The organism is Microcoleus sp. Pol7_A1, from assembly GCF_036701085.1.
Classification (GTDB): Bacteria; Cyanobacteriota; Cyanobacteriia; order Cyanobacteriales; family Microcoleaceae; genus Microcoleus; species Microcoleus asticus.
The window spans coordinates 254,070-295,173 of the sequence record NZ_JAUBQD010000003.1; the positions used below are offsets into that span (position 1 = coordinate 254,070).

The 41,104-nt window shown below is 45.3% G+C and carries 36 protein-coding genes and 4 pseudogenes; 27 read left to right on the forward strand and 13 right to left on the reverse strand.

Going from position 1 to position 41,104, the window contains the following annotated elements; translation table 11 throughout:
* Positions 1–27 precede the first annotated feature (27 nt).
* Together QUA20_RS03935 and QUA20_RS03940 are read left to right on the forward strand one after the other, a co-directional pair.
* Positions 28–621 carry an L-threonylcarbamoyladenylate synthase gene (locus QUA20_RS03935; protein ID WP_333185573.1) on the forward strand — a complete coding sequence of 198 codons (594 nt, stop codon included), beginning with the start codon at positions 28–30 and terminating at the stop codon, positions 619–621.
* A gap of 25 nt (positions 622–646) precedes the next feature.
* Positions 647–1,582 (forward strand): HAMP domain-containing sensor histidine kinase, encoded by a 936-nt coding sequence (locus tag QUA20_RS03940; protein WP_333185575.1) that lies wholly within the window; start codon positions 647–649, stop codon positions 1,580–1,582.
* Positions 1,583–1,761: 179 nt separating this feature from the next.
* Here the strand turns inward: QUA20_RS03940 and QUA20_RS03945 are convergent, their stop codons facing one another.
* The gene (locus QUA20_RS03945) at positions 1,762–2,250 is read right to left on the reverse strand and encodes a GNAT family N-acetyltransferase (RefSeq protein ID WP_333185577.1); all 489 of its coding nucleotides are present in this window, start codon (positions 2,248–2,250) and stop codon (positions 1,762–1,764) included.
* A gap of 499 nt (positions 2,251–2,749) precedes the next feature.
* Complete coding sequence (gene hemB, locus QUA20_RS03950; protein WP_172187314.1) at positions 2,750–3,733, reverse strand: porphobilinogen synthase; 984 nt, start codon at positions 3,731–3,733, stop codon at positions 2,750–2,752.
* Between the two features lie 303 nt (positions 3,734–4,036).
* Here hemB and QUA20_RS03955 point away from each other — a divergent pair, with 303 nt between their 5' ends.
* Both QUA20_RS03955 and QUA20_RS03960 read left to right on the forward strand, forming a co-directional pair.
* A complete protein-coding gene (locus tag QUA20_RS03955) occupies positions 4,037–5,020 on the forward strand; it encodes a DUF1517 domain-containing protein (RefSeq protein WP_333185579.1) in 984 nt (327 codons plus the stop codon).
* Between the two features lie 337 nt (positions 5,021–5,357).
* Positions 5,358–5,912: a cyclic nucleotide-binding domain-containing protein gene (locus QUA20_RS03960; protein ID WP_333185581.1), complete on the forward strand. Its 555-nt coding sequence runs from the start codon at positions 5,358–5,360 to the stop codon at positions 5,910–5,912.
* Positions 5,913–6,131: 219 nt separating this feature from the next.
* On the opposite strand, the gene QUA20_RS03965 is transcribed toward QUA20_RS03960, so the two are convergent.
* Both QUA20_RS03965 and QUA20_RS03970 read right to left on the reverse strand, forming a co-directional pair.
* Positions 6,132–6,578 carry a hypothetical protein gene (locus QUA20_RS03965; protein WP_333185582.1) on the reverse strand — a complete coding sequence of 149 codons (447 nt, stop codon included), beginning with the start codon at positions 6,576–6,578 and terminating at the stop codon, positions 6,132–6,134.
* Between the two features lie 446 nt (positions 6,579–7,024).
* Positions 7,025–7,795: a hypothetical protein gene (locus QUA20_RS03970; RefSeq protein ID WP_333185584.1), complete on the reverse strand. Its 771-nt coding sequence runs from the start codon at positions 7,793–7,795 to the stop codon at positions 7,025–7,027.
* Between the two features lie 1,106 nt (positions 7,796–8,901).
* Here QUA20_RS03970 and QUA20_RS03975 point away from each other — a divergent pair.
* From QUA20_RS03975 to QUA20_RS04015, 9 genes and pseudogenes are all read left to right on the forward strand, one after another.
* Positions 8,902–9,600, forward strand: coding sequence for a class I SAM-dependent methyltransferase (locus QUA20_RS03975; RefSeq protein ID WP_333185586.1), 699 nt, complete (start codon positions 8,902–8,904; stop codon positions 9,598–9,600).
* A 186-nt stretch (positions 9,601–9,786) separates the two neighbouring features.
* Positions 9,787–10,419 (forward strand): 7-carboxy-7-deazaguanine synthase QueE, encoded by a 633-nt coding sequence (locus QUA20_RS03980; protein WP_333185588.1) that lies wholly within the window; start codon positions 9,787–9,789, stop codon positions 10,417–10,419.
* Positions 10,420–10,539: 120 nt separating this feature from the next.
* Positions 10,540–10,983 carry a retroviral-like aspartic protease family protein gene (locus QUA20_RS03985; protein WP_333185591.1) on the forward strand — a complete coding sequence of 148 codons (444 nt, stop codon included), beginning with the start codon at positions 10,540–10,542 and terminating at the stop codon, positions 10,981–10,983.
* A gap of 73 nt (positions 10,984–11,056) precedes the next feature.
* Positions 11,057–14,020: an excinuclease ABC subunit UvrA gene (gene uvrA, locus QUA20_RS03990; RefSeq protein WP_333185593.1), complete on the forward strand. Its 2,964-nt coding sequence runs from the start codon at positions 11,057–11,059 to the stop codon at positions 14,018–14,020.
* Between the two features lie 342 nt (positions 14,021–14,362).
* Complete coding sequence (locus tag QUA20_RS03995) at positions 14,363–15,109, forward strand: uracil-DNA glycosylase family protein (protein WP_333185595.1); 747 nt, start codon at positions 14,363–14,365, stop codon at positions 15,107–15,109.
* Positions 15,075–15,374, forward strand: a complete 300-nt coding sequence (locus QUA20_RS04000) for a hypothetical protein (RefSeq protein ID WP_333185641.1) — start codon at positions 15,075–15,077, stop codon at positions 15,372–15,374. The genes QUA20_RS03995 and QUA20_RS04000 overlap by 35 nt, the downstream gene beginning before the upstream one ends.
* Positions 15,375–15,385: 11 nt before the next feature.
* On the forward strand, positions 15,386–15,736 hold the full coding sequence (locus QUA20_RS04005; RefSeq protein WP_333185597.1) for a clan AA aspartic protease: 351 nt from the start codon (positions 15,386–15,388) through the stop codon (positions 15,734–15,736).
* A gap of 41 nt (positions 15,737–15,777) precedes the next feature.
* Positions 15,778–16,038 carry an element excision factor XisH family protein gene (locus tag QUA20_RS04010; RefSeq protein ID WP_333185643.1) on the forward strand — a complete coding sequence of 87 codons (261 nt, stop codon included), beginning with the start codon at positions 15,778–15,780 and terminating at the stop codon, positions 16,036–16,038.
* Positions 16,026–16,346, forward strand: a pseudogene (locus tag QUA20_RS04015) (XisI protein). The gene QUA20_RS04010 and the pseudogene QUA20_RS04015 overlap by 13 nt, the downstream one beginning before the upstream one ends.
* 5 nt (positions 16,347–16,351) lie before the next feature.
* Here QUA20_RS04015 and QUA20_RS04020 read toward each other — a convergent pair.
* Positions 16,352–16,846, reverse strand: a complete 495-nt coding sequence (locus QUA20_RS04020) for a GAF domain-containing protein (RefSeq protein WP_333185598.1) — start codon at positions 16,844–16,846, stop codon at positions 16,352–16,354.
* Between the two features lie 387 nt (positions 16,847–17,233).
* On the opposite strand from QUA20_RS04020, the gene QUA20_RS04025 reads away from it, so the two are divergent.
* On the forward strand, positions 17,234–18,106 hold the full coding sequence (locus tag QUA20_RS04025; protein ID WP_333185600.1) for an alpha/beta hydrolase: 873 nt from the start codon (positions 17,234–17,236) through the stop codon (positions 18,104–18,106).
* A 149-nt stretch (positions 18,107–18,255) separates the two neighbouring features.
* Here the strand turns inward: QUA20_RS04025 and QUA20_RS04030 are convergent, their stop codons facing one another.
* Entirely contained in the window at positions 18,256–18,417 is a 162-nt protein-coding gene (locus QUA20_RS04030; protein WP_333185602.1) for a hypothetical protein, read from the reverse strand.
* A 136-nt stretch (positions 18,418–18,553) separates the two neighbouring features.
* On the reverse strand, positions 18,554–18,670 hold the full coding sequence (locus QUA20_RS04035) for an ATP-binding cassette domain-containing protein (protein ID WP_333185604.1): 117 nt from the start codon (positions 18,668–18,670) through the stop codon (positions 18,554–18,556).
* Between the two features lie 260 nt (positions 18,671–18,930).
* Between QUA20_RS04035 and QUA20_RS04040 the strand changes: the two genes are divergently transcribed.
* The 9 genes and pseudogenes from QUA20_RS04040 to QUA20_RS04080 all read left to right on the forward strand — a co-directional run bounded on the left by QUA20_RS04040 (position 18,931) and on the right by QUA20_RS04080 (position 26,178).
* Positions 18,931–20,052: a sulfate ABC transporter substrate-binding protein gene (locus QUA20_RS04040; protein WP_333185606.1), complete on the forward strand. Its 1,122-nt coding sequence runs from the start codon at positions 18,931–18,933 to the stop codon at positions 20,050–20,052.
* A gap of 50 nt (positions 20,053–20,102) precedes the next feature.
* Positions 20,103–21,092 carry a PstS family phosphate ABC transporter substrate-binding protein gene (locus QUA20_RS04045; protein ID WP_333185608.1) on the forward strand — a complete coding sequence of 330 codons (990 nt, stop codon included), beginning with the start codon at positions 20,103–20,105 and terminating at the stop codon, positions 21,090–21,092.
* An 18-nt stretch (positions 21,093–21,110) separates the two neighbouring features.
* Positions 21,111–22,055, forward strand: coding sequence for a phosphate ABC transporter permease subunit PstC (gene pstC / locus QUA20_RS04050; protein WP_333185610.1), 945 nt, complete (start codon positions 21,111–21,113; stop codon positions 22,053–22,055).
* A gap of 5 nt (positions 22,056–22,060) precedes the next feature.
* Entirely contained in the window at positions 22,061–22,957 is an 897-nt protein-coding gene (pstA, locus tag QUA20_RS04055; RefSeq protein WP_333185612.1) for a phosphate ABC transporter permease PstA, read from the forward strand.
* Positions 22,958–22,994: 37 nt separating this feature from the next.
* Positions 22,995–23,804: a phosphate ABC transporter ATP-binding protein PstB gene (gene pstB / locus QUA20_RS04060; RefSeq protein ID WP_333185614.1), complete on the forward strand. Its 810-nt coding sequence runs from the start codon at positions 22,995–22,997 to the stop codon at positions 23,802–23,804.
* Between the two features lie 354 nt (positions 23,805–24,158).
* Positions 24,159–25,064: pseudogene (locus tag QUA20_RS04065) on the forward strand (IS4 family transposase); the annotation flags it as partial.
* Positions 25,065–25,108: 44 nt separating this feature from the next.
* Positions 25,109–25,294 carry a hypothetical protein gene (locus QUA20_RS04070; protein ID WP_333185616.1) on the forward strand — a complete coding sequence of 62 codons (186 nt, stop codon included), beginning with the start codon at positions 25,109–25,111 and terminating at the stop codon, positions 25,292–25,294.
* A gap of 60 nt (positions 25,295–25,354) precedes the next feature.
* A complete protein-coding gene (locus QUA20_RS04075; RefSeq protein ID WP_333185618.1) occupies positions 25,355–25,717 on the forward strand; it encodes a hypothetical protein in 363 nt (120 codons plus the stop codon).
* A gap of 77 nt (positions 25,718–25,794) precedes the next feature.
* Positions 25,795–26,178 carry a phosphatase PAP2 family protein gene (locus QUA20_RS04080; protein WP_333185645.1) on the forward strand — a complete coding sequence of 128 codons (384 nt, stop codon included), beginning with the start codon at positions 25,795–25,797 and terminating at the stop codon, positions 26,176–26,178.
* Between the two features lie 11 nt (positions 26,179–26,189).
* Here the strand turns inward: QUA20_RS04080 and QUA20_RS04085 are convergent.
* Both QUA20_RS04085 and QUA20_RS04090 read right to left on the reverse strand, forming a co-directional pair.
* A pseudogene (locus QUA20_RS04085) lies at positions 26,190–26,921 on the reverse strand (IS630 family transposase); the annotation flags it as partial.
* A 24-nt stretch (positions 26,922–26,945) separates the two neighbouring features.
* Positions 26,946–27,251 (reverse strand): helix-turn-helix domain-containing protein, encoded by a 306-nt coding sequence (locus QUA20_RS04090; RefSeq protein ID WP_333185619.1) that lies wholly within the window; start codon positions 27,249–27,251, stop codon positions 26,946–26,948.
* A gap of 191 nt (positions 27,252–27,442) precedes the next feature.
* Between QUA20_RS04090 and QUA20_RS04095 the strand changes: the two genes are divergently transcribed.
* A complete protein-coding gene (locus tag QUA20_RS04095; protein ID WP_333185621.1) occupies positions 27,443–28,885 on the forward strand; it encodes a hypothetical protein in 1,443 nt (480 codons plus the stop codon).
* Between the two features lie 549 nt (positions 28,886–29,434).
* Positions 29,435–34,930 (forward strand): response regulator, encoded by a 5,496-nt coding sequence (locus QUA20_RS04100; protein WP_333185623.1) that lies wholly within the window; start codon positions 29,435–29,437, stop codon positions 34,928–34,930.
* 100 nt (positions 34,931–35,030) lie between these two features.
* Here the strand turns inward: QUA20_RS04100 and QUA20_RS04105 are convergent, their stop codons facing one another.
* Entirely contained in the window at positions 35,031–35,738 is a 708-nt protein-coding gene (locus QUA20_RS04105; RefSeq protein ID WP_006631855.1) for an ABC transporter ATP-binding protein, read from the reverse strand.
* A gap of 318 nt (positions 35,739–36,056) precedes the next feature.
* On the opposite strand from QUA20_RS04105, the gene QUA20_RS04110 reads away from it, so the two are divergent.
* Positions 36,057–36,893 (forward strand): PEP-CTERM sorting domain-containing protein, encoded by an 837-nt coding sequence (locus QUA20_RS04110; protein WP_333185624.1) that lies wholly within the window; start codon positions 36,057–36,059, stop codon positions 36,891–36,893.
* A 237-nt stretch (positions 36,894–37,130) separates the two neighbouring features.
* Here QUA20_RS04110 and QUA20_RS04115 read toward each other — a convergent pair whose 3' ends face one another.
* From QUA20_RS04115 to QUA20_RS04125, 3 genes are all read right to left on the reverse strand, one after another.
* Complete coding sequence (locus tag QUA20_RS04115) at positions 37,131–37,910, reverse strand: ABC transporter ATP-binding protein (protein ID WP_333185626.1); 780 nt, start codon at positions 37,908–37,910, stop codon at positions 37,131–37,133.
* Between the two features lie 83 nt (positions 37,911–37,993).
* Positions 37,994–38,809: a class I SAM-dependent methyltransferase gene (locus tag QUA20_RS04120; protein WP_333185628.1), complete on the reverse strand. Its 816-nt coding sequence runs from the start codon at positions 38,807–38,809 to the stop codon at positions 37,994–37,996.
* A 149-nt stretch (positions 38,810–38,958) separates the two neighbouring features.
* Positions 38,959–40,524, reverse strand: a complete 1,566-nt coding sequence (locus QUA20_RS04125) for an ABC transporter permease subunit (RefSeq protein ID WP_333185630.1) — start codon at positions 40,522–40,524, stop codon at positions 38,959–38,961.
* 266 nt (positions 40,525–40,790) lie between these two features.
* On the opposite strand from QUA20_RS04125, the pseudogene QUA20_RS04130 reads away from it, so the two are divergent.
* Positions 40,791–40,988: pseudogene (locus QUA20_RS04130) on the forward strand (Uma2 family endonuclease); the annotation flags it as partial.
* Between the last annotated feature and the right edge of the window lie 116 nt (positions 40,989–41,104).

Below are 41,104 nucleotides of genomic sequence, written 5' to 3' on the forward strand. Positions count from 1 at the left end.
AATCTAAAATCTAAAATCTAAAATCGAATGGCGCAAGTTTCGATCGACTCCTTGATTCAAGGGGCAATTTCAGGAGATTATATTGTAAGCTTTCCCACAGATACTGTACCCGCTTTGGCTGCGCGGCCAGATCGCTCGGAGCTGATTTTTGCAGCTAAACGTCGCAGTCAAGACAAACCGCTGATTTTGATGGCAGCATCGGCCCAGGCTTTGTGGCCTTACGTGCAGGGAAGTCCAGCAGAGTTAAACTTGTGGCAGCAAGTGGCCCAATCCTATTGGCCGGGGGCGTTAACTTTGGTGCTGCCGGCTTCGGCAAAAGTCCCGGCGGCCATGAATTCGATCGATCGGACTACAATCGGAATACGAGTGCCTAACCTTCCCCTTGCCCTAAAGATTCTAGAGCAGACAGGCCCTTTGGCTACTACCAGTGCTAATTTATCCGGTCAGCCGCCTCTGGAGTCTGTGACAGAAATTGAGGCTCACTTTCCAGAAGTCTTGACATTAGTTGCTTCTGAATTAGCAACAGCGACAACAGCTTCGAGTTTGCCTTCCACTGTGGCTAAATGGACGGGCAGCGAGTGGGAAATATTGCGACAAGGCACGATCGAGTTAGAATGCTAAAAGCTAAACTCCAAGGCAAAGCAATATGGCGCCGATCGGCTGGAGCGACTTGATATATTTAGGTATGGGACTGGGGTTGGGTTTGGGAAGCAGTTGGATTTGGCGCCTGCGGCAAAAAAGCTCGCAACCGCCCGAACCTGCGCCCAAAGTGCAGCCACCTCCTCAAGAAATTCACTTAGAGAAGTTTGATGCCCTTTCCGAGCAACTTAAGCAAACTCAATTGGCTTATCAGATGGCATCGGAGATGAGCCAATTTAAGGCGGGTTTTTTGGCTCGAACTTCTCACGAGTTGCGATCGCCCCTGAGCAGTATGATTGGTACGCTGCAATTAATTCTGTCGGATCTGTGCGACGATCCTGCTGAGGAACGAGAGTTTGTCGAGCAAGCTCACCTCGCCGCACTTAAGCTGGTGAAATTGATAGATGAAATTATCTTTGTTGCTAAAACTGAACACGGCACTGAAACGATGGATATTGAGCCGATTCAGTTAGCTGCGATTTTTGATGAAGTAGATGATTTAACTTACTTGCAAGCTGCAAATCGCAGCATTCGTTTGGAGATATTACCGCCCGATCCCGGAATTTATGTATTGGCAGATTTGCCGAGGTTTAGACAAGTTTTAGTCAATTTGGTAGATACGGCTGTTGCTCAGATGGAGGAGGGGAGTATTTCTGTTTCGGCGCATTCTTCGCCGGAATCTGGATACGTTCACATTTGGGTTGACGATCAGCGTTCAGTAAGTGCTTGGAGCGAGTCTTGGGATTTGCTTAAGCACGATTTGGAGTGTGATGCTACTAAGAGCAGCGATAATTCTAAGGTTTCTTCTGGAATGAGATTATTGATGAATCAGACTCTTTTAAGTTTGATGAACGGAAAGTTGGAGGTTCTGGCCGTGCCTTCTGAGTCCGAAGAGTCCAATTTTAACCGGACTCAGTGTTCTATTCCTTTGGCAAATTCGTGAAGAAGGAAGAAGGGAATGGATTGTTTAACGGATTAAGGGATGGAGGGAAGAAGTCAAGCGTCAAGATGAAAGAGTGAAGAAGGAAGGAAGAGGGAAATTATCGAGCGGGAGTAAGGTGCGCATTGCGCACCTACATTTAAGAGATTTTGAGGCAATTTGGGTGCAAGTTTTCTGCTTATTTAACAATTAGCCCTTAGCAATTCGCCGTTGCTAATTTCTAATTCGAGATTCTCTTCGAGAAGCTGATTTTCAAGTACCATGGTGGTGCTAGCGTTTTTCTGAAAACCGATGCGCTCGTAGAAGCTTTGTTTGTAAGTTGTCATCAGGTAAACTCGCTCTACTCGGCACATTCGAGGGTGACTCAAGACGGTTTGCACTAATTTGCGACCGAGTCCTGCACCTTGGTAATCCGGGTGAATGGCGACATCCCAGATGGTGGCTCGATAGATGCCGTCTGAGGTGGCCCTGGCAAAGCCGATCGCCCGTGAGCCGTCCCACACTGTAACAACAGGTTCGCTGTTGGCGATCGCAATTTCCCAATCTTCTATCTTGCGTTCCCTCGCCCAAAAGGCGGCGGCTTTAAATAGTTCTTGGATCTGTGCGATGTCTGCGCGATCGCGACCTATACAAAATTGAATGTGACTGGAATCCCTAGTCGTTGATGTCATGCTCAATCTGCCTTCAAGTTGTATCTAAACTGTGTGACTTTTACTGTTTTACAGGAGTGAAAGTTGATTTTGCTTGGGAACGATCAATGGTTGAATTCCCCATTTACAAAACTATTTTTATTGATACATATTTTCTAAGTAATTTCGGTGATGATTAATACTTTTTGGGGTAAATTTTGTAAAAAAGTCTTTGAGTCAAAATTCCCAACTTATAACTCATACCATTTGAGATTTTAGATAGGAATGACTGATTTTTTAGGGGTCTGGAGTTTGTCTGCAGAGAAACCGAGTTTTTTCATAGCAATACTTCGTTACAGCCCACTAAAACGGTAAAAAACCGGGGTTTCGAGGCGTCATCCATCGGTAAGCGTAAGCGATAGCTTGTGTGTTGCCTAATTGCTCAAAAATCATCTATCGAGAGAGGTATTGACTCCACGAGAACACCTGAAGATTGTGCTGTGGAGTCAATTCTTTAATCTCTAATCTCTAATCGAGTGAATCAGTTTTGCAGCCAGCGCGCGGCGTCTTTGGCGTGATAAGTCAAAATCAAATCAGTACCAGCACGCTTGAATCCTGTCAAAGTTTCCATCACTACTCTTTCTTCGTCTATCCAACCGTTGAGGGCGGCGGCTTTCACCATCGCATATTCTCCAGAAACGTTGTAAGCAGCAACTGGCAGGTTAGTTGCTTCCTTCACGCGCCAGATGATGTCCATGTAAGCTAAAGCGGGTTTAACCATGAGCATATCTGCACCTTCGGCAATGTCGAGAGCAATTTCTTTAAGAGCTTCCTTGCCGTTTCCCGGGTCCATTTGATAGGTGCGCCGATCGCCAAATTGCGGAGCAGAATCGGCCGCATCCCGGAACGGGCCATAATAAGCTGAGGCGTATTTTGCGGCGTAAGACATGATGGGAATATCTTCAAATCCAGCGGAGTCCAATCCTTGGCGGATTGCTCCGACAAAACCGTCCATCATTCCCGAAGGTGCGATAATATCTGCACCAGCTTTAGCTTGAGCAACTGCGGTTTTCTTCAGCAATTCTAGTGTGGGATCGTTCAAGACGCGGCCGCTTAAATCTCCGACTTCCAAATAGCCGCAGTGACCGTGACTGGTATATTCGCACAGACAAGTATCGACCATGACGATTAAATCCGGTACGGCTTTTTTAACTGCTTCCGTCGCTTGTTGGACGATGCCGCAGTCGTGCCAAGCACCTGTAGCATCTGTGTCTTTATCTGCGGGAATGCCGAATAAAATAATAGCCGGAATGCCGAGGTCGTAGACTTCTTTTGCTTCTTCTACTATTTTGTCTACCGATAGCTGGTAAACTCCCGGCATCGATGTGACTTCTTTGGCAAAAGCTTCCCCCGGTACGGCAAATAGGGGGTAAATTAAATCGCTGGTTGTCAAGATATTTTCGCGTACCATCCGGCGGAGTTGGGGATGGTTGCGGAGGCGGCGGGGGCGGTGAGTTGGAAACATAATGTTTTTTTTACGGTAGATAAATGCCTGTTTTCTAGGACTCGCGGGGTTTCTTTAAAAGTCTAGAGCTTATTGTTGGCCGATCGCCCTGTACTTAAGTAAACTTCTGTAAAACCCGCGATGTCCATTGTTCCCAGTCAGGAATGCAAGTCCTTTGTAGCCTTTCCCTTTCCCAGACACAGCCCTAACGCTGCTTCTCGGATCGGTTAGTACGGATATCTCGCTGGCTTCACACCTGCAACCAGGGTGCCCAGAAGCGAGAATAGACGGTAAATTATAAATGTATCGAATAGTAACGGTCTTATGTACAAGCAACTAATTTCAAAGATGAAACCGCTTTTGAAACCACTATTCGCGATCGGTCTGGTACTGACGCTAGCCCTCGGTAACGCTGACGGAGCTCTGGCTGCCCGCAGCGGAGGACGCATCGGGGGCGGATCTTTTAGAGCTCCGGCGCCCAGTTACTCATCGCCGAGCCGCACTTACGCGCCGTCGGGAGGCGGTTACTACCCGGGCGGTGGCTTTGGCGGCGGCTTCGGTTTCCCGTTCTTACTGCCGTTTTTTGGCTTTGGGGGCGGGTTTGGCGGCCTGTTCTCGATTTTGATTTTTATCTCGATCGCTAATTTCCTCGTCCAAAGCTTCCGCCGCGCCGGAGGCGGAACTGACGAACTGGGCAACAGCGCTCCCACTACCACCGTATCTGTCGCCCGCTTGCAAGTTGGTTTGCTAGCAGAGGCCCGCGGTTTGCAAGCCGAACTCGACTCCCTAGCGCGCAAAGCGGATACCGATACAGCGGCCGGTCGCGCTCAAGTGGTGCAAGAATCTACTCTGGCGCTGCTGCGGCATCCTGAATACTGGGTTTACGCGGGCGCTGAATCTGTGCAAACTCGCTTAGAAGCAGCCGAAGCTAAGTTTAATCAACTTTCTTTGGCAGAACGCAGTAAATTTACTGAAGAAACGCTCTCGAATTATAACAATCAGCTCCGCCAAGCAGGGAGCAGCAATGTCCTGCCAGGTTCGCAGGAAAATGGCGCGCTGGTTGCCTCTGATTTGAATTCAGATCCCGGGGAATTTATTGTGGTGACGGTGCTTGTCGGTACTCAAGGCAAATTGCAATTGCCAGCAGTGAAAAACTCTGAAGATTTGCGCCAAGCTTTGCGCCAGATTGGCGGAGTATCGAGCGAGCAGTTGCTGGCGGTTGAGGTGCTGTGGACTCCTCAAGCGAACGGGGACACTCTGACTGCTGACGATATGTTGGCCGGCTATCCCGATTTGCGATCGATTTAGTGAGCAAGACTGGGCGCGGAGCATTTTCTGCCGCGCCCCATCCCGCCCCAAAACTGTGGGGGCGAACCCAATTGCCTTTGAGACGGGCATTTCGCGGGATTTTGTGGATGCCGATCGACTTAAAAAAGATTGTTTAACAAATGCTACTATTTAGAGATTATGATTCAGTTCGATCGATCTTCTGCTATGGGCAAGGCTGACCCGAGAAAAGTTTGGCGAAGAAGTTAGGCAGGATAAAAAAAACTGATTGAGTCAGGAGTTACTGCTTCGGAAGAAGTTGCAACCGGGTGTACTCTAAATTTTATATAAGAAAAAAGAAACATCGGGAGCTAAACTTATGGCCGACAGCAGCAGAAAAAAAGCACTTTTCATTTTGAGCCAGTTAAATAATGACGATATCAACTGGATCGTCCAAAAAGGCAAAAAGGAAGTTCTAGATCCGGGCGCGATTTTGATCCATGAAGGGAGACAGATCGATGCGCTATACATTGTTTTGGATGGGAGTTTAAGCGTTTTGATCGAGGCTGAGGCGACTAAAGAACTTGCTAAAATAGCCAGCGGAGAACTGGTTGGAGAAGTCTCTTTTATTGACGCTCGCCCTCCTCTGGCAACGGTGAAGGCGATCGAAGAAACTCACTTGCTGGCAATTCCCAGGCGGCAGTTAGTAATCAAACTTCAACAGGATATGGGCTTTGCTTCCCGGTTTTATTATGGAATTTCACTGTGTCTGGCAGACAGGATGCGCGGTACGATCAGACATATAGAATACGGGCGCAATATAGAATTAGATAAACCCGAATTTGAACGGGAGGATATCAATCCTAACGTCCTGGAAAATTTGGCGCTGGCTCAGGCTAAGTTTAATTGGCTGAAGGAAAATGTTAGGGCTTGAGTAATTTTAAGGCGTTTTTGAGTTTGTGCTGTGAAAACAGACCAATACAGACGGTAATTTATCGATGTCAACTCTCAAATCTAAAAACAGAAGTCTCCAGCAAGATAGGGGCGGGTTTTACCGGAAATATCGATCGATAACTGCCGGAACTATAACAACCCCCCCTTTGCTTTACAGTTGCAACCTCGCGCGCCCAAATGCAACTACCAACCACACAATCTAGATAATTCCCGGCCCTTTGCCGCGGGTGTCTTCTTCATCGGTTAGTTTTCCTTCCTCGCCTTTTTTATCTTTGACTTCTGCGAGAATGCGAGCGCGTTCTTGGGCTTCGGCTTCCTCTTTTTCTCTCAAATCGCCCGGTTCGTTGATGTACATTTCCGGTTCGATCGCGTAATTGTTAACTAGACCTTCTTTGTCTACTGTATAACCATCTGTAGTGTGAATGCTTTCGTCATCGGTTTGGTCATCAGTTTTTGCACCTTTCTGCTTCCCTTCGGTGGTAGGGTGCATGAAGTTAGCGCCTTCGCGTTCTTGCCGCGCTGCTGTCTCCGCAGGAGTAATGCCCCTGTCGTAGTGCGGGGCTTCCATATTAGCTTCGATTTGTTCGTCGGCGGGTGTTGATTTGCTAATTTCTTCGTCGGGCGGTGTTGGTTGGCGATTAGTCATGATTTATTCCTGAGTTATCTTTTCAAAAAGATGTTTGGCTTATGTTTAAATATTAAGGCCAAGCTAGCTCATTCACAAACTATCTTTGGTTATAGTTTTCGAGAACTTGCTTTTATAGCAGATGTTGAAGGAACAAGGAAGAAGCAAAAAGGTTTTAGTTATCTACGAGAAAAGGAAGAAGCAATCTTCGGCAAGGGTTTCAGGAATTAAGAACCTGCTAACCGTCAGGGCGGTTGCTATATGAAAAATACATTTATTGAGTCTTCCTTAAGACTGATAAAATTATCTCTACATTGCCGCTTTCACAGCTTGCGATTTTTTGACATCTATCTAAAGGTAGATAATTGGGAAGGGGAAATTGAGAATGGGTAATTGGGAGAATGACTGATGACTAATCATTAATGACTAATGGCTAATCAGTAATGACTAATCACTAATGACTTCTTTTATGCTTCTTTATAGAAGCGGATGATTTCGCGGACGTGGTTGAGAAACTGTCCGTCATCGGTGAGTTGGGCGATCGCACTTTCTGCATCTCTTCTGAGTTTAGTGTGTTCTGCCTGATTTGTCGCTTGCAAAGATTGTAGAGATGCGGATAAATTAGTTAATTGTATTTTGATCGCCTGTTGCTCCCGATTTTGGACAGCCACCCACGAATTCGGATTGTCTGAACTTAATTGATTGGTCAAATCTCTAACTGTAGATTCTAATTCTGCAAAGCGGCTGCGGAGTTCGACAATATCTTCGCGGGGGTGCAAAAATTGGCGGCGGATAGTTGTCAGCCGCTGGGCTAAATAATGATAACCTCGGATAGCTGGACGCATTACAGTTAACAGCAGTGCAGCAGCGGAACTGAGATAGCCAACAGCACTAATTCCAGCGGCGGCTAGGGCGTAAAGTGCGATCGCGCTAAACAGGTGAAGTGCGATCGCCACAAAGAGCGATCGGCTAACTAATACAGTAACGTATTTGACTTGTTCCTGATCGACAGCAATATTTTTTTTGGTAGATTCTGCGGCTTGCGCTAAAACTTCTTTAGCTTCAAAATGGATATTCCAAGGAACTGTAACTATCAGCAACAGCCATTCAAAAATAGCAATGGCAATTACCCAATCAATAAAACTGCCAGCGGAGACGTGCAACCATTGCAGAATGGCAAAAACTAACAATAAAAATATGCCCGTCGCCGCACCGAAACCTGCAAAACTGTAATACATAACTATCGCCTTGGTAGAATGTTGTTTTGATTGTGGGTAGGTTGTTTAAGTATGGAGGAATAAACTGTGACAGTTAAGTAATCGTCCTATTAAACCCTGTTTATTCGTTATCAGTAATAGTGCGGAGCAAGGGTTGATAGAAACCTGAAAATTTCCCACAAATACTTGGTATACCTAAATCCTGGAATGTTGTACTGATTGTGGGTAGGTTGTTTAGGTGTGCAGCAATAAGCTGTGACAGTTAAGCAATCGTCCTATTAAACCCAGTTTATTAGTGATTAGTCATATTCCGCGACACCAGTGTTTCCAGGCCCCTGCTTTGTTCCAGGAAAATACACCGGCTTTAACCCATCAATAAGAGTTAAATGAAACGGTTTGTTTTTTGAGAGTGCGTAACTTCTCAATAATTAGTCATTGAAAATTAAGTAGAGCGACACGCAAAAACTTGACAACGTAACAAAATGTAAACTAATCACAACCTCTGCGATTGCTTCATTTCACTCACTTTTGACTACTTATGCTTTTCGCAGTTCATCTACTTAGCGATCGGGATGAAGTCAATCGATTTTAGATTTTAGATTTTAGATTTTAGATTAAAGAATTGAAGCATTGACCCCACGGATAAATTCGGGGGCTCCTTTATCGGATACAGGTTTTTTATTTATCCACGGATGAATCCGGGGGCTTGTATCCTAGATGCTTTCGGTCACGTTCTACCCAACTCATAGCATTTGAGATTTGAGACTTGAGATGAGCAATGGCTGATTATGTATGGGTTTGCAGCTTGTCCACAGTTGCATTCATCTTTTAAACTGCTATCACTAACGGCGTTACGCGGTGCTAGTGCTAGGAACGCCGCCATCTCAAAACGCTCCCCTGTATCGATTTTTCTTTTCCAGAGCTGCTAAATCACCTGTGGCTGAGATAAACTGGTTTGGAACTAGATCGCGCGTTTTGCAAGTTGCCTCTCCATAAACGAGACACTGCTACTGCAACCTGTCATCAGCCACAGCAAAATAGGTGCCAAATTTAACTCTACAGTCTCCGATTTCCATTAACTGCGCGTCTACAATCTCAAATAAAAAGTCAGCAGGAAGGACAAACCGATGGCGAACTCAACTCTTGGCCTAGAAAATCAACTTTACGATTATCTGTTATCTATTTCTCTGCGGGAACCCGATATTCTCGCTTCCCTACGGGAAGAAACTGCTAAGCATCCTAGGGCTATGATGCAGATTGCTCCCGAACAAGGTCAGTTTATGGAGATGCTGGTGCAGCTTATGGGAGCGACCAAAACCATAGAAATTGGCGTTTTTACTGGTTATAGCTCGCTGTGCGTAGCTTTAGCGCTGCCTCCTAACGGTCAAATTATTGCCTGCGATGTCAGCGAGGAATATACTGCGATCGCGCGACGCTATTGGGAAGCTGCGGGTGTCGCCAACAAGATTTCTTTGCAGTTGGGCCCAGCAATAAATACTCTCGACAAGTTAATAGCTGAAGGACAAGCAGGAACCTTTGATTTTGCCTTCATCGACGCCGATAAAGAAAATTATGAGGCTTATTTTGAGCGATCGCTGCAACTTGTACGCAATGGCGGTTTAGTTGTAATTGACAATGTTCTGTGGTCAGGACGAGTTGCTGACCCTCAAGTACAAGACGAAAGTACCACCGCCATTCGTACTTTTAACGACAAATTGCGCAACGATCCCAGAGTTACTCTCAGTGTTGTCCCCATTGGTGACGGGCTGACTTTGGCATTGAAACGCCGCTGGGCTACTATGATGGAACCTGAACAGGATAATTAAAGAGTTGTTTGCGGTTTGCGGTTCATTTTAAATTGCCACAAACTGCTAATTATTCAAGAATATACAAGTCAGTTTTATATAGGAGTAAGGTGCGCAATTCGCACCCTAAAAACTCAAAAGTATAGAGTAAGGTTCGCAATGCGTACCCTAGAGAATGATTTATTTTTTAGTTAATCAGAGGCGCAAATGCTGGGTTCAAATTTGCAGGTAAAATTACCGATTCACGAAACTTTTCAGTGTACTGTTCAAGGCGAAGGTTACTGGACGGGGACTTTAGTGGATTTTATCAGATTGGCAGGTTGCCCTGTGGGGTGTCCTTGGTGCGACACCGGTTACGCAAATGGGGGCAAAGGTTTGCCGTCTGTGCCGCAGTCGATCGCACAATTGCTCGCTCAATTGCAGTCTCCGAGAGTTGTCATTACTGGCGGCGAACCTTTTATACACCAGAATTTGCCGGAGTTAGTTGAAGCTTTGTTAGAAGCTGACAAGCAGGTGAGTATTGAAACTTCTGGTGCTTGCTGGCAGGATGTTTCGCCGCAGGCTTGGATTACTCTTTCTCCTAAGGAACACATCAACCCTAAATATCCGGTGCAAGAGCTTTTTTGGACTAGAGCTAATGAAATTAAGTTGGTGGTTAGCACTGGCGAAGAAGTTGAATTTTATCACAAGCATTTGGCAAGTAATGTGAAGATTCCGGTTTTTTTGCAACCAGAATGGAACTCGAAAGATTCAGCGATTCCCATAATATTGGAATTGCTGAAACAAAATCCTAGCTACAAGTTATCTTTGCAAACTCACAAGTTTATTGGCGTGCAATAATGTGATGATTTAGGCAGAGATATTCGTCAGGTTGGCGGTGCAAAGTGGGAGTATATCGCCCTACAATATGTGGAAATATGTGCTAAAATTAAAGGAGAAATTTATGATAATTTGAACGTAATGGAAACAACTACGGAAACCCCAATGGGAAAAGTTATCACAACTCTAGTAATTACGAATCGGCTGGACGAAGGGAAAGCAGAAGATGGTCTGATTCCAATGGAGCAAGTCAGGTCTGTTATTCTAGAAAATGTTTTGGTAGATACGGGCGCGACAACTTTGTGTTTGCCTAAAGATGTCATTGCCCGACTGGGTTTGAAAATTCTCAAGCAAGTAGTTGTGGAAACAGCGACGGGCATTAGTGAAGCGAGGATTTTTCAAGATGCCAAGATTTCTCTGTGCGGGCGCGAAGGCACTTTTGAGTGTCTGGAATTGCCCGAGGGGAAAACGCCACTTTTAGGCGTGATTCCGATGGAAGCGTTGGGAATTGAAGTGGATTTGAAGCATCAAAGTTTGAAGGTTTTGCCCGACGGGCCGACGGAAACCTATTTGACAATTCTTTGATATTCTTGAGTTTGGATGCCAGCTATTCGATCTGCAGCGCTAAGATGGTTAAGCACTGTTTTGCACTACTCTCATGTCCCAACGCGCCGAAACCTCAAACAGCCAGCCAAGTGCATCCCGCAACGGGCATAATGTGACGAATTCTCACTCTAACAACCAAAATATGATTCGGGTTCGCGGTGCGAGACAGCACAACCTGAAAAATATCGATCTGGAACTGCCGCGCGATCGTCTGATAGTTTTTACGGGTGTCTCCGGTTCTGGTAAGTCTTCCCTCGCTTTCGATACAATTTTTGCCGAGGGACAGCGCCGCTACGTGGAGTCTCTCAGCGCCTACGCGCGCCAGTTTTTGGGACAGTTGGACAAACCGGATGTGGACGCGATCGAAGGCTTGAGTCCGGCTATTTCGATCGACCAAAAGTCAACTTCTCACAACCCGCGATCGACTGTTGGCACTGTTACAGAAATTTACGATTATCTCAGATTGCTCTACGGCAGAGCCGGTGAACCGCACTGTCCGATTTGCGATCGCAGCATTGCGCCGCAGACAATTGATGAAATGTGCGATCGAGTCATGGCACTTCCCGACGGCACTCGCTTTCACCTTCTGGCACCAGTTGTGCGCGGAAAAAAAGGCACTCACCGCAAATTATTGTCGAGTATAGCTGCGGAAGGATTTATCCGCGTCAAAGTTGACGGAGAAATTTTAGAACTTTCGGAAAATATCGAATTAGATAAAAATCATACGCACAATATTGAGATAGTTGTCGATCGGTTAATTAAAAAACCCGGTTTAGAAGAACGTTTAGTTGATTCTCTGGCAACTTGTTTGCGCCATTCTGAGGGAATTGCGATAATTGAAGAGTTACCGAGTGATGAAAATTCCGAACCACAGGGGCCGATCGTATTTTCCGAAAACTTTGCTTGTCCCGAACACGGCGCGGTAATGGAAGAACTTTCCCCCAGGCTATTTTCGTTTAATTCGCCCTACGGCGCGTGCCAGAACTGCCACGGTTTGGGGAGTTTGCGGACTTTTGCGCCGGAGTTGGTAGTTCCCGACGAGAAAGCACCTCTTTATTGTGCGATCGCACCTTGGTCTGACAAAGACAATTCTTATTATCTTTCTTTGCTGTGCAGTATTGCTGATACTTGCGGGTTTGATATCGACACTCCTTGGTATCGATTAAAGCCCGAACACCAGCGCGTGATTTTGTACGGCAATGAGTCCAAGGGTACCTCAGAAAGTAAGAAGCGAGACGGCAACACCACCGATTTGAAAAGAGATTTTAAGGGCGTAATTTCCATGTTGCAGCGCCAGTACGACGATACTGGTTCCGATCTGATCAAGCAGAAGTTGGAACAGTATCGGGTCGATCGCTCTTGCGAGGTTTGTCACGGCAAACGCTTGAAAACAGAGGCGCTTTCGGTGCGGTTGGGACAGTACGGAATTGTGGATTTAACGAGTATTTCGATTCGCGAATGTCGCGAACGAGTAAATAATTTGGGATTGAGCGATCGGCAATTCCAAATATCCGATTTAGCCCTGAGAGAAATCAAAGCAAGGCTGCAATTTTTGCTCGATGTCGGGTTAGATTACCTGACTTTAGACCGCGCAGCAATGACGCTTTCTGGCGGAGAAGCCCAGCGAATTCGGCTGGCGACTCAAATCGGTTCTGGTTTGACAGGTGTTCTCTACGTTTTGGACGAACCGAGCATCGGACTGCACCAAAGAGACAATTTTCGCCTACTGCAAACCTTAACAAAATTGCGCGATTTAGGCAATACTTTGATTGTCGTAGAACACGATGAAGAAACCATGCGAGCGGCCGACCACATTGTCGATATCGGGCCCGGTGCCGGCGTTCACGGTGGTAAAATTATATCGCAAGGAAGTTTAGAAAATTTGTTAACGGCCGAGGAATCTTTGACTGGTGCTTATTTGTCGGGAAAGCGAGTAATTGAAACCCCTAATGAAAGGAGAAAAGGCAACGGCAAAGCTCTTTCAATCACAAATGCGAGGCGCAACAATTTAAAAAATATTGATGTGGAAATTCCGCTGGGAAAACTCGTCTGCGTGACGGGGGTTTCCGGTTCGGGAAAATCAACTTTAATCAATGAATTGCTCTACCCGTCACTGCAACACTATATCACCAAAAAAGTGCCTTTACCGCCCGATATGGACGCCCTCAAAACTAAAGGCGAACGCTCTCTAGAGGATGTGATTGATAAGGTAATTGTAATTGACCAATCTCCCATCGGCCGTACTCCGCGTTCTAATCCCGCTACTTACACGGGAGTCTTTGATGTGATTCGGGATTTGTTTGCCGAAAGCATTGAAGCGAAGGCCAGAGGTTACAAAGCGGGGCAGTTTTCTTTTAACGTGAAAGGGGGAAGGTGCGAAGCTTGCGGCGGCCAAGGCGTGAACGTGATTTCGATGAATTTTCTGCCGGATGTTTACGTGCAGTGTGAGGTTTGCAAGGGTGCACGGTACAACCGGGAAACGCTGCAAGTGAAGTACAAAGGCAAGTCGATTTCTGATGTTTTGAACATGACTGTAGAGGAATCTTTGGAGATGTTTAAAAATATTCCCAGGGCGGGCGCCAGACTGCAAACTTTGGTTGATGTCGGTTTGGGTTACATTCAGTTGGGACAGCCGGCGCCGACGCTTTCTGGGGGCGAAGCGCAGCGGGTAAAATTGGCAACAGAACTGTCGCGCCGCGCTACTGGGAAGACGCTTTATTTAATCGATGAACCGACGACGGGTTTGTCGTTTTATGATGTTCACCATTTGTTAAATGTGCTGCAAAGATTGGTGGATAAGGGTAATTCAATTTTGGTAATCGAACACAATTTAGATGTGATTCGGTGCTGCGATTGGGCGATCGATTTGGGGCCTGAAGGGGGAGATAAGGGCGGCGAAATTATTGTGGCGGGGACGCCGGAGGATGTGGCGGCAAATTCTCGTTCTTATACTGGGAAGTATTTGCAAGCTGTTTTGCAGCAGCATCCGTTGGGGGAGGCTGTAGCTGTTAGTTAATAAGTCATGTAGTAAAGATTGTAGGGGCGAAGCATTCGGGCGACAGAATTCGACAATTGCGAACAATTTTATACCCGAATGCTTCGCCCAACCCCAGCGAGTAATATCAAATACATAATTCGATCGAGGCGACAATTTCATACCCGAATGCTTCGCGCAACCCCAGCGAGTAATATCAAATCTGGTAGCATCAGAATAGGGAGTATCGAGGAGGTGCGCGATCTAGTTGCGGTATTGTTTGATTATATGCGGTATTGTACCGCAACTGCGATACAATTATAAGTTCGACTGCTGATTTTCATAACCTCGTAATCAGTTAATACATTTTGGGAATGTTTGGGAATGTCTGAAAGAACTCTGCTAAGTGAAATTGTTCATTGCCCTCACGCACGAGAGTGTCGAGAAGATCTTGCTGCTGAAAATCCATGTCGTAAAATTGTTGATTATCAAAGTTCACTTGGACTAGGAAAGTTTCAAGTGCCTGAACCTTGGAGTGGTCAGATAGAGCAAGCACCTATTCTTTTCCTAAGTTCAAATCCATCAATTGGTTCTGATGAAGACTACCCAACTTGGGATTGGTCATGTAGCGAAGTACACGATTATTTCAATTATCGTTTTGGGGGAGGACGTAAGCAGTGGATTATTGATGGTACGAAATCCTTGCTAATAGACGGAAGATACAGTGGCTCTACTCAATTCTGGGCATCGGTTAGACAACGTGCTATTGAGCTACTTCAACGGAACGTTAGTCCAGGCACTGATTATGCGCTTACCGAAATAGTGCATTGTAAGTCTCATGCCGAAATCGGCGTAGAGCAATCACAGGAGCAATGTGTGAAAGCCTACTTGTTGAGAATTTTAGAACTAGCAAGAGCAAAGGTAATCGTAGTTCTAGGGGCACGCGCAAGGCAAGTGATTCAAAGCCAATTCAAGATCTCGACGGAGAATTCAATATCTGATTCCATTGAGATAGGGAATCGTGAAAGATTTTTTGCTTTTCTCCCTCATCCAAATGCTCGAAGATATCGTTGTTTTGCCAAGTGTTTGCAGGGTGATGAACTGGAAAAGTTACGCGCTTTTTTGCGGTAGCATCAAATTAAGCCGTGAAGAAGTTGCGCGTCGTGCAAAGCAATTGTACGAGAATGGAATCCGTCAAAAAATCGAGGTTGAGGAAAATATTGGCAAGATGGTAATCATCGACATTGAAACAGGTGATTATGAAGTCGATAAAACTGGGTTGCAAGCATCTCGCAACCTCAGTAAGAAGCATCCAAACGCCAGACTTTTCGGGATTCGGATTGGGTATAACGTTGCTGTCTCATTTGGTGGTGTTATGGAGCGTGTCTGCAAGTGATTTCTGGGATTGTGACAAACGGACACGCAACAGTCGTACTAACATTCTTGCTCCCGAATGGTTCAACCATCCCGATCGAGTTTGTCATCGACACGGGCTTCACCGGAGAATTGTGTCTTCCCCCAGAAGCAGTTTCGTTAATGGGTTTGACCTTCAGACATGACACTCCTGCAAATTTGGCAGATAACAGCGAAGTTTTACTATCACTTCATGAAGCGATCGTCCTTTGGGATGGTTTAGAGCGAGAAGTCTTGCTCATTGCGACAGGAAGGCGACCCTTACTTGGAACTGCTTTGCTAGATGAACGAGAACTTGTCATTCAGTTCACAGAAGGCGGATTAGTGACGATTGATGAGTTGTAAATGCCAAAGCGATCGCCCAATTAGCGTTAGCCAGTAAGGTTATTTGTAAAAGACATGAACTAAGTTTCGCAGGTGGCTCCACCATTTCAGAATTCCACACCGCCCTCGGTCACTTCCTCAACTATCGCATTGCGATCGAAGTCTCTAGCGAACCAGAGCGTATACTGTATCTGGCAGTGCCCACCGATACCTACCAAATGTTTCTCAGATTTGAACCCGCAAAAACTGTCATCGAACGTTATGAAATCCGACTAATTATTTACAATCCAACTCGTGAGGCGATCGACCAATGGATAGACTAAACGAATACCGCAAAATTGTTTGCGAGTTTCTCGAAGACTTTGCTAAAAATGACGCAAATGCTCAGCTAATATTCGATTTTGCCCGCGATCGATACCTCGTTATGCACAACGAATGGCGCGACGAATAGCGCATCTATGGGTGTGCCATGCAGCTTGATATCATCGAAAATAACATCTGGATTCAACACAACAGTACCGAAATCTACATCGATCGAGAACTGATTCAACGCGGCGTGTCTCCTCAAGACATTATTCTGGGGTTTCGCTCCCCCTGCATCCGAAAACTCCTTGCCGCCAACTCTTGTTAACTATATTAACTATCTTGAATTGTGGGAGACATTGCCATATTTTGCGCTTGTTGCTGCATGAATTCAATGTCCGATCGCGACCAAGTACGAGGCCCGCTGCACTGATGAGCAATTAACAGCCCCCACAGTCCTTTTTTTGTTAAAATTGGCACGGCTAAATTGGCGCGAACTTTCAGGCTACGCAGAAAATCTCGGTGGCATTCGTGAATGGGTTCTACTTCAATATCTGTAATTGCTCTAACTCTGCCGGCTTCGTACAAAGCAGCGTATTCGCCGCTAAAACACTCATCTGGCCCCGTTGAACCCAAGATTGAGAGTTCGATCGCACTTAACGTCTCGCAGGTAACTTGACCTTGCCACTGCCTGTAAAAATAATATAGCACAGCGCGATCGCTCTGCAAAACTTCTCGAATGTCGTATAGGGATTTTTCAATTAATACGTCGCGCTTTAGACGATCTGTCAAGCGGTTAAGAATGTTTTGCAGGCGATCGCCAGACATGATATTAACTCCTTTAATTCTTCGTACACTCGCCAGCTCTGAATTGTTTAAATTGCACCCTCACACCACCTCAAATTGTTGCGCTTCGGGATTTTCGCGCGCTCGAAAATGAGTAATTTTTGGCTTAACAGTTGTCTGGATGCCAGCAACATTATACTATTATTTTGACAGAGATAGCAATCTTTTTGAGAAACAGGCGATGGCGTCCCGCCCCCCAAGCTACGGCTTTTTTTGCGCGAAGAACCACAGGCGGGAAGCCTGTTCCACAAAGTAAGAGAAGAGGAACAGTATACAAGTGCTGGGTGAATTGCTAGATATGCCTAAAGTTGGTTTCTATCAAAAAGAGTAACTGCTAGGATATCTCGAAAGCTAGAGGAAGCATCAAATATGTCTGTGCTGGAAGCTGCTTGGAAACACGAATTTATCGCTACGAACGGCATCAAACTGCACTATGTCACTCAAGGTTCTGGGCCTCTGATGCTGATGCTGCACGGATTTCCTGAATTCTGGTATTCTTGGCGGCATCAAATCCCGGAATTTGCATCAGATTATAAAGTTGTCGCTGTGGATCTCAGGGGTTACAACGACAGCGACAAACCTCAGGATAAATCTGCTTACGTGATGGCAGAGTTTGTGCAAGATGTCAAGGGAATTATTCAGGGTTTGGGATACGAAAGTTGCGTCTTAGTTGGTCACGACTGGGGAGGCGCGATCGCCTGGAATTTTGCTTATGCTTACCCCCAAATGCTGGATAAATTAATTGTGATGAATCTACCGCATCCGGCAAAGTTTGCTGAAGGGTTACGCACTCCCCAACAATTACTGAAAAGTTGGTACATCTTTTTATTTCAGTTCCCAGTTTTGCCGGAGTTGTTAATTCAGTTGGGCGACTATCAGGCAATTTCTGCTGCTTTGGAAGGTATGGCAGTTGACAAAAACACTTTTACCCCCTCAGATATCGAAGCTTACAAAGATGCGGCTGCCAAACGGGGCGCTCTGACTGCTACTATCAATTATTACCGCAATATGGCTAGCGGATTTCTCGATCGCCCGAATTGGAGCGTGCTGGAAGTTCCGACGCTGATGATTTGGGGAGAAAATGATACCGCCCTCGGTAAAGAGTTAACCTATGGGACAGCAGATTACGTGCGAGATTTTCAGATTGAGTATATTCCCAATTGCAGCCACTGGGTGCAGCAGGAACAGCCGCAGTTAGTGAATCGGTATATGAGAGATTTTTTGGCAAGAAAAGCTGTTTGAATTGATACAAATAGTGTAAGGTGCGTCAGTCGAAGTTTTTGCATCAACTCGAAAGTTTTTGTTTCCGACGCACCCTACCGAAGATGGTGCAAGGTGCGTCCGATCGAATATACTCTGATACGCCTTCACTGTTTCTCTCTCATCTAACCCTAGAAGCACAGACCGAGGTACGAATGCACATAAATTTCATCTAAATGCGCTTCCATCTCAATCTTCTCGCTGTTTCGTTCGTAGCAGAAGCTGTTGTCGGTAATCTTGAGATGAAAATGCTTTGCTACCTGATAGCGATTGATGACCTTTCCCACTTTCACCCCAATTTTTTCGGCTCCTCGAAGTGGACGATTCGAGCGCTTGTCAAGCGTGACAATTTTATCTAACTCTTTTGGCGAACTTTTTCCAGCAGTGGACTTAAGGTTGAAGCATCATTGATATTGCCTTCAAACACTTCTACGGCGATGGGACATTCGGGTCAATAAACACTTCCCCCACCGTCGGATATTCCAAGCCAGCAATAATCCGCAACAGCGTACTTTTACCGCACCCACTTCCAGAGGCAATAATCACTGTTTTCTAGGCATCGCCAATGCGGGAGTCACTTAAGTTAGTCAGTTCTAACTGTTTAGCGGCCGCGGCGGGCGGGTGTGAGTTTGGACTCTTTGTCATGGTAGCGGTAGGTTAAGAGCAATTATTAAAAAAATATTAAGAAAACTGAAAACTCTAATTTGATGACTCTATACTCCTCAAAGTAACTACGATATATCGATAAAATTACCGTAGTTAAAGAAAAAGTATCGGTGAATCAACAACAAGTTTGGCAAAATTCAGTGACTTCCATTGTTCAGTCTCTAAAATTTGCGATCGCAGCCAGTTCCCAATTGCTGCGATTTTCAGGGCAATTTCTTAAAAGAGCTCAGCATCTAGGACGCTCAGAAAAAGCGTACAGTGTCTTGTTTTTACTAAGTGTAATTCTAAGTATATCAATTGCTGCTTGCTCTGGAACGAGTAGGGCTAATCAAGGCGATATCAAGCTCAACCTAGTTTCCTTCTCAGTGACGAAAGCGGCCCACGACCAAATCGTCCCTAAATTTGTAGAAAAGTGGCAGAAAGAACACAACCAAAACGTCATTTTTGAACGCAGTTATGGCGGGTCTTTAGCGCAAACCGACGAGATCGTTGCCGGCAAACAAGAAGCCGATGTAGTGCATCTTGCCCTCCCATTGGATGTCGTTCGCATCGAAGAAGCTGGTTTGATTAACTCTGGCTGGCAAGACAGAGTTCCTAGAAGGGGAGTAGTTAGTCAATCGGTGGCCGCAATTGTCACCCGAGAAGGCAACCCCAAAGATATTCAAACTTGGGCAGATTTAGCCAAAGAAGATGTAAATGTCATTACAGCGAATCCTCAAACCTCTGGTATTGGTGTTTGGCAATTTTTAGGTCTGTGGGGGTCAGTCACCCAAGAAGGAGGAGATCCTGAACAAGCCCTTGATTTTGTGGGAAAAATCTATAAAAAAATTCCCATCCTAACGAAAGATGCGCGGGAAGCCAGCGACTTATTCTTCCAACAAGGGCAGGGAGATGCCTTAGTAACCTATGAAAATGAAGTGATTTTAGCTGGAACGAACCGACCCAAAACCAGTTATTTTGTTCCTTCCCTCAATATCTCTATCGATAATCCCGTGGCGATAGTTGATAAAAACGTGGATAAGCATGGAACGAGAGAAGTGGCAGCAGCCTTTGTCGATTTTCTCTATTCAGACGAAGCTCAGCAAGAATTCGCCAAATTAGGCTACCGTTCGGTCAATCCCTTTATCGCTCAAGGCACAGAGGTGCAATTTCCCCCAATTAAAACCTTGTTTAATGCTCAAGATTTAGGAGGGTGGCCTTCGATCAAAGAGAAGTTTTTTGCAAAGGATGGCATCTTTGACCAAATTAAGGGCAAGTCCTGAACTTCAACGCCTAATTCACTTTCATTTTTCCAAATTTACGCTCAAATCTTATGAAATTTTCTCGTTGGTTTTACCTAATCCCTCTCATCGTCACGGGCAACCTGATGACGAGTTGTGGCAATTCAGAAGATAAGGAACAGCAAATCAGTATTGATGGTGGTGCTGTGGGCTTTAGCGTTTCCCTCGCCGTCGCCGAAGAATACCAAAAACTTTATCCCAATGCCCAAGTCAGCGTGGCTGCCAGTGGCACAGGGGGAGGGTTTAGCAAGTTTTGTGCTGGAAACCTTGAGATTGCGGGGGCTTCTCGCACCATCAGAGACGAAGAAATCAAAAAATGTGAGGAAAAAGGAATCGAATTTATTGAACTGCCGATGGCTCTTGATGGTCTTGCGGTAGTGGTTAATAAGGAAAATAACTTTGCCAAATGTCTAACGATTAAAGAATTAGACACAATGTGGAATGCCAAATCCGAAGGCAAAATTACCAGTTGGAAGCAAATCAATCCCGACTTTCCAGACGAAAAACTGTTGCTGTTTGCCCCTCCTTCCGATACGGGAACCTTTGATTATTTCACCCAAGCCGTAACGAGTAAAAGGAAAAATAGTCGTACCGACTTTACCCCCAGTCGCAACCAAAATACCCTCGTTCAAGGGGTGATTGGCAATAAATCGGGACTTGCCTATCTGGGAATTGCCTTCTTGCTCCAAAACCAAGACAAATTGAACGGGGTGGCGATTGAAAATGCGAATGGAGAATGTGTTAAACCAGTTCCCCTTGATAACGTTCTGAGAAATATCTATAGCCCCCTTTCTCGCCCCCTCTTTATCTACGTCAATAAAAACTCCCTGACAACCAATCCTTCCCTGGAAAGATTCGTGAAATTCTATTTAGAAAATTCTTGGAAATGGGTGGATGGTGTGGGCTATGTAGCGTTACCCGATGAAGCTTATGTGAAAACTAAGCAAAAATTTGAGCGGCGTGAAACCGGAACGAAGTTCAAAAAAGCCAAACCCGGCGAACCCATTACTAACTTTATTTAAGAAGGAAATCTCAAGCCAATGACCCTAACTCCTAGTTCCTTTGATGACTCCCTTTTCGCTGCGGATGACTTCTTGCTTAAGAAGGCTTCTGAAGATGTCCCAGAAAAGATTATTGGTGCAGTTTTATTTGCCTGTGCCTTCGTGTCCGTTGCCACCACCTTTGGTATTGTCTGGATCATTTTCCAAGAGACTTTGGGTTTTTTCCAAGAAGTGTCCTTAGCCCAGTTCTTTCTTGATACCCGATGGACTCCCCTGTTTGCCGAGGCCCATTTTGGCATCTGGCCGCTGCTGAACGGAACGTTTTTAACATCTGCGATCGCTATGGCTGTGGCGGTTCCTTTGGGGTTGTCTTCAGCCATTTACCTGAGTGAATATGCCAAACCGAATGTGGCAGCCGTGTTACGCCCTGCTGTGGAGTTATTGGGGGGAATTCCCACAGTAGTTTATGGTTACTTTGCTTTGCTCTTTGTCACTCCGGTTCTGCGGTATCTTTTCCCCTTAGAGATTTTTAATGCCCTCAGCGCTGGGTTAATGATGGGCATTATGATCACCCCCACCGTCGGTTCCATCAGCTTAGATGCCATTCAATCGGTTCCCCGTTCTCTGCGGGAAGGTTCCTATGCCTTGGGCATTACCAAACTAGAAACCATTTTTAAAGTGGTTCTTCCGGCGGCCTTGTCTGGGATTATGGCTTCGATTATTTTAGGCGTTTCCCGCGCAGTGGGAGAAACCATGACCGTTCTGATTGCGGCTGGATCGCAGCCTCGCCTCACCGTCAATTTCATGGAATCCGTGGCCACCTTGACCGCTTTTATGGCGGAGATTTCGGGGGGAGATAGTCCCAGGGGTAGCCTCAGTTTTAAGACTTTGTATGCGGTGGGAGCAGTTCTGTTCGTGATTACATTGTCTCTCAATATGGCCAGCTTCTGGATTTCTAGTCGCTTTAAGGAAAAATACGACTGATTGCTATGGTTAAATCAACTCCAACAAACAATTCCGTTAACACTGCCGAATTTACCGACAACATAGAACGCCGAGAAGCGATCGGTAAAGTCTTTGAGTATCTATTCTTAATTGGGTTACTCATCGGTTTATTTGTCCTCGCCTTACTGGTTCTTAATATCCTCCATGATGGACTTGGCAGATTGCTAACACCGGGGTTTCTCACGGAAACGCCTTCCCGTTTTGCCGAACGCGGAGGTATCCGTCCAGCCATTATTGGGAGTTTCTTTCTGGGACTGATCGTCCTTCTGGTTGCGGTCCCCATTGGGGTAGGGGCTGCTTTGTATCTAGAGGAATACGCCCCTAAAAAGTGGTGGACTGCCCTGATTGAGATTAATATCGGGAATTTAGCGGGGATTCCTTCTATTGTCTATGGCTTACTGGGTTTAGGGGTCTTTAACTATTTACTAGGGTTTGGGCCTACCTTGATTTCGGGGGCATTAACCCTTGCCCTATTGTCTTTACCCGTCATTATCGTCACGGCGAGGGAGGCCATCCGCGCCGTTCCCGATTCCCTGAGAAATGCTTCCTATGGATTGGGAACTACCAAATGGCAAACCATTCAACACCATGTCTTACCCTATGCCATTCCGGGAATTCTTACGGGGGTGATTATTTCTGTCTCCCGCGCCATGGGGGATGCTGCTTCTTTGGTGGTCGTGGGTGCTGTCAGTTTCCTTACGTTTAATCCGGGTTTATTCCAACGATTTATGGCGTTACCCATTCAAATTTTCAGCTATATCACTCGTCCTGAACCGGGGTTTGCCAGTGCAGCCGCAGCGACGATTATTGTGCTGATTATCTTGATTTTGGCGCTTAATGCCGTCGCTATCTATCTGCGCCAACGCTATTCCAGCCATTAATTAACTTGAGTTGTCAAGATTAAGGAGACCATTTCAGATGACTGACAGTAATACAGGTAAGCTCGACGCGGACAATAGCGTGTTTGAGGCAGAAGGCGTAAAGGTTTATTACAATGGCTTTTTAGCCCTTGTCGATGTCCATATCAAAATTCCCCGTCAAAAAATTGTGGCTTTTATCGGCCCTTCAGGCTGTGGCAAAAGTACCTTATTGCGTTGCTTCAATCGCATGAACGATCTAATCCCTGGGGCAAAGGTGGAAGGGAAACTCATTTACCGCAACCGTAATATTTACGATCCGCAAGTGAATTCCGTCAAATTGCGGCGACAGGTGGGAATGGTGTTTCAAAGACCGAATCCGTTTCCCAAGAGCATTTATGAAAATATTGCCTATGCCCCCAGAACCAACGGTTATCAAGGAAATCTGGATGAATTAGTGGAATCTTCCCTCAAACAAGCCGCTATCTGGAATGAGGTCAAGGATAAACTGCAAGATAAAGGAACGGCGTTATCCGGGGGACAACAACAGAGGCTTTGTATTGCCCGCGCGATCGCTATGAAGCCCGATGTCTTGTTAATGGATGAACCTTGCTCTGCTCTCGACCCCATTTCTACCCGACAGGTTGAAGAACTGTGCTTAGAACTTAAGGAACGATACACAATTATTACGGTGACTCACAATATGCAACAAGCGTCAAGAATCGCGGATTGGACGGCATTTTTCAATACAGAAACGGACGATCAAGGCAAACGACGCGGCAAATTGGTGGAGTTTGGTCCCACTGAACAAATTTTCCGTTCTCCCCAAACCAAAGAAGCCGAAGAGTACATCAGTGGACGCTTTGGTTAAACTCAAGTGTCAGATTTAGGCGTTACGCATTGTCAGCAATGACATTACGTTGGTCATAAGCATTAGGTTAAAAAAACAATTTATTCCTAAAATTAACCCTATAGGTTCATATTCCGCTCGGCAGTTAGCCTCAACTCTTGCCTACAGAGTTTTAGTTCATGGCGAAATTGAGGCTTATTTCAATACGGTTCAGTTAACGCTCAAACCGTTGTAAACTATGTATTGTCTCCACAAAGAGAGAGCAAGTTAGCGTGCATCTCAAAGAATTCTCTTTCGTATCTCCCAAAATCCCAAGTACGGAGATATTCAAAGCAATAGAAATGGGGAGTCGGGCTACTGCAATCTTTCCAGGCGATTACTAAAACGAAGGTTGAAGAGAAACGTCATCGTGCCTTACCAGTACAACTGGTAGTGTGTCTGGTAATCGCCATGAGTCTGTGGTCGAAAGATTCAATACGGGATGTACTAAAAAATTTGATTGATGGTCTTAATGAAGGGTGGATAAAAATTGGTAAATATTGGCGATTTCCATGTGTATTTCGGCAATTACTCAAGCCAGACAAAGATTAGGATCAGGCGTGATGAGACAGTTGTTTCATTCTGCAAGTGCGACCAATGGCGACAGTTGAAACAGTAGGAGCTTTTATCAACGAACTCAGAGTCGTAGTGATAGACGGAACCTGCTTAGATCTCCCCGATCGTGATGAAAATGCCAGAGTTTTTGGTCGGGAAAGGAAGTCGCCACGGTACAAAAGCAGCGTTTTTTTGCATCTAGATTCGTCATTTTAGTAGAGGCAGGAACATATTTAATCTTTGATGCTTTAATGTCTCCATATAAAATGGGAGAAAGAGTAAGATCGTTAAAGTTATGGATCTCAGTAACGCCGGGAATGCTATTGATCTGGGATAGAAGCTTACATTCTTATGCGATGGTAGAAGCTACAGTCAGTAACGGTTGTGAGTATTTGGGGCGAATTTCATGCAACGTTAAATTCTTAAACGAAATACAATTAGATGATGGTTCGTGTGTGAGTTGCATTTACCCCTGATAGCAAACTAAGGAAAAAAGGATTTAAGCCCATAAAGGTAAGAGTAATTGAATACACAATTGATAATTACGATCGCCCAGAAGCACAAATTAGATATCGTTTAATTACCAGCTTGTTGGAATCTGAAAAATTTACTGCCCAGTTACTTGCCTGTGAATATCATCAACGTTGGGAAGTCGAGAATACGATTGATGAACTCAAAGTACATTTGTGAGGACGAAAAACTCATATTCGTTCTCAAAGGGCCTTCATAAATTGTGCAATCAGAAAGTATACAAAGTTCCAGCACCAGCACCCGCCGGTACACCTTCAGAAGCAGCAGCAGCACATCGCGTGCTAGTAAAATTGTACCCAAAACAAACAGCAACTTTAGAAGCAGCAAAAACAGCTTCTTTGGCGACAATCGTTGAAGGGAAATCAAAAACAGATGGCGTACAATAGGGAGAGTTTGTAGCGAACAATATCTGAGAATGGCGAAAAGATGATGGTGCGACTGTCCAGGTGAAATATACTCCCGTTAATCAAACTGGTTATTGGCAGCCCATACCGCCGGATTTGAAACCAGATTCTATGCCACACTGGAAAAATGTCAAACCTTTTACAATGACTAAATATTCGCAGTTTCAAATAGCGAATATGCCAAGTTTGACGAGCGAAGAATATGCAGCAAATCTCAAAAAACTAAAAGAATTAGGAGCAAAAAATAGTAAAATTCGCACACCCGATCAAAGTGCGATATCCAAATTTTGGCTGGACAGTGCAGGTACTGTCACTCCTCCCGGAAATTGGAATAAAATTGCTGCTGATATTGCTGTTAGCCGCGGCAATACTTCGAGCAAAACGTGGGTTTATTTGCAGTGTTGAATATTGCTCTCGCCGATGCCAGCATCATCGACGGCGACCAAAAATAAACGTTCAATCGGTGGCGACTAATTACAGGAATCCAGCAAGCAGATAAAGACGGCAATTTTCAGAAAGCAGCCGATGCAAATTGGAGGCCGTTACTCAATACTCCATCTTCCCCAGCTTATGTTTCGGGACATAGTACCTTTGGCGGTGCAGCAGATGTAGTTTTGACAGCTTTCTTCGGCGATAATGTTAGTTTTACCACCGTCGCCGATGCTTCGGTAAATTTGCAGCCTCGGGCTTTTAAAAGTATTACTGAGGCTGCGGAGGAAGCCGGGATGAGTCGCATTTACGGTGGTTCTCACTGGTTGTCGGACAATCGAGATGGGTTAACAGCGGGCAGGAATTTGGGCAAGTACGTTGTGAAAAGTTTTAGTAACAGTAATTACGAAAAGTTTCTTAAGGGAATTGACTTTTGACTAATACCAATTTACTCTGAAGTTGCACTTAATATAGCTTCAAGGATATAGTCCCAACCACAGAGAGATAAAACTTCTTCATTCGTGAGAGATTTGATAATTGTATTTACGTGTTCTTTGAGTTTATCTAAACTCGAATAATTTTCCCACTTGAGGTCTTTTTTTGTATGCTCCCACAATCTTTCAATCGGATTTAATTCAGGACTATAGGCAGGTAAATATATTGGCATTACATGGTCAGCCCAGTCTAATAATAGAGCTTTATGGAAGCTACCATTATCCATGATAATTAGATTGAAGCTCTCTGAGTATTTTTGACCAAATCCCTTTAAAAATTCTTGAAAACAGTTGTAATTGAGCTGAGAAAATTCTTGATAATATTGTTCACCTGTTGCTGGCTCTACGACTCCATAAATATAAAAGTTTCCTCGTTTCCATTGCTTTTTGCCAATGGGTTTTACCCCCCTTAATGTAATCATTCTGCCCGGCATAGTAATCAATCCAAATCTACTCTCATCCTGACACCATATCCTTACAGGCTTCGAGTTTCCGAAATATTTAATCATTACTTTTATCAGCTCATATAGTTTTTTTTTGAAGCTTGCCTGCACCTCTTCGTTCGCTTTGTTACTTTGGGGTCTTGGGACTTTCAGGTCAGCTTTCAATTTATAATGTACTAGGTCATGTACCACTTTATAGCTCACTTTAATTCCGCATTCTTTTTCGAGCCAGAGCTGTAATTTGCCATAACTTGTTTCTCCCTGGGGTTATTGCAGTTTTTTGATTAATTTTTCTCTCACGGATGGTGGAATATGTGGAGTCTTTCCGGGAGCTTTTTTTATGCTAAGTAATTCATTAATTCCACCTTGTTTGTAAGCTCTTAACCAACGATATATTGTTGAAGAGTCTCGTTTTAACATCGTGGCTAATTCTGCTCTTTTTTGGATTTTTTTTGTGACCAGCCAGTATAATACCAGTAATTTTTCTTTATTTACGGCGGTCGCACTCCGTTCGAGTCGATGCTCTAGTTCCTCAATCGTTTCCTGGATTTGTACCTGAAGTTTGTTCGCCATATTCGATTTCCTCTACTTTTACCCTATATTTTAGTGTACCTTCATAGTGAATTGGTATAATAACTAATAACTTTAGTCATTAGTCATTACCAATCTAAAAATTAAAATCCAAAATCTAAAATCTAAAATCTAAAATCGTATGACTACCTGCTATATTTATAGGCGTGATGTAATCATTAGTCATTACTCCCGTGTTCTTGAAAATAACTGTTCGGAATTTTACGCTCGCCATTTTAATGGCCCTCAGCCTAGCGTTGTTCAGCGGAACGACAATTTTTTCTCAAAACATCGAAACAATTAAAATTTCCGCCAATGCTGCGGGTGTTAGCACTCGCTACATCGGTGCAGTCGAGGGCAATATCAATTTCGACATCAAAGATTTGCAAGATTTGGGAATTAATACCTACCGCATTTACGGCGGGATGTCCCGATGGGAACCCGAAGACGATGATGGTAAATACGGGTGGCCGGAAATATCCCAAATTAAGGCAAATCCCAATATAATTAATTGGGCGCATTGGGATAAGATTATGACCGATCCGCCTCAGGGTAGCGATTATTGGTGGTCGGGAAAACCTGGTATAGTTTGGCAAGGCAATGCCCGGACTATTTTTAATAGTCTCAAACAAGCAAATATTCGCCCGGTTGTGAGTATTCGGAATGTTGATAATAACTGGAAGCCGAGTTGGGCGCTGCAACTGAATCCGCCGCGCCCAAAAGAAGATTGGAACGAGTGGTGGGAACACGTTTTTGCTACGGTTTATTGGCTGAATGTTCGCAATGATTACGGCGTTGATGATTGGGAAATTCACAACGAACCGGACAATCGCGCTCAGGGTTGGGGCGGGACTATGGCTGACTATTTTGAGTTGGTTAAAGTGGCAAAAGATGCGATCGACTTTGTTTACAAAACTTATTTGCCCGATCGCACTTACCGCATCCACGGCCCGAAAACCGTAGGTGGCAGCAATTGGCCGGCTAGTGCTTTGCAGGAAATACCGAATTATTTCAATACAGTCAATGTCCACAACTACGATGCAGATATTTCTAACTACACCCGCAAAGTGCGCGGCTGGATGAACGGTACTGTCCGCGCTAACTCGCAGCTTTGGGTCGGAGAATGGGGAACTTACAACATTAGCTACGGCAATTTATCTTTAGCTTTAAATTTGATTAAGAATTTGATTCGAGGTTCCCAACCGGGGGATAATTATATTTACGGCAGTCACATATTCTGTTTGTACGACTGGGGCAAGCCCGCAGTGGTGGAAGGTTTGCTAGGGGACGGGGGAAAACGGCGCGCAGGCTACTATGCTTTGCGGATGGGAATTAGGGGTTTGCAGGGCGGGAAAGCTACCTTTTTTCCTATCCCTAACAGTTCGGATATAATGGCAGTTGCAACTCTCGATGCTAGCAAGAATGTTTACTTGCTTGTTGTCAACGATCGAGCCAAATCTTACACAGTAAATGCAGATATTTCGGCTCTGATAAAAGCCGGTAAGGGCACGGTGCGGGAGTTCAGTTCTAAAAAAATGGATGAGGTTGTTGGTAGCTTAACGCTGAAGGGTGGCAATGCGAGTTTTGGGGTGGCGGGGAACAGCGCTATTCTCATCAAGTTCGATCGCCAGAATTGAAGCTCAAATCCTCGGGGTCATAATTGGGATAAGATACAATTAGTTATGATCGGAATTATTTATTTTCTGCCTGTTTAGCCCTCGAACCCTCGAACCCTCAAACCCTAGAACCCCTAATTGCACAGTAGCAATACCTAAATCGTCATGTTGTGATTCCCCTCCTGTCGCTGGTAAATTGGTAGCGTGCAGGTATCTTGCCTCAAACAGAATCCGAGCAAGAGTTCCGTTGAGGGCGAGAAAGTAAGGTGCAGTCTAGACAATCGCAGAAATTCTTGCTCGTAAACCCGCAGCAGTTACGCTAAGCGATGAATTGCCCGCCAGCCTTCATGTCCGCCCTCTGGCAGATAGCATTGGTTCTGAAAGTCAGAACCGGCCAATTATCAGGAATTGGCACGGAATTAATTTTCAATGCCAAGATGCTGGAAGTAGGAGTGAGTCTAATCGTACAGAAACTTTGAGCGCGCTGGGAAATCTCGCGGGCAAAGCCTCTCAATCAACCTGCTGCTCGCGATCGGCTGTTTCCAACAAATATCACTTTTATGCCCCCTGATGTTTATTCCCTCCCTCAGTCAGGTCATCAACCGCAATCCCCTCACTGTCACCCCTGAGACGCCCGTAGAAAAGGCGATCGAGCTGATGAGCAGCACAGGAGCCAGTTACGTCCTCGTGGTAGAACCGCGCGGGAATTCTCAATTCGGAAATCCCACGAACGGGACTTCCCCACAATCGCGGGAACAGTTGGGTTTCTACAGCGGCGTACCGCGTGCGGTACAGGCAGGAGGCAACGGGCTGGGTCTCAACGGCTCAAAAGCTCCCTATGCGGGCGGCCAGACAGTGCTAGGGATTTTTACAACGCGAGATGTCGTACAGCTAAATTCGATCGGCGCTGCTTTGAGGGGATTTGCGATCGAGCAAATCATGATCAGAACCGTAACTGTAGCCCGAGAATCGGAAATTCCCGACTTTTTTGCCTTAGCAAATCTGCTGGAGAAAAATCATATCGGCCATTTGCCCATCGTCAGCGACACTGAAGAACTTGTCGGTATAATTAGCTCTCAAAGCTTGGTGCAAATGTTGCAGGGAATTGGGGAATCGACACAAAAAGCAATTAGCAGCGCTTCGCCACCTGCGGCTTTCGCGTTCCCTCCGCCGCTGCCAATTCAGCATCCGAAATTAGAGCTGCCCGCGAGTTTAATTAAACTTTATCAAATCCCTCAAATCGCAGCGTCGCGAATTATTCACGCTCCTGCTACTTCTTCGGTTCGCTATTTGGCGCAACTGATGTTCAGACACAATGTTAGCTATGTATTAATCACTGAAACCCCCGAACAACACTCGACTGGTGCTGCTCAAAATTCCAAATTTACAAATCCCAACATTCACAAACTGGTTGGCGTGGTAAGTTCGCGGGACATCGTGCAATTGCAGGCCCTGGGAAGAGACTCCAACAAAATTAAAGCGGGAGCGATTTGCAGCAGTTCGCCACCGCTGGTGCGATCGCACTCTACCCTCGAAGCAGCAGTCGCCCTGCTGCAAAAAAACTACTGCCAGTTGCCTTTATTAGTCCTCAACGAAAGCAATCACCCGATCGGGATTGTCAATCCTAAAACTATCCTTTTACAAGCGCTGGATTCAAAATCTCTTCATTCTGGCTTAATCGCTTTGCAGCGCCAGCTAGAATCTAGCAACGCTCAATACAAAAGACTCTCAGCAGAAATACAGGGAAGGGCAGCAAATAGCCACGTCGCGGCTGAAATTTCTCACAACAGTTTCGTAGAGCAGCCAAATCTCCCCCCTGCAGTCAACAATCAGGGGATCTGGGACTGGAATCTCGAAACAGATGAGTTTTTTTATTCGGCGCGGTGGCAAGAAATGCTGGGCTACCAAGAAGGGGAAATCTCGAATCGCCGATCTGAATGGTGGAGTCGCATCCACCGAGATGATATTGACTCCGTCAAGGCAGCTTTAGAAGAGCACTTCGCCCAAAAGACACCGGATTTTGCAGCAGAATATCGGATGTACTGTAAAGACGGCAGCACTCTCTGGGTGCTGAACCGGGGTCAAGTTTTGCGCGGCGCTACGGGCAAACCGCTGCGGGTAGTAGGAACTCATACAGATATTACTGCAAACAAGCAGTTAGAACTCACAAACCGCGCTCATAATCAGGAGCAATTCCAACTATTTGACTCTTTGAAAGCAACAGTAATTTTCCAGATAGATGCGGCAGGGCTTTGGACATTTCTCAACCGCGCTTGGACGGAAATTACGAGTTTTTCGGTTTCCGAAAGTTTGCAAACTAATTTTTTAGATTGGGTGCATCCAGATGAGCGCGCGCAATGTGCAAATTTATTGGAGTCTTTGCTGTCGGGCAAGTCGGAATTTGAACGACGAGAACTGCGATTTAAGTGCAAGTTGGAGTCGGGGAAAAACTCCTTGGGAATTCACAGTAATTCGGGCTTTATTTCAGTAGAAATATTTGCCCAAGTCCGGCGGAATTCCCAAGGCGAAATAGCGGGAATTTTAGGGACTTTGCACGATGTCTGCAACCGCGTCGAAGGGGTTGAGGATCTGCGGGAAAGCGAGCGGGCAATTCGATCGCTCTACGAGGTAATGGTGAGTTCGGAAGGCTCTTTTGACGATCGAACGATCCGGTTGCTGGCAATGGGTTGCAGTCAGTTTGGGATGGATATCGGGCTGTTGGGCAGGGTTTTGGGCGATCGCTACGAAGTGATCGCGGCTTATGTACCGGAAGATTTTCCCTTTGGATTTGCTAAAGGAGACGGTTTTGCTTTGAGCAGAACCTTCGAGCGAGAGGTTTTGCGATCGAGCGAACCTATTTCTGTCGAATCAGCCGGCACTACTCCGTGGCGCAACCACCCCGCTTACAGCGTGCGCAAGTTGGAGGCTTTTGTGGGGACGAGGGTAATAGTGCAAGGGCGAATTTTTGGCACTTTGAGCTTTACTTCCCGCACCACTAAATCTCCTTTGAAACCGCTGAATTTTGAAATTTTAAAGTTGATGGGCAATTATATCGGCGCGGAAATTGCCCGCGAAGAGCGAGAGCGAACTTTGCAAGGTCAGTACCAGCGCGTTTTACTACTCAAACAAATTACTCAAAAAGTGCGATCGACTTTAGATACTCAAGAAATTTTTCAGACTACCGCCACCCAAATCGGTCGCGTATTTGGCGTCAATCGCTGTACAATTCACACCTATCTTTCTCAACCTTATCCGCACCTTCCTTGCGTCGCGGAATACTTAGAACCAGGTCACGAATCAGCTTTAGATTTAGAACTTTCTGTTACTTATAACCCCTACACAGAAAAACTCCTCGCTGAAGATATAGCCCTGGCATCTCCTGATGTGTTTGCCGATCCTTTGCTCGAATCTTCGGGGCCGATGTGCCGTCGCATCGGATTAAAATCTATGTTGGCGGTTCGCACTTCCTATCAAGGAGAACCGAATGGAATTATTACTTTGCACCAGTGCGATGCCACTCGCCAGTGGAATTCCGACGAAATTGAACTGTTAGAAGATGTTGCCGCTCAAGTCGGAATTACGTTAGCTCAAGCACAACTTTTAGAAACGGAAGTTCAGCGACAGCGACAGTTGGCAGAGCAAAATGAAGCTTTGGATCAAGCGCGACAAGCGGCGGAGGTTGCTAACAGAGCTAAGAGCGAATTTTTAGCGACTATGAGTCACGAAATCCGCACTCCGATGAATGCGGTAATCGGGATGACGGGTTTGTTGCTCGATATGGATCTAACTCCAGAACAGCGGGATTTTGTAGAGACAATTCGCACCAGCGGCGATGCTTTGCTGACTATTATTAACGATATCTTAGACTTTTCTAAGATTGAATCGGGAAAAATGGATTTGGAACGCAGCCCCTTCGATCTGCAAAACTGTATAGAAGAATCTCTGGAATTGCTGGCTCCGAGAGCATCAGAAAAAGGTTTAGAGCTGGCTTACTTTATTGACAGTTCTGTTCCGAAAAACATTTTAGGAGATGTCACTAGGCTGCGCCAAATATTGGTAAATCTACTAGGAAATGCAGTTAAGTTTACAGAATCTGGAGAAATTGTCGTCTGCTGTACGGCTAGAAAAATTGAGCAGGTAGCTGCTAAGAGTTCGCCGGAAATAATCAATATTTTAGAGCCGCAACCGTTAGTAATTAACCAGAGACGGTTGGCAGATAGCAGACAATACGAGATTCAATTTGCTGTCCAAGATACGGGAATTGGCATTCCGCCAGACCGGATCGATCGCCTGTTTAAAGCTTTTTCGCAAGTGGATGCTTCGACAACGCGACATTACGGCGGGACGGGTTTGGGACTGGCTATCAGCCAGCGTTTGAGCGATCTGATGGGGGGTACAATGTGGGTTGTCAGCCAGGTTTGTCCGGGAAGTTCTAAGTCTCAATCGGCAGTTTCTGCGATCGGACAAAGTACCGCTGGCAGGTCGCCTGCAGAATTTACTTCCCCGCCGATATCGGGTTCTGGTTCGATTTTTTATTTCACGGTTATTGCTGAAGCTAATGAAATCCTGACTGAGGAAAAAAGGCCGGAATTTGCCGCTGGTAAGCACTTGTTAATTGTCGAGCATCATGCCATTAATCGGCAAGTTTTGAGCCGGCAGGCAGAGTCTTGGGGAATGATACCGGTGGCTGTAACTTCCGGTGCTGAGGCTTTGGAAATCATCAAACAAAACTCGGCGATCGATTTAGCTATTTTGGCGATGAATCTACCAGATATGGACGGTGTGGCTTTGGCTGTGCAGATTCGGAAATTTGAGCTGAGCAATTTGTCTGGCGGCGACGACCTAAATCCGAATGCCATCCAAGTTAAAAACCCTCGCAAAGTTGCGCTACCTTTGGTGCTGTTTACTTATTTAAGCAAGGCGGAAGTTTGGAAAAAACTCGAAACTACAGAAGTACATTTTTCGGCTTTTTTAACTAAGCCTCTAAAACAGTCACAGTTTTATAATGTGTTGCTGCAAGTTTTTGGATATGTTACCGGAAAAAGCAGCAGGGGAGAAGTTTCAAATGTGGTGACTTTGACTTCGGGATTGAAGTATTTTGAAAAATCTCAAGAACAGCACCGCGTGCAGCGGACGCCGGCTGTTTTGAGGCAGGTTGCTACCAATTCAGCGGGACAGGATGCAGCTAATTCTAGTCAGATTCGGATTTTGCTGGCCGAGGACAATGTGGTGAATCAAAAAGTCGCTACGCATTTGCTAGACAGGATAGGATATCGGGCTGATATTGCTGCTAATGGGTTGGAGGTTTTGGAGGCCCTGAAGCGGCAATCTTACGATGTTGTGCTGATGGATGTGCAGATGCCGAACATGGACGGGTTGGAAGCGACGCGCCGCATTTGTCAGGAATGGCCTGCTAACAAGAAGCCGAGAATTATTGCGATGACTGCTAATGCGATGCAGGGCGATCGCGAAAAGTGTCTGGAAGCAGGTATGGACGATTATATTACTAAGCCAGTGCGCCGGGAAGAGTTGGCGATCGCCTTGAGCAAGTGCTCACCTCTGGATCGGAATGAATTGGATGCCGTTACTGAGCCGAAAAATGAAGATATTTCCGATGGACTTGACAGTGATGCTGCTGGATATTCGAGCGTCAAACCGGGAGCAGATTCGCCGATTGATTTTCATGTTTTGCACAATCTCCGCGAGCTAGACGATGAGGAAGACCCGGATTTTTTGGGGGAGCTGATTAAGATATATTTGTTAGACGCACCGCAGCATTTAGAAACAATTAAGGAGGCTATTTTTCTCGGCGATGCTGATAGTTTGAAAATCGCTTCTCACACGCTGAAGTCGAGCAGCGCCAATTTAGGAGCCGTGTCTTTTTCTGCAGTTTGCAAGGAGTTGGAGTATATGGGTCGCTTGGCGGTTGAGTCGGGAGGGGAACAGGTTTTTGATGTGAGTACGGCGCGCGATCGCCTGTTGGAAGCCCAAGTGGAGTGGGAAAAGGTGCGGGCGGCTTTTGAGACGGAATTGGAAACGGGGAAGTTGCGATCGCAAATGGGGTAATTTGTTATTTGTTATTTGTTATTTGTTGGTTGTTATTGGTTATTTGTCAGTTTCAATAACCAATGCCCCATGCCCCATGCCCCATGCCCCATGCCCATATTTAACTTTCGCCTAAATACGCTTTGCGAACAGTTTCATTTGACTGCAAATCGCTAGCAGTACCGGCGACTACAACCTGACCTGTTTGGATGACATAGCCGCGGTGGGCTACACTTAAAGCCATGCGGGCGTTTTGCTCCACCAGTAAAATAGTTGTTCCTTCAGCATTAATATCGCGGACGATCGCAAAAATTTGACTGACTAACATCGGTGCCAATCCCATACTCGGCTCGTCCAATAATAACAAGCGGGGGCGCGACATCAAAGCCCGGGCGATCGCCAACATTTGCTGTTCGCCGCCGCTGAGAGTTCCCCCTTTTTGACTAATTCTTTCTCGCAAACGAGGAAATAAATTTAATGCTTTTTCCATATCGGACTTGATACCGAGAGTATCGTTGCGGAGATAAGCACCCATCTCTAGGTTTTCTTGCACCGTCATTCGCGGAAAAATTAGCCTCCCTTCCGGACTTTGAGAAATCCCCAAACGGACGATCGCCTCTGTAGATAGTGCTTCTAAAGGCTTTCCCTCAAATAATACAGTGCCTTGGCGCGGGCGCAGCAGTCCTTGAATCGTGCGGAGAGTGGTTGTTTTCCCTGCCCCGTTGCTGCCGATTAATGTCACAACTTCTCCCTGCGAGACTGTTAGCGATACTCCTTTGAGAGCGTGGATATTTCCGTAGTAGGTGTGAATGTCTTTAATTTCCAACATAATTACTCTTTCTGCTTTGTGCTTTATTATATTATCCCGGCTAATTATAAATATTTATTGCATTTATTTAAAGTTAACCATTTTTAGAGTAAATAGTAATTTTACTTAGACCGACACTCAGCCGTAGCTCCCATACCATGTATTTTTAGTAGTTGTGGCGACCAACTTTACAGAACCTTTAATCAAACACAAGATTTCTTGACAGTAGCTTTACAAAAATCTCTAAGTAAATAGGTAGTATTAATACGTAAGCGCAACCAACCGCTACAATTTACCAATAACAGCATTTAAAAATTTTCAAATTTCAGGACATTTACCATGAAATTAAATCACAGTACCGGAGCGATCGCATTTTTATTAGCAACTCCTTTAGTAACCGGCTTGACTGTAGGCATTAGCCCTAGCAGTGCTGCAATAATCGCAGGTTCTGCAGCAGCAGTAACCATTGACAACTTCAGTCACAGACCGACTGATAGAGGTACATCTACTAACACTTACACTCAGACAATAGCTAAGAGGGGTTCAGTTATTAGCGAGGCGACTGCTGATGCAGTTTTTCTATCTAACTGTCACGAATTGCTGGCTGCAAATCTCTCGCAAAATAAAGTGCAAGGTGACGGCAATAACTATTCCGGTTTAGCCCAAAGTCAAGCAGCAGTGCTCGGCGACTTCGACATTGATGCCGAAGAAACTTTTTCCTTCAATTTCCAGACATTTTTATATCTTTTAACATCAGTTGACAACCGCCAATCCGAACGCGCCAGCGCGAATGGCAGTATATCTTTCTGGTTGATTAACACTGTTACTAACATTCTGTTAGACTCTTTTCAACTTGCCAGCGGTTTAGACTCTTCTAGTGGCTTTTATTTGAATGGGTTTGCTAGCAACAGCTTTAACCCCACAGCCATTAATTTTAATTTAATGGCTGAAGGAAGTGCAGCAACAAGCCTCCTCTATACTTCTGGGGTGTATTCGCGGACATTCGGCAGCGCCACTAGCTTAAGGTTAGTAGAAATTAAGAATAATATCGCAGAGGCAGAAGCAGAAGCAGTTCCCGAACCGAGCGCAGTATTAGGTACTGCAATATTTTTAGGATTGTTTGTCAGGGGGCGAAAACTCAATAATAAATTGTCTCAATTCAAATCAAAAGTTTAGGAACATCCCCGAAAATCAATTCGTAGGGTGCGCAATGCGCACCTCATATCTTTTCCGTTGAATCGCTCGTTATAAAATGCTGTCGTCCGGGGCGGGTTGATAAATATTATCGATAGGAATGACAGATTTTTTGGCAAACCCGCCCCTAATTTTATTGCGGTTAATTTGCCGGACATTATATCATTTTTTCGTATTTCGCACTGCGCACCTCACTTATCTGTCGGCATACAATACCGATTATCCATGTCCATCTTCTTCTTTTCCCAAATAGGCCTCAATCACACGAGGATCGGCGCGAACTTCGGCAGGAGTTCCCTCAGCAATTTTAGTACCGTACTCCATAACACTGACGCGATCGCTAATTCCCATAACCACCTTCATATCATGTTCAATCAGCAAAATACTCAAATCCAACTCATCGCGAATCCGGTAAATAAAGCGAGTTAAATCAGCCGTTTCGTTCGGGTTCATCCCTGCCGTCGGTTCGTCCAAAAGCAACACTTTCGGATCGGAAGCCAAAGCCCGCGCAATTTCCAATCTCCGCTGGTCGCCGTAGGAAAGATTTTTTGCCAACTCCGGCGCTTTAGAAGCACCTAAACCGACAAAATCCAGCATACTCAAGGCTTTTTTCTTAGCTTCCCTTTCCTCCAAAATCACAGCCGGAGTGCGGAGGATTGCGCCCAACAAACCTGTTTTTAATCGGCAGTGTCTACCTACTAAAACATTATCCAGCACAGTCATGTTGTTAAACAAGCGGATATTTTGAAAAGTTCTAGCAATGCCGAAAGTTGTCAGGCGATCGGGCGGTAAACCGGTAATATTTTTATTTTCAAGTACCAACTGCCCCCCACTCGGTTTATAGATGCCCGTAAGCATATTAAAAAATGTAGTTTTCCCGGCACCGTTAGGGCCAATTAAACTAGCGATCGCGCCTTTTTCCAAAGTTAAACTGACCTGGTTGACGGCAGTCAAACCGCCGAACCGCATTGTAAGTTGCTGTGCTTCTAATAATGACATTTTGGTTTTTTTTCCTAATATTTTAGAGTAGTGCGTGCGGGATGCTCGCGAGCTTTCACGCACGCGAATCAATTTGGGATATTTTAGGACATATTCTCTAACGTACAGACAAAATAGAACTTAAAAAGATTAGATTCTAGCGAACGGCTGGGGCGATACTGTGCGTGTAAATCGGCAGTCGAAAAGTTTTCAATAACTTTGAGATGGAGTTCGTCAGCCAAAGTTGCAATCTTTTCAAACCCAGTAATCCACGGTGCATACATACTTTCGTATTTATCTATGTAATCATTGATATCTTGGTAGCCCGTGGTTCTCAAAATCACCTTTTCCGACATATAATCAAAGGACAATCGGAAATTATGAACATTGTCCCGAATTTGTTCTAATACAAATATTACATCTTTTTTGTCAAGCAAGGTAGTGTTGCCTTCCCACAAGAAATATGTCTGTCGAGCGAAATCAAATTCACTCTGTTTCAGCAAGGAGATTAAACCTTCTTTTACGTAATCCCCGGGAATGTAGCGAACATTGGCAGTAACTTTGTTAGCTTTGAGAGTTTCTTCTTTTAATTGAAGAGTCGCGCGGTCGTCTATTTCAAAATAAGTGACTTTTTCTCCATTAATTCTAGCAGCGCGAGTATCCAAACCAGAACCTAGAATAACTACTTGCTTGCAACCTCCTAAAATTTGATTTGACAAAACATCATCAAAATATTTAGTCCGCAACTTAACCATTTCTTTAGCGGCGGGAGAGTTTTTAGCTATCTGGCTAGCTATTTTTTCTGTTTCCTCATTCAGCCAAATTTTTACTACATTATCAGTGTAAAGAGGAATTGCCTCTTCGTTCTCTTCTGCTCTAAATTCCGCAACGATAAAAGCAGTACCAGTTACATTTTTCATGGCTAATCTTTCACCCTTACTAAGTAGTTGGTTACAAATAAACATTAGATGAGGAGGGGGGTTTTACACTCATAAAGTTCCTGGCATGGCACCCTATATTTTTAGCTAAACCCACCTACAAAATACTATGTTTTTTTGTCCTTACTTATTTATTGACTTCTCGCATCTGCTAAAGACTCATTGCTCGCTTCAGCATCAGAATGCAGTTCAGCTTGGTGGATCTTATCAGGAATCAGCCCCTCCGGCCGCACGATCATCATGACAACAAGAGTTAGGCCGAATAGAAATAAGCGCATTTGAATCGGATCTAAACTGGTTGCCAGAAAGTCTTGTAACTGGGGAATTGCAATCCTGGGGAGTACAAAAGTATTCAGGAAACCCTTGAGGACTTGCGCTAATTGTGGCAGATAAAGCCGATCGGCAGACATGATAATGATAGCGCCCAAAATCACCCCCGTCATATTGCCCAAACCGCCTAAAATCACCATACACAGGATGATTACCGACACCGAGAAATCGAAAACGCTGGGAAAAATCGCGCTGATATAGGCGGCGTAAAATGCGCCTGCAAAGCCAGAAAACGTCGCTCCCATCGCAAAAGCCGAAAGTTTGGTTTTGACCAGGTTAATCCCCATCGCACTAGCCGCTAATTCATCTTCGCGCATGGCATTCCAGGCCCTTCCCAAGCGGGAATCTCGCAGCCGCGAAATCATGAAGTAAGCGAAGACAACTAGCAGCAAAATTAGATAGTACCAGGGAAAGTAGTTACCGGTGCTGAAAGTGCCGACGATGGGGAGAGATGGACGCCCGATCGGGTTTATTCCCGCTTCGCCGCCCGTGAGGTTAAAAGGTCGATCGCACCCAACCAGACAAAGCACCAACTCGGGTTTCCCCAACAGGGAAGCGACAATCTTCGAGACTGGTTCGTCAATCCGAATCGCCGTTAAATTCCTAAAGACAACCGGGATAATTTCGCCAAAACCGAGGGTAACGATGGCCAAATAATCGCCCTTGAGCCGCAGTGTGGGAATACCCAGAATTACGCCCGCGATCGCAGCTACACCAGCGGCGATCGGCAGTACCACCCAAAAGTTCCAAGCAATATTTAACTGCCCAGAAGATAGTAAAGCTGTCGTGTATGCGCCGATCGCAAAAAATGCCGCATATCCTAAATCCAACAAACCCGCAAAACCCACCGTAATATTCAAACCCAGCGCCAGCATAATAAAGATTTGAATCTGTACTACAGTAGCAATCCAGCCAGTTTGAGCTTGAATGTCGATAAAGGGAAACAGAATTAGAATAAAAGCTAATGTCACCAGAGTTGCCAGCCGCTGGCGTTCCCCCTGCAAACCCTGCAAAGCACCCATTAACGTAGCTGTTAGAATTGCGATCGTCAAACTGCAAATCCCGTACAGCAGCGTAGTCGGCAAAGCCACAGCAGATTGACCAGAAAAAGGTCGAACGATCACTCCTTCGACTACGCTAGCAACTAACAGCCAAACTCCCAATCCCAATCCAGCTAAACTGCCGATAGTCGCACCCATTTTCGGGCTGTAAACCTTTGGCTCCTGACAGCTCATAAAGCCCGCCGCCGTACCCATCAGCCAGCCGATCACGGTACCGCTCCAACCCCCGAATAACAGAACAGTCAAAGAGGCGATCGCCCCTAAAATACCGCTCGATTTAATTGCTTTAATTATCTTGTTTGACATAGGAAGAAGTTATTACTCATTAGTCATTAGTTAGCAATCAGTAGTTAGATGAAAGAATGCTAGGAATCCCAGTTTTATAGATGCGACTGACGCGGGCAGTGCCAATTTCTGCCTCAAGCAACTCTATCAACCGCTGGTTCGGGAGACTGCTGAGCGGGCTAGCTACAGTTTAGAGTCTTTTGAGAGCGATTGTTTCACCACAGCGATCGAAACTTCAAATATACTGGAACTGTTACCGGAAAACACTTCAAACGGGCGATCGCTATATGGTACAAGCACCTCAAAAAACTATCACCCTCGACGAGTTTTTGCAACTCCCAGAAACCAAACCGGCTAGCGAATACATCAAAGGTGCGATCGTACAAAAACCTATGCCGCAAGGAAAACACAGCAAACTACAAGGCAGACTCGTAACAGTCGCCAACGACATCGCAGAGAAACCGCAAATTTCCCTAGCCCTACCAGGGTAAACGCATCTTAATTTCAACCTAAAACATGATAAGATTAAGTATTTAGCTAAATCAAGTGCGTAATTCATAGGTGCGATCGATGGCGAAAGGGTTTACTTCGACTTTAACTT

Excerpts from the sequence above, each read along its gene's own strand:
- QUA20_RS03940 (WP_333185575.1), top strand. The coding sequence starts at position 647 with ATGGCGCCGATCGGCTGGAGCGACTTGATATATTTAGGTATGGGACTG.
- QUA20_RS03980 (WP_333185588.1), top strand. The coding sequence starts at position 9,787 with ATGCTGGGTTCAAATTTGCAGGTAAAATTACCGATTCACGAAACTTTT.
- pstC (WP_333185610.1), top strand. The coding sequence starts at position 21,111 with ATGACCCTAACTCCTAGTTCCTTTGATGACTCCCTTTTCGCTGCGGAT.
- QUA20_RS04115 (WP_333185626.1), bottom strand. The coding sequence starts at position 37,910 with ATGTCATTATTAGAAGCACAGCAACTTACAATGCGGTTCGGCGGTTTG.
- QUA20_RS04000 (WP_333185641.1), top strand. The coding sequence starts at position 15,075 with ATGAACTGGAAAAGTTACGCGCTTTTTTGCGGTAGCATCAAATTAAGC.
- QUA20_RS03945 (WP_333185577.1), bottom strand. The coding sequence starts at position 2,250 with ATGACATCAACGACTAGGGATTCCAGTCACATTCAATTTTGTATAGGT.
- QUA20_RS03985 (WP_333185591.1), top strand. The coding sequence starts at position 10,540 with ATGGAAACAACTACGGAAACCCCAATGGGAAAAGTTATCACAACTCTA.
- pstB (WP_333185614.1), top strand. The coding sequence starts at position 22,995 with ATGACTGACAGTAATACAGGTAAGCTCGACGCGGACAATAGCGTGTTT.
- QUA20_RS04100 (WP_333185623.1), top strand. The coding sequence starts at position 29,435 with ATGTTTATTCCCTCCCTCAGTCAGGTCATCAACCGCAATCCCCTCACT.
- QUA20_RS03935 (WP_333185573.1), top strand. The coding sequence starts at position 28 with ATGGCGCAAGTTTCGATCGACTCCTTGATTCAAGGGGCAATTTCAGGA.
- QUA20_RS04090 (WP_333185619.1), bottom strand. The coding sequence starts at position 27,251 with ATGGCGAACAAACTTCAGGTACAAATCCAGGAAACGATTGAGGAACTA.
- QUA20_RS04020 (WP_333185598.1), bottom strand. The coding sequence starts at position 16,846 with ATGTCTGGCGATCGCCTGCAAAACATTCTTAACCGCTTGACAGATCGT.
- QUA20_RS03965 (WP_333185582.1), bottom strand. The coding sequence starts at position 6,578 with ATGACTAATCGCCAACCAACACCGCCCGACGAAGAAATTAGCAAATCA.
- QUA20_RS03995 (WP_333185595.1), top strand. The coding sequence starts at position 14,363 with ATGTCTGAAAGAACTCTGCTAAGTGAAATTGTTCATTGCCCTCACGCA.
- QUA20_RS04045 (WP_333185608.1), top strand. The coding sequence starts at position 20,103 with ATGAAATTTTCTCGTTGGTTTTACCTAATCCCTCTCATCGTCACGGGC.
- pstA (WP_333185612.1), top strand. The coding sequence starts at position 22,061 with ATGGTTAAATCAACTCCAACAAACAATTCCGTTAACACTGCCGAATTT.
- QUA20_RS04025 (WP_333185600.1), top strand. The coding sequence starts at position 17,234 with ATGTCTGTGCTGGAAGCTGCTTGGAAACACGAATTTATCGCTACGAAC.
- QUA20_RS04125 (WP_333185630.1), bottom strand. The coding sequence starts at position 40,524 with ATGTCAAACAAGATAATTAAAGCAATTAAATCGAGCGGTATTTTAGGG.
- QUA20_RS04110 (WP_333185624.1), top strand. The coding sequence starts at position 36,057 with ATGAAATTAAATCACAGTACCGGAGCGATCGCATTTTTATTAGCAACT.
- QUA20_RS03975 (WP_333185586.1), top strand. The coding sequence starts at position 8,902 with ATGGCGAACTCAACTCTTGGCCTAGAAAATCAACTTTACGATTATCTG.
- QUA20_RS03970 (WP_333185584.1), bottom strand. The coding sequence starts at position 7,795 with ATGTATTACAGTTTTGCAGGTTTCGGTGCGGCGACGGGCATATTTTTA.
- uvrA (WP_333185593.1), top strand. The coding sequence starts at position 11,057 with ATGTCCCAACGCGCCGAAACCTCAAACAGCCAGCCAAGTGCATCCCGC.
- QUA20_RS03955 (WP_333185579.1), top strand. The coding sequence starts at position 4,037 with ATGTACAAGCAACTAATTTCAAAGATGAAACCGCTTTTGAAACCACTA.
- QUA20_RS04120 (WP_333185628.1), bottom strand. The coding sequence starts at position 38,809 with ATGAAAAATGTAACTGGTACTGCTTTTATCGTTGCGGAATTTAGAGCA.
- hemB (WP_172187314.1), bottom strand. The coding sequence starts at position 3,733 with ATGTTTCCAACTCACCGCCCCCGCCGCCTCCGCAACCATCCCCAACTC.
- QUA20_RS03960 (WP_333185581.1), top strand. The coding sequence starts at position 5,358 with ATGGCCGACAGCAGCAGAAAAAAAGCACTTTTCATTTTGAGCCAGTTA.
- QUA20_RS04105 (WP_006631855.1), bottom strand. The coding sequence starts at position 35,738 with ATGTTGGAAATTAAAGACATTCACACCTACTACGGAAATATCCACGCT.